Source organism: Reyranella sp. GW821-FHT14A01, from assembly GCF_058803965.1.
Window position 1 is genome coordinate 718968 of record NZ_JBXAPM010000001.1, and the last position, 43835, is coordinate 762802.

At 67.0% G+C, this 43835-nt stretch carries 41 protein-coding genes (1 of these 41 only partly in view); 16 read left to right on the top strand and 25 right to left on the bottom strand.

The genetic code is table 11. The features are described 5' to 3' along the window. The 3 genes from pnp to truB form a co-directional block, all read right to left on the bottom strand. On the bottom strand, positions 1-632 hold the 5' end (the start) of the coding sequence (pnp, locus tag AC1ROX_RS03515; RefSeq protein ID WP_493122415.1) for a polyribonucleotide nucleotidyltransferase. Its footprint begins 1507 nt before the window's first position; 632 of the gene's 2139 nt are visible here — the first part of the coding sequence; it begins with the start codon at positions 630-632; its stop codon lies beyond the left edge, outside the window. A 203-nt stretch (positions 633-835) separates the two neighbouring features. After that, positions 836-1105: a 30S ribosomal protein S15 gene (rpsO, locus tag AC1ROX_RS03520; RefSeq protein ID WP_493122417.1), complete on the bottom strand. Its 270-nt coding sequence runs from the start codon at positions 1103-1105 to the stop codon at positions 836-838. A gap of 17 nt (positions 1106-1122) precedes the next feature. Beyond that, positions 1123-2028, bottom strand: a complete 906-nt coding sequence (gene truB / locus AC1ROX_RS03525) for a tRNA pseudouridine(55) synthase TruB (RefSeq protein WP_493122420.1) — start codon at positions 2026-2028, stop codon at positions 1123-1125. A gap of 147 nt (positions 2029-2175) precedes the next feature. Between truB and AC1ROX_RS03530 the strand changes: the two genes are divergently transcribed. After that, the gene (locus AC1ROX_RS03530; RefSeq protein ID WP_493122422.1) at positions 2176-4395 is read left to right on the top strand and encodes a spermine/spermidine synthase domain-containing protein; all 2220 of its coding nucleotides are present in this window, start codon (positions 2176-2178) and stop codon (positions 4393-4395) included. On the opposite strand, the gene rbfA is transcribed toward AC1ROX_RS03530, so the two are convergent. The 7 genes from rbfA to AC1ROX_RS03565 form a co-directional block, all read right to left on the bottom strand. After that, complete coding sequence (gene rbfA, locus AC1ROX_RS03535) at positions 4379-4786, bottom strand: 30S ribosome-binding factor RbfA (RefSeq protein ID WP_493122424.1); 408 nt, start codon at positions 4784-4786, stop codon at positions 4379-4381. The genes AC1ROX_RS03530 and rbfA overlap by 17 nt on opposite strands. 55 nt (positions 4787-4841) lie before the next feature. Then, a complete protein-coding gene (gene infB, locus AC1ROX_RS03540; protein ID WP_493122425.1) occupies positions 4842-7616 on the bottom strand; it encodes a translation initiation factor IF-2 in 2775 nt (924 codons plus the stop codon). A gap of 32 nt (positions 7617-7648) precedes the next feature. Next, on the bottom strand, positions 7649-8275 hold the full coding sequence (locus tag AC1ROX_RS03545) for an RNA-binding protein (RefSeq protein ID WP_493122427.1): 627 nt from the start codon (positions 8273-8275) through the stop codon (positions 7649-7651). Positions 8276-8289: 14 nt separating this feature from the next. After that, positions 8290-9828: a transcription termination factor NusA gene (nusA, locus tag AC1ROX_RS03550; RefSeq protein WP_493122429.1), complete on the bottom strand. Its 1539-nt coding sequence runs from the start codon at positions 9826-9828 to the stop codon at positions 8290-8292. Positions 9829-9856: 28 nt separating this feature from the next. Then, entirely contained in the window at positions 9857-10366 is a 510-nt protein-coding gene (rimP, locus tag AC1ROX_RS03555) for a ribosome maturation factor RimP (RefSeq protein WP_493122431.1), read from the bottom strand. 302 nt (positions 10367-10668) lie between these two features. Continuing rightward, on the bottom strand, positions 10669-11397 hold the full coding sequence (gene trmB, locus AC1ROX_RS03560; RefSeq protein WP_493122433.1) for a tRNA (guanosine(46)-N7)-methyltransferase TrmB: 729 nt from the start codon (positions 11395-11397) through the stop codon (positions 10669-10671). 21 nt (positions 11398-11418) lie between these two features. After that, complete coding sequence (locus AC1ROX_RS03565) at positions 11419-12963, bottom strand: acetolactate synthase large subunit (protein ID WP_493122435.1); 1545 nt, start codon at positions 12961-12963, stop codon at positions 11419-11421. Between the two features lie 178 nt (positions 12964-13141). On the opposite strand from AC1ROX_RS03565, the gene AC1ROX_RS03570 reads away from it, so the two are divergent. Further along, positions 13142-13567: a hypothetical protein gene (locus AC1ROX_RS03570; RefSeq protein ID WP_493122436.1), complete on the top strand. Its 426-nt coding sequence runs from the start codon at positions 13142-13144 to the stop codon at positions 13565-13567. A 6-nt stretch (positions 13568-13573) separates the two neighbouring features. Here the strand turns inward: AC1ROX_RS03570 and AC1ROX_RS03575 are convergent, their stop codons facing one another. Then, a complete protein-coding gene (locus AC1ROX_RS03575; RefSeq protein ID WP_493122438.1) occupies positions 13574-14767 on the bottom strand; it encodes a M20 aminoacylase family protein in 1194 nt (397 codons plus the stop codon). Between the two features lie 122 nt (positions 14768-14889). Between AC1ROX_RS03575 and hisA the strand changes: the two genes are divergently transcribed. From hisA to AC1ROX_RS03610, 7 genes are all read left to right on the top strand, one after another. Continuing rightward, entirely contained in the window at positions 14890-15618 is a 729-nt protein-coding gene (gene hisA, locus AC1ROX_RS03580; RefSeq protein WP_493122440.1) for a 1-(5-phosphoribosyl)-5-[(5-phosphoribosylamino)methylideneamino]imidazole-4-carboxamide isomerase, read from the top strand. A 7-nt stretch (positions 15619-15625) separates the two neighbouring features. Beyond that, positions 15626-16399 (top strand): imidazole glycerol phosphate synthase subunit HisF, encoded by a 774-nt coding sequence (gene hisF, locus AC1ROX_RS03585; protein ID WP_493122442.1) that lies wholly within the window; start codon positions 15626-15628, stop codon positions 16397-16399. An 88-nt stretch (positions 16400-16487) separates the two neighbouring features. After that, positions 16488-16862, top strand: coding sequence for a phosphoribosyl-ATP diphosphatase (locus AC1ROX_RS03590; RefSeq protein ID WP_493122444.1), 375 nt, complete (start codon positions 16488-16490; stop codon positions 16860-16862). 117 nt (positions 16863-16979) lie between these two features. Continuing rightward, entirely contained in the window at positions 16980-17387 is a 408-nt protein-coding gene (locus AC1ROX_RS03595; RefSeq protein ID WP_493122446.1) for a histidine triad nucleotide-binding protein, read from the top strand. Further along, entirely contained in the window at positions 17384-18424 is a 1041-nt protein-coding gene (locus AC1ROX_RS03600) for an alpha/beta hydrolase (RefSeq protein WP_493122448.1), read from the top strand. The genes AC1ROX_RS03595 and AC1ROX_RS03600 overlap by 4 nt, the downstream gene beginning before the upstream one ends. A 49-nt stretch (positions 18425-18473) precedes the next feature. Next, on the top strand, positions 18474-19340 hold the full coding sequence (locus tag AC1ROX_RS03605; RefSeq protein WP_493122451.1) for a TauD/TfdA dioxygenase family protein: 867 nt from the start codon (positions 18474-18476) through the stop codon (positions 19338-19340). A gap of 28 nt (positions 19341-19368) precedes the next feature. Continuing rightward, on the top strand, positions 19369-20961 hold the full coding sequence (locus AC1ROX_RS03610; RefSeq protein ID WP_493122454.1) for an FAD-binding oxidoreductase: 1593 nt from the start codon (positions 19369-19371) through the stop codon (positions 20959-20961). 3 nt (positions 20962-20964) lie between these two features. Here AC1ROX_RS03610 and AC1ROX_RS03615 read toward each other — a convergent pair whose 3' ends face one another. Beyond that, the gene (locus AC1ROX_RS03615; protein ID WP_493122456.1) at positions 20965-21456 is read right to left on the bottom strand and encodes a hypothetical protein; all 492 of its coding nucleotides are present in this window, start codon (positions 21454-21456) and stop codon (positions 20965-20967) included. Positions 21457-21592: 136 nt separating this feature from the next. On the opposite strand from AC1ROX_RS03615, the gene AC1ROX_RS03620 reads away from it, so the two are divergent. The 3 genes from AC1ROX_RS03620 (at position 21593) to AC1ROX_RS03630 (ending at position 23222) form a co-directional block, all read left to right on the top strand. After that, positions 21593-22375, top strand: coding sequence for a bestrophin-like domain (locus AC1ROX_RS03620; protein WP_493122458.1), 783 nt, complete (start codon positions 21593-21595; stop codon positions 22373-22375). Between the two features lie 150 nt (positions 22376-22525). Further along, the gene (locus AC1ROX_RS03625) at positions 22526-22849 is read left to right on the top strand and encodes a hypothetical protein (protein WP_493122460.1); all 324 of its coding nucleotides are present in this window, start codon (positions 22526-22528) and stop codon (positions 22847-22849) included. Between the two features lie 16 nt (positions 22850-22865). Continuing rightward, on the top strand, positions 22866-23222 hold the full coding sequence (locus tag AC1ROX_RS03630; protein ID WP_493122462.1) for a hypothetical protein: 357 nt from the start codon (positions 22866-22868) through the stop codon (positions 23220-23222). Positions 23223-23252: 30 nt separating this feature from the next. Here the strand turns inward: AC1ROX_RS03630 and AC1ROX_RS03635 are convergent, their stop codons facing one another. Next, complete coding sequence (locus AC1ROX_RS03635) at positions 23253-24875, bottom strand: YifB family Mg chelatase-like AAA ATPase (RefSeq protein ID WP_493122464.1); 1623 nt, start codon at positions 24873-24875, stop codon at positions 23253-23255. Positions 24876-25024: 149 nt separating this feature from the next. On the opposite strand from AC1ROX_RS03635, the gene AC1ROX_RS03640 reads away from it, so the two are divergent. From AC1ROX_RS03640 to AC1ROX_RS03650, 3 genes are read left to right on the top strand one after another with little or no spacing between them, the layout of a single operon-like run. Further along, positions 25025-26224, top strand: a complete 1200-nt coding sequence (locus AC1ROX_RS03640; protein ID WP_493122466.1) for an acyl-CoA dehydrogenase family protein — start codon at positions 25025-25027, stop codon at positions 26222-26224. A gap of 10 nt (positions 26225-26234) precedes the next feature. Then, a complete protein-coding gene (locus AC1ROX_RS03645; protein ID WP_493122468.1) occupies positions 26235-27530 on the top strand; it encodes an aspartate aminotransferase family protein in 1296 nt (431 codons plus the stop codon). 7 nt (positions 27531-27537) lie between these two features. Continuing rightward, positions 27538-28539, top strand: a complete 1002-nt coding sequence (locus AC1ROX_RS03650; protein ID WP_493122470.1) for a phosphotransferase enzyme family protein — start codon at positions 27538-27540, stop codon at positions 28537-28539. 98 nt (positions 28540-28637) lie between these two features. Here AC1ROX_RS03650 and AC1ROX_RS03655 read toward each other — a convergent pair whose 3' ends face one another. The 6 genes from AC1ROX_RS03655 to AC1ROX_RS03680 all read right to left on the bottom strand — a co-directional run bounded on the left by AC1ROX_RS03655 (position 28638) and on the right by AC1ROX_RS03680 (position 35585). Further along, positions 28638-29645: an ABC transporter ATP-binding protein gene (locus AC1ROX_RS03655; protein ID WP_493122471.1), complete on the bottom strand. Its 1008-nt coding sequence runs from the start codon at positions 29643-29645 to the stop codon at positions 28638-28640. Continuing rightward, entirely contained in the window at positions 29626-30609 is a 984-nt protein-coding gene (locus tag AC1ROX_RS03660; RefSeq protein ID WP_493122473.1) for an ABC transporter ATP-binding protein, read from the bottom strand. The genes AC1ROX_RS03655 and AC1ROX_RS03660 overlap by 20 nt, the downstream gene beginning before the upstream one ends. 10 nt (positions 30610-30619) lie before the next feature. Further along, positions 30620-32317, bottom strand: coding sequence for an ABC transporter substrate-binding protein (locus tag AC1ROX_RS03665; protein WP_493122475.1), 1698 nt, complete (start codon positions 32315-32317; stop codon positions 30620-30622). 40 nt (positions 32318-32357) lie between these two features. Next, positions 32358-33257: an ABC transporter permease gene (locus tag AC1ROX_RS03670; protein ID WP_493122476.1), complete on the bottom strand. Its 900-nt coding sequence runs from the start codon at positions 33255-33257 to the stop codon at positions 32358-32360. Beyond that, positions 33257-34213 (bottom strand): ABC transporter permease, encoded by a 957-nt coding sequence (locus AC1ROX_RS03675; RefSeq protein WP_493122478.1) that lies wholly within the window; start codon positions 34211-34213, stop codon positions 33257-33259. Before AC1ROX_RS03675 ends, AC1ROX_RS03670 begins: the two co-directional genes overlap by 1 nt. A 202-nt stretch (positions 34214-34415) precedes the next feature. Continuing rightward, on the bottom strand, positions 34416-35585 hold the full coding sequence (locus tag AC1ROX_RS03680) for a hypothetical protein (RefSeq protein ID WP_493122480.1): 1170 nt from the start codon (positions 35583-35585) through the stop codon (positions 34416-34418). A gap of 60 nt (positions 35586-35645) precedes the next feature. Here AC1ROX_RS03680 and AC1ROX_RS03685 point away from each other — a divergent pair, with 60 nt between their 5' ends. Further along, complete coding sequence (locus tag AC1ROX_RS03685; RefSeq protein ID WP_493122482.1) at positions 35646-36857, top strand: CaiB/BaiF CoA transferase family protein; 1212 nt, start codon at positions 35646-35648, stop codon at positions 36855-36857. A gap of 128 nt (positions 36858-36985) precedes the next feature. On the opposite strand, the gene AC1ROX_RS03690 is transcribed toward AC1ROX_RS03685, so the two are convergent. The 6 genes from AC1ROX_RS03690 to AC1ROX_RS03715 all read right to left on the bottom strand — a co-directional run bounded on the left by AC1ROX_RS03690 (position 36986) and on the right by AC1ROX_RS03715 (position 43539). Then, positions 36986-37699, bottom strand: a complete 714-nt coding sequence (locus tag AC1ROX_RS03690) for an MgtC/SapB family protein (RefSeq protein WP_493122484.1) — start codon at positions 37697-37699, stop codon at positions 36986-36988. A gap of 22 nt (positions 37700-37721) precedes the next feature. Further along, a complete protein-coding gene (locus AC1ROX_RS03695; RefSeq protein ID WP_493122485.1) occupies positions 37722-39038 on the bottom strand; it encodes an ABC transporter ATP-binding protein in 1317 nt (438 codons plus the stop codon). 10 nt (positions 39039-39048) lie between these two features. Then, positions 39049-40800: an ABC transporter permease gene (locus AC1ROX_RS03700; RefSeq protein ID WP_493122487.1), complete on the bottom strand. Its 1752-nt coding sequence runs from the start codon at positions 40798-40800 to the stop codon at positions 39049-39051. Between the two features lie 131 nt (positions 40801-40931). Beyond that, positions 40932-41690 carry an ABC transporter ATP-binding protein gene (locus tag AC1ROX_RS03705; RefSeq protein ID WP_493122488.1) on the bottom strand — a complete coding sequence of 253 codons (759 nt, stop codon included), beginning with the start codon at positions 41688-41690 and terminating at the stop codon, positions 40932-40934. Beyond that, the gene (locus tag AC1ROX_RS03710; protein WP_493122524.1) at positions 41678-42430 is read right to left on the bottom strand and encodes an ABC transporter permease; all 753 of its coding nucleotides are present in this window, start codon (positions 42428-42430) and stop codon (positions 41678-41680) included. Before AC1ROX_RS03710 ends, AC1ROX_RS03705 begins: the two co-directional genes overlap by 13 nt. Before the next feature lie 77 nt (positions 42431-42507). Then, complete coding sequence (locus tag AC1ROX_RS03715; protein ID WP_493122491.1) at positions 42508-43539, bottom strand: ABC transporter substrate-binding protein; 1032 nt, start codon at positions 43537-43539, stop codon at positions 42508-42510. Positions 43540-43835 lie beyond the last annotated feature (296 nt).

A 43835-nucleotide genomic window follows, 5' to 3' on the forward strand; every position in this document is an offset into this window, starting at 1 on the left:
GAGCGATGGGCCTCCATGACGGCGCCCAGCATGACGTCCTCGGACAGCTCCTTGGCTTCCGACTCGACCATCAGCACGCCTTCCTTGGTGCCGGCGACGACGAGATCGAGCGTGCTCGTCTCGAGCTGCACCTTGGTCGGGTTCACGACGTACTGGCCGTCGATGTAGCCAACGCGCGCCGCGCCGATCGGGCCCATGAAGGGCACGCCCGAGATCGTGAGGGCGGCCGACGTGGCGACCATCGCCAGGATGTCGGGATCGTTCTCGAGATCGTGGGCCAGCGTCGTGACGACGACCAGCGTCTCGTTGCGATAGCTCTCGTGGAACAGCGGGCGGATCGGGCGGTCGATCAGGCGCGAGGTGAGGATTTCCTTCTCGCTGGGACGGCCCTCACGCTTGAAGAAGCCGCCGGGGATCTTGCCCGCAGCGAAAGCCTTCTCCTGGTAGTTCACGGTCAGCGGGAAGAAATCGAGGCCGGGCTTCGGCTTCTTCTCGAACACGACGGCGGCCAGCACCGTGGTACCGCCGTAGCTCGCCATGACGGCGCCGTCGGCCTGGCGCGCGATCTTGCCGGTCTCGAGCACGAGCTTGCGCCCGGCCCAGTCAACTTCCTTGCGAAAAACTTCAAACATCTCATTCATCCTTTCCATCACGGTCGCCTGCCCCCGTTTGGCTGCGACCGCCCATCGGCGCCCTTGCGCCGACAGGACCGGGCCAGGCGTTTGCTCTCGCCCCTGCCTTCCCGGTTACTGCGATGTCGCGTCAGACGGTCGAACTCACGGGGACCGCACGACACGACGCTAAAAGGCCCCGTCCGAAGGACGGGGCCGTTGGATCAACGACGCAGACCCAAACGCTCGATCAAGGTGGCGTAACGCTTGTCGTCACGCGACTTGAGGTAGTCGAGCAGTCGACGGCGCTGGCCGACGAGCTTCAGCAGACCGCGGCGCGAATGATGGTCCTTCGCGTGGCCCTTGAAGTGCTCGGTAAGGTTGGAAATACGCTCGCTGAGGATCGCGACCTGGACTTCCGGCGAACCCGTGTCGCCTTCGGCCTGGGCATACGTCTTGATCAGCTCCGCCTTGCGGTCGGCTGTAATCGACATCGGTCATCTCCTGAAAACTAAAGGTTGAACACGCGCACCGGCTGGAGAGCGGCACCGTCCGAACGGACCAGCGCCACGAGCCTGCTGCCGACCTCCGCGCGTACAAGTGCGCCGGACGGCGGTGCGTCCCGGGTCAAGAGAACAGGCTGGCCTTGGCGCAACCGATCCGCTTGGGCTTCCGTCATGGCCAGCGCCGGGATGTCGTCCAGCGCGGTCGCAACGGGAGCCAAGGCCCCGAAGAGCGCGGAAATATGCCCGAGGGCCTCCAGTTTGGAAAGCGAAATGGACCCTTCTTCGCGGAAGGGTCCCACAACCGTCCGGCGCAGTGCCGACAGGTGTCCGACGGTCCCGAGCGCCAGCGCGAGATCGCGCCCGAGCGACCGGATATAGGTGCCCTTGCCGCACTGGACCACGAAATCTGCGTGGTCCGCGTCCGGCCGGCCGAGCATCTCCAGCCGCTCGATGACCACCTGGCGTAATTTCAGTTCGACTGACTCGCCGGCGCGGGCCAGATCGTAGGCCCGCTTGCCGTCGATTTTCAGCGCCGAGAAGGCCGGCGGCCGCTGTTCGATCTCGCCAACGAAGCCGGGCAGCGCCGCTTCGATGGCGGCATCCGCGGGCCGGACATCGCTGGTCGCGGTGATCTCGCCCTCGGCATCCTCGGTCGAGCGGGCTTCGCCGAAATACAGCGTGAAGCGGTATTCCTTCCGCGCGTCCATGATGAAGGGCACGGTCTTGGTCGCCTCACCGAGCGCGATCGGCAGGATCCCGCTGGCCAGCGGATCGAGCGTGCCGCCATGCCCCGCCTTCTGCGCCCCGAACAGCCGCCGCACGCGACTCACGGCCGGCGTCGAGCCCAGCCCGACCGGCTTGTCGAGCACGATCCACCCGTCGACCTTCTCGCCCTTTTTCCGACGGCTCATGGGAGCGCGCCACTCCAGTGGCGCTCGGAAGAGCCGCCGAAGATGCGCCACTGGAGTGGCGCGCTCCTCTGATTCTTGAATTCCATCGCGCTCGTTTAAGCCGACCAGGCGTTGCGCGCCAGCCGTCGCTTCAGGCAGGCTGCAATCATGACACTTGGGCTGCAGTCGGATCGCGTCCGGCAGACGACACTATTTGGATTGTTCTTCCTCTCGGGAGCGGCAGCCCTCATCTACCAGACGGCGTGGCATCGACTGCTCGGCCTGTTCGCCGGCGCCGACACGATCGCTGCCGCACTCGTGGTAGGCGCCTTCCTGCTGGGCCTGGGCATCGGCAGCCTCGCCGCCGGCCTCTACGCCGACCGCCTGTCGCGCCGCGCCGCGCTGATCGCCTTCGCGATCTGCGAGGTCGGCATCGCGGTCTTCGCGGTGCTGAGCCCGTGGCTCTACTACGACGTGATCTATCGCGGGCTGCTGCCGCTCGCGGAATCGCGGGGCGTGATCTTCGCCATCGTCTTTGCCGGCCTGCTGTGGCCGACCTTCCTGATGGGCTGCTCGCTGCCGTTCCTGTCCAAGGCGATCGTCAGCCAGATCGCGGGCTCGGCGCAGCTCATCGGCTGGCTCTATGGTCTCAACACCTTGGGCGCAGGCGTCGGCGCCTTCTTCGGCGGCTGGTACCTGATCGGCACGGTGGGCTTCGACAAGGCGGTCTATCTCGGCGCGCTGATCAATCTCGTCGTGGCGGCAGGCGGCCTGCTGCTGGCGCGCGGACTCGACATGGCAGAAGCCGGTCCGGCGAAGAAAGCCGCGACGTCCGAAACGGCGGACGGCGTCGTGTGGCGCTGGTCGCTGCTGGTCTTCATCAGCGGCTTCCTGATCGTGGCGCTGCAGATCGTCTGGTACCGGCTGATCGGCGTGCTGCTGCAATCGAACGGCTACAGTTTCTCGCTGGTGCTGACGGTGTTCCTGCTGGGCGACGCGGCCGGCCTGATGGTCGGCGCACGGGTCATCGACCGCATCGCCGACCCGCGCCGCTTCTTCTTCCTGATGCAGGGCATCGCGACAGCGCTGGCCCTGGCCGGCGCATGGTTCGTCTATCTCGGCATCGGCGCCGGGATCCTGCCCGACACCTTCGTCGACCGCGACATCATGGGACCGAACACCGCCAACCCGGCGCTGATCGTGTTGCTGCTCGCGGTCGTCGTGCTGCCGGCCTCGTTCATCATGGGCTTCTCGTTCCCGGTGGTGCAGAAGGCCGTGCAGCGCGATCTCGATCGCCTCGGCAGCCGGGTCGGCTTCGTGCAGCTCGCCAACATCGTCGGCAACAGCATGGGCAGCCTGGTCGCCGGCCTGCTGCTGCTCGACCTTGCGGGCACGGCCGGCACCCTGAAGCTGCTGGTCGCGATCGGCCTCGCCTTTGCCGTCCTGCAATTCGCCGGACCGCGCGCGACGCGCTGGGCCTACCTGCCGGCTGCGGTGCTGGTGGCCGGGCTGCTCTTCTTCCCGGGCGGCGAGGCCTTCTGGCGGCGCCTGCACGGTCTCACGACCGAGAAGGCGATCGTGGCCGAGGACAAGACCGGCCTCAGCCTGCTCAAGATGTCAGGCAATGATGACGGCCGGCTGTACATCCAGGGCCATTCGCAAAGCCGCCTGCCCTTCGACACCGTGCACGCCTATCTCGGCGCCATCGGCCCGCTGACCCACGAAGCGCCCCGGCGCGTGCTGGTGATCGGCTCGGGCACCGGCGGCACGCCCTACGCAGCGGGCCTCAATCCCGCGACCGAAAAGGTGAAGGTGATCGAGATCGTGACGCCGGTGATCGAGACGCTGAAGACCTACACCGCAGGCGGCGGCAAGTCGGGCGTCGACGAACTCCTGTCGAGCAAGCGCTTCGACGTGACGGTGGCCGACGGCCGCCATTCGCTGGCGCTCGACCCGGTGCGCTACGACGTGATCGAGGCCGATGCGATCCTGCCCAAGACCGCGCTGTCGGGCCTGCTGAATAGCCGCGAATTCTTCGAGCAGGTGCGGACCAAGCTGACGCCGGGCGGCATCTACGTGCAGTGGGCGCCGACCGAGCGTGCGGTCGCGACCTTCCGCTCGGTCTTCCCCTACGTCACGATGGTCCATCCGGCGATGCTGGGCAGCGATCGGCCGATCCCCTACAGCCGCGAGAAGATCGCCACTCTGATGGCGCGACCCGAGGTGGCCGCGCATCTGGCGGCGGCGCGGATCGACAAGGCCGAATTGTCCAAATGGTTCGAGGACAAGAAGATCGAGGTGCTGAACGATGGCAAGACCGTGCCGGCGCCCTCGCCCAACACGGATTTCTTTCCGCGCGACGAGTATTACCTCAATCGTCGTCCTTGATGTCGCGCGCGACATCGGGCCGGCGCAGCAGCGCGCCGATCTTGTCGGCCTCGTCGAAGGTGCGGTCGATGTCGAAGCGGATCTCCGGCGCGCTGCGCAGGCCCGCCTTCTCGCTGACCCGGCCGCGGAACCACGGCGCCGCCCGGCGCAGCGCGGCGAGCAGCCGATCCTTGTCCTCGCCGCCCAGCGGCATGACGTAAGCCGTGGCGTTGCGCAGGTCGGGGCTGATGTCGACCGACGTCACGGTGATCGTGGCATCGCGCAGGTCGGGATCGCGCATGTTGCCGCGCTCGAGAAGCTCGGCCAGCAGATGGCGAATCTCCTCGCCGACCCGGAGCTGACGCTGGCCGGGGGCACGATGTTCTTTGTCGGACGAGCGACGCCGCGACATGGTGTTTTCCTTTATCTCTTGCCTCCCCCGCTGACGGGGGAGGCAAAGTCGGTCGTTACAACGTCGGCTGGACCTGCTCGACGTCGAAGCACTCGATGATGTCGCCGACCTTGATGTCTTCGTAGTTCTCGAAGGCCATGCCGCACTCGAAGCCGTGCTGCACTTCCTTCACTTCGTCCTTGAAGCGGCGGAGCGTCTTCAGCGTGCCCTCGTGGATCACGATATTGTCGCGCAACAGGCGAACCTTGTTGCCACGCGTGACCTTGCCGTCGGTGACCATGCAGCCCGCGACGTTGCCGGCCTTGGTGACCTTGAAGACTTCACGGATCTGCGCGTTGCCGACCAGCGTCTCCTTGTAGGTCGGATCGAGGAGGCCGACCATCAGGGCCTGCATGTCCTCGGTGACCTTGTAGATGATGCTGTAGTAGCGGATGTCGACCTTGTCGCGCTTGGCGATCTCGCGGGCCTGCGGGTTCGCACGCACGTTGAAGCCGATGATCAGCGCGCCCGACGCCTTGGCCAGCGTCATGTCGGCCTCGCTGATGCCGCCGACGCCGCTGTAGACGACGCGCGTGATGACCTTCTCGGTGCCGAGGCGCGACAGCGCACCGGCCAGCGCTTCCGCCGAGCCCTGCACGTCCGCCTTGATCAGCACCGGTAGTTCCTTGGCCGTGCCCTCGCGGATGCCCTTGATCATCTCCTCAAGGGTGCCGCGGCCACCCGCAGCGCGAGCGAGCTCGAGCTGGCGATCGCGACGGGCGCGGAAGTCGGAGATCTCGCGCGCACGCGCTTCGCTGTCGACCACATGGAACTCGTCGCCCGCCTGCGGCGTGCCGGCGAGACCCAGAACCTCGACCGGGAAGGCCGGACCGGCATGCTCCACGGCCTGACCATGGTCGTCGACGAGGCGACGCACGCGGCCCCACACCGCACCGGCGACGAGAATGTCGCCGACCTTCAGCGTTCCGCGCTGGACTAGCACCGTAGCGACCGAGCCGCGGCCCGGATCGAGCTTGGCTTCGATCACGACACCGTCGGCGGCGCGGTCGGGATTGGCCTTGAGCTCGAGCACTTCGGCCTGCAGCAGGATGGCCTCTTCGAGCTTGTCGAGGTTCATCCGCTTGGTCGCTGAGACCTCGATCGACTGGACGTCGCCGCCCAGCGCTTCGACCTGGATCTCCTCGCGCAGCAGCTCGTTCTGGACACGGCTCGCTTCGGCGCCCGGCTTGTCCATCTTGTTGATGGCCACGATGATCGGGACGCCCGCCGCCTTGGCGTGGGCGATCGCTTCCTTGGTCTGCGGCATGACGCCGTCGTCGCCGGCCACCACCAGCACGACGATGTCCGTCACCTTGGCGCCGCGGGCGCGCATGGCGGTGAACGCCTCGTGGCCCGGCGTGTCGAGGAAGGTGATCTTCTGCTCCGACGGCAGGGTCACCTGATAGGCACCGATATGCTGGGTGATGCCGCCGGCCTCGTGCGCGGCCACGTCGGTGGCGCGCAACGCGTCGAGCAGCGAGGTCTTGCCGTGATCGACATGGCCCATGATCGTGACCACCGGCGGACGCGGCAGCAGGGTCTCATCCGCATCGACGTCGTCGGCCAGGCCGGTCTCGACGTCGCCTTCGGTGACGCGCTTGAACCGGTGACCCATCTCGGTCACCACCAGTTCGGCCGTGTCGGCGTCGATCGCCTGGTTGATGGTCGACATCACGCCCATGCGCATCAACGTCTTGATGACGTCGGCACCGCGCTCCGACATGCGCGCCGCGAGTTCCTGAACCGTGATCGATTCGGGGATCGTGACTTCGCGATAGACCTTCTGCTGCGGCTCGCTGCCGAACTGCTGCCGACGCTCGCGCTCCAGGCGGCGGCGCTGCTGCGCCACCGACCGGCTGCGGAAATCGTTCTCGCCCGCGACGGCGCGACCGACGTCGACCTTGTCGTTGCGGCGCTTGGGCGCTTCGCGACGCGCGCCCGGCGTCTGCGGCGGGCGCTTGACGACGACCGGCAGCCGCGGCGGCGGGCGGCTTGCAGGAGAGGGGGCCGGACGGCGGATCGGTGCAGCCGGAGCCGCGGCCGCCGGAGCGGCGGGCGGCGGCGGCGGGCGGGCAACGATTTCCTGGGCTTGGCGAGCAGCCGGGGTTTCCGGCGCGGCCGTGGAGGCCTGGTCAAGGCGCTTCTGGACGAGCGCGTCGGCCTTGCGCTTGACCTCTTCCTCGGCCTTCTTGCGCGCTTCTTCCTCGGCGAGGCGCTTGCGATGTTCCTCGTCGGCCTTGGCGCGAGCCTCTTCCTCGATGGCGCGGCGGCTCGCTTCCTCGGCGGCGCGCTTGCGCGCGACTTCGGCGTCGCGGTTGGCGTCGACCAGGGCGCGGGCGCGCGCTTCCTTCTCTTCCTCGGTCAGGGTGCGCAGCACGATGCCACGACCGCCGGGCGTGCCGGGGCGAACAGGCCCCGAAGAACGGCCAGGGGCCGGTGCCGGGCCGCGGCCAGGGGCCGGTGCCGAACCCCGGTTGGGAGCCGACGTGGGCGCGCCGCTTCCGCCGCTACGCAGGTTCAGCGTGCGGCCGGGAGGCGCCGCGGGAGCGGCAGCAGGCTTCGGCGGCTCAGGCGCCGGCGCGGGCGCCACAGGGGCGGGCGCGGCCGTTGCCGTGGGTCCCGTCGTGGGCCGCTTCACCGGCTTCTTGACCTCGACCGTTACCGCGCGCGTACGCCCGTGCGAAAACTTCTGGCGCACCTGCGTCGCGTCTGCCTTCGCCGCCGCGCCCGTGCGCGAGGTCGAGAGGGTCAGCGGCTTGGTCGTCTTGTTCTGTTCGTTCTGTTCCGTCATGTCGGCTGTTGTCCTTGGTCCGCACCGGCCCGTCAACCGGCGCCGTTCGATCGGAACCCACGCCAGCGCGCAGCCCCGACAGAAATTCGTTCAATGAAGGCGCCGCCCGCATCATCGCGCGCAATCGCCACGTAGACCGCCTGCTCGCGGCCGAAGATTCCGCCCAGCGCCGCCGCATCGCCCAACCGTTCGATCGGCAGGCCCGTCGCGCGCAGCTTCTGCAGTCCGTCGCCGTCGGCATCCTCGGCGACGACGAGAAGTCCAACCTGATGCCGGCCGATCATCTGCTCGACCTTCACATAGCCCGCAACCGCACGCCCTGCGCGACGCGCCCGGCCGAGATCGGCCAGGGCTCTCTCGAGAAGCAGCCGCTCGACCCGGTCCACGAGTTCCGCCGAGGCCTTCACCGGCTGGCGTGCAGCTCTGGAGAAAAGCTTCTTCTCGACCGCCCGTTCGAGCGCCGCACGCTCGGCCCGCACCCACATGCCGCGTCCCGGCAGTTGTCGCGCCAGATCGGGCACGACCTCGCCCTCCGGACCGACGACGAACCGGATCATCTTCTCCGGCGCGCCTTCCTCGCCGGTCGCGATGCAGGTGCGCATCGGGCCGGCGGGGGGGACCGTGAGATGGGGTTCCGTCATGTCGAAGGCAAGGTCCAAGGGCGTCTTCTCCGTCAGGCCTTGGCCGCGTCGTCGGCCGGAGCGGCCTCGTCGGCGAACCAATGCTCGCGCGCCTTCATGATGATGGCGTTGGCGGCGTCGTTATCCATGGTGCTCTCGCCCACGATCTCGCGCAGCTCGTCGGAAGCGAGGTCGGCCAGGTCGTCGAGCGTCTTCACGCCCGCCTCGCCCAGCGCCACCACCATCGGCAGGGTCAGGCCCTCGGCATTGGCCACCTCTTCGGCGACGCCCAGCGAGGCCAGGCGCTCGGCCAGCTCGGCATCGCGCTTCTCGAGATACTCGCGGCCGCGGCGCTGCAGCTCGGTGGCGATCTCCTCGTCGAAGCCCTCGACCGTGGCCAGGTCCTCGACCGCCGACTCCGAAACGTCCTCGACCGTGGCATAGCCCTCGGCGACCAGCAGATGAGCGATCACGTCATCGACATCGAGCGTGGCCTTGAAGAGCTCGGTGCGCTCGCGCGTGTCCTTCTGGCGGCGCTCGCTCTCCTCGCTCTCGGTCATGATGTCGATTTCCCAGCCGGTGAGCTGGGAGGCGAGCTTCACGTTCTGGCCGCGGCGGCCGATCGCGAGGCTGAGCTGATCGTCGGGCACCACGACCTCGGTCTTGTTCTTCTCCTCGTCCATCAGCACCTTGCTGACCTCGGCCGGCGCCAGCGCGTTGACGATGAAGTTCGCCGTGTCGTTCGACCACGGAATGATGTCGACCTTCTCGCCCTGCAGCTCCTGCACGACGGCCTGGACGCGGCTGCCGCGCATGCCGACGCAGGCGCCGATCGGGTCGATCGAGCTGTCGTGGCTCAGCACCGCGATCTTGGCGCGGCTGCCGGGATCGCGGGCGACGGCCTTGATCTCGATGATGTTGTCGTAGATCTCGGGCACTTCCTGCGTGAACAGCTTGGCCATGAACTGCGGATGGCTGCGCGACAGGAAGATCTGCGGGCCGCGCGGCTCCTCGCGCACGTCGAAGATGTAGGCGCGCACGCGGTCGTTTACGCGGAGCGATTCGCGCGGGATCGTCTCGTCGCGGCGGATCACGCCCTCGGCGCGCTGCAGGTCGACGGTGATGTTGCCGTAGTCGACCCTCTTGACCACGCCCGACACGATCTCGCCGATGCGGTCCTTGAATTCCTCGTACTGGCGCTTGCGCTCGCTCTCACGCATGCGCTGCGTGATGACCTGCTTGGCGGTCTGGGCGGCGACGCGGCCGAAGTCGATCGGCGGCAGCTCGTCGGTCAGGAAGTCGCCGACCTGCGCCTCGGGATTGCGGCGCTGGGCGTCGGCCACCGACACCTGGGTGTTTTCGTTCTCGATCAGGTCGGAGACCTGCATGTAGCGCAGCAGCTTGATCTCGCCGGTCTTGCGGTCGATCTCGGCGCGGATGTCGTGCTCCAGCCCGTACTTGGCGCGGCCGGACTTCTGGATGGCCTGTTCCATCGCCTCGAGCACTTCCTCGCGTTCGATGCCCTTCTCGCGGGCGACCATGTCGGCCACCTGCAGCATCTCGAGGCGCGGGATATCGGCTGTCGTCGCCATGTCTCTTCCCTCTTCTTTAGCCAGTCGTTCAGTGGGTCTGCCCGGCCGCGCCTTCGGCGGCGAGGCGGTGTTCCTCGATCAGGCGGTCGGTCAATTCGAGCTTGGCGCGGGTGACCACCTCGAGCGGCACCACGGCTTCCTTGCCGTCGTCGAGGCGCAGCCGCACCAGCCCGTCGTCCAGGCCGAGCAGCGTTCCCTTGAAGCGCCGCCGTCCCTCGACCGGGAGCGAGGTCTCGAGGCGGGCGATGTGACCCGCCCAGCGCGCATAGTCCTTGGGCCGGGTGAGTGGCCGGTCGATGCCGGGCGAGCTCACTTCCAGCGTATAGGCTTCGGTGATCGGGTCCTCGACGTCCAGCACGGCCGAGACGGCGCGCGATACGGTCGCGCAATCCTCGACGTCCAGGGACCGTCCGTCGGCGGGCTCGATCATGATCTGCAGGGTGCCGCCCTTGCTCAGGGCGACGCGAACGACCTCGAAGCCCATGCCGACGATCGTCGGGGCAACGATGTCTTCGATTCGACGCAGCAGATCGGTCACGCGGTGGGCACTTCTCGACGTTTTGGGCGGCTGGGCTGGCGCCAAATGAAAAGAGCGGGTTTTCGGCCCACTCTTTTTCTTTGGTTCATCCCGTGAACCCGATGAGGATGCCGCGCATATAGGCTTCCGACCGCCCACTGGCAAGGGATTCCGGCACCCTCTATGGGGGGATCAGAGGTACCCTCTACATATAGTGCTGCAAAGGTCCCTCACTTCGTTCGGGATGACATCATTTTTTGCATCGGGCGCACTGCGCAGATCCCCGAAAATTGTCATCCCGGACGAAGGGACCTTTCCGTTTCCTAGCGCCGTCTCAACCTCAGGAAGACCGGCTTGTGGCCGGCCAGCATCTTCTTTTCGTAGCGTGTCTCGGGCCAGTCCTCGGGACGGCCGCGCCAGTCGGCCGGGCTTTCGGCCAGCCATTCGAAGTCGGGATGGCGGCAGGCATGTTCGACCATCCAGGGCAGGTAACTCGGATCGTCGGTCGCCACGCGCAGTTCGGCGCCCGGCTTCATCAGGCGGGCCAGCACGTCGAGGTTGGCGCGTTGCACGAAGCGGCGCTTGTGGTGGCGCGTCTTGGGCCAGGGGTCGGGGAACAACACGAAGGCGCGCGACAGCGACTGCGGCGGCAGCGTCTGCATCACGAAGCGGGCATCGTCGGTGAAGAGGCGCACGTTCGACACGCCGGTGCGCTGGATGTGCGCCAGGCACTTGGCGACGCCGTTGATGTAGGGCTCGCAGCCGATCAGCCCGACATTCGGATGCTGCTCGGCCTGCCAGACGAGATGCTCGCCGGCGCCGAAGCCGACCTCCAGCCACACGCCGTCCGGCGGCAGCGTGCCGCCGAAAAGACGCGCGAGATCGATCTTCGCGGCGCTCTCGGCGACCTCGTTATCGGGCGTGACGATGGGTTCGGCCGGCAGGGCGACTTCGAGGCGAGGCAGCAGCGTGTCGAGCAGCGACTGCTGCCCGACTCGCAGTTTCTTGCCCCGTCGACGGCCATGCAGCGTGCGTCGGCGGGCTTCTTCCATGATTACTGAGTCTCGACCGCCCTACATGATCACGTCGATGAGGTACGGGCCCTTATTCGACATGGCGTAGGTGAGCTGCTTGGTCAGCTCCTCCAGGTTGGTCGCCTTGCCGGCGGCCACGCCCATGCCCTTGGCGAGATCGGTGAACTGCAGGGTCGGCCGGTCCAGCGTCAGCATGTCGATGGCGCGCGGGCCGGGATTGGCCGCACCGACATCGGCGAGCTGGCTGTAGAGGATGTTGTAGGAGCGGTTCGAGAAGATCATCACGCAAACGTCGAGATTCTCGCGCGCCATCGTCCACAGCGACTGGATCGTGTACATCGACGAGCCGTCGCCGATCATGCAGATGACCTTGCGATCCGGGCAGGCGACGGCCGCGCCGACGGCGACGGGAGCGCCGAAGCCGATCGAGCCGCCCATGTTGTTCAGCCAGTCGTGCGGCGGAGCGCCGGCGCTGAACGGGAAGAAGCCGCGGCCCGTCGTCACCGACTCGTCGACCACGATGGCGCCTTCGGGCATCGTCGCGCCGAGCGCCTGGCCGAGGCCGTCGAGCGTGAACTTGCCGGTCGGACGCTCCGGACGGCTCGGCTGGGCAACGCCCTCTGGCTTCACGTTCATCGCATCGAGTTCCATCGCCAGCGCCTCGAGCGAGCCGATCGGATCGCCCTCGACCGGGCAAAGCGTCGAGATCTCGCAATCGTCGGGCGACAGGACCGACGGCTTGCCGGGATAGGCGAAGAAGGCGAACGGCGCCTTGGCGCCGCACAGCACCATCTGCTTGGTGCCCTTGAGCTGGGCCAGCGCGTTCTCGACCACGAAGTGCAGGCGCAGCACCGGGATGCGACCCGCGCCGCGCTCGATGCGCGCCGTGCCGCCGGCGCCCTGCACCTTGCAGCCCGTCTTGGCGGCGATCTTGCCGGCCAGCTCGAGGCCACGGGCGCGCAGCGCACGGCCGCCGATGAACAGCATGGCGCCCGGCATCTTGAGCGCCTTGGCGGCCGCAACGACCGTCTCGCTGGAAGGCTTGGACGGCGCCGGGGCGGCGGGCGTCTCGGCCACGCCCTCGGCTTCGCCCCAGGCCGTGTCGGCCGGCAGGATCAGGGTGGCGATCTGGCCCGGCGCCACGTTGGCGGCCTGGATGGCCAGCGCGCCGTCGCCCGCCACCGTCTTGGAAGTCGGCGAGGTCTTCACCCAATGGGAGAAGGGACGCGCGATGCCCTCGATGTCGGCGGTCAGCGGCGTATCGTACTTGATGTGATAGAGCGCGTGCTCGCCCACGATGTTGACGACACCGGAGCCCGCCTTCTTGGCGTTGTGCAGGTTGGCCGCCGCATTGGCGAGGCCCGGACCGAGATGCAGCAGGGTCGAGGCCGGCTTGTCGGTCATGCGGTAATAGCCGTCGGCCGCGCCCGAACAGACGCCCTCGAACAGGCCGAGCACGCAGCGCATGCCCTCGACCCTGTCCAGCGCCCCGACGAAGTGCATTTCCGAGGTCCCGGGATTGGCGAAACAGACCTCGACGCCGCCCTTGACCAAGGTGCGGACCAGACTTTCAGCTCCGTTCATCGACTCCCCCAAAACCCTGAAAATTCAAATCGGCGGCACCCTAGGCCAGTCGCGCCGTTTACCCAAGCCTCTGGAACGAAGAGAAATTCCGCGGGCCGGATGTTCCTTCTTTATTCTCAAGAGCTTGTCGGCTACATTTGAAGCATTATTTGAATTCTTAAGTACGAAAGACTTTTCCATGAGCCATTCGGGCCCCTCCGAGAGCTCGGCCGACGCCCTTTTCGTCGTCGGCACCGATCTCGTCGAATTCGACCGCAGCGACCTGCCGATCTACGCCACGCCCGCCTCGCGCTGGGCGGAAGCCGGCCTTGACGCCGTTTCCCATGGCGCGCCGCTCGACCGGTTGTTCGGCGAGCCGGGCGAGGTGTTCGTCGACGGCATTGCCGGCGCTGCGGCCGACGCCCTGCCGTCGCTCGGCGAGGATGCGCTGGTCGTGCTCAGCGACCTGTCCGACGGCGTGATGCTGCCGGCGAGCGAGGAGCCCGTCGCGATGCACGAGAGCGCCGCCGTCTATGATTTCGGCGCCGACGCTCATGTCGTCGTGCACGTCCAGGACGGACTGACCTGGGACCAGACCGATGCCGGGTGGTACCACCACGGCTGATCGGAACTAGGCGGCGTCGCCCAGCTCGAGCTGGACGAGGTTCATCCAGTAGGCCGCGCCGGTCGTCAGGATCTGGTCGTTGAAGTCGTAGAGCGGCGAATGCACGTTCTGGCAGCCGCCCTCGCCCGTGCCGCCATTGCCGATCATGATGTAGGCGCCGGGCTTCTTCTCCAGCATGAAGGCGAAGTCCTCGGCGCCGGCGATCGGCGACGTATTCGCCTCCACATGTTCGCGGCCCACCGTCATCGCCGCCGCTTCAACGGCGATCGAGGTCTGGTCGGCGGCGTTCACCAGCGCCGGATAGCGGCGGTGGTACTTGCAGACGGCCTCGCAGCCGCCGGCCTGCGCGATGCCCGTCGCGACCTCGGCCAGACGCTTCTCCAGGAGATTGCGCACGTCGGCCGAGAAGCTGCGCGCGGTGCCGCGGATCAGCACTTCCGACGGGATGACGTTGGGCGAACCCGGCGTGCCGGCCGCGATATGGCCGACGCTCAGCACCGCCGCCTGGCTGGGCGGCACGTTGCGGCCGACGATGCCCTGCACTGCCACGATGAACTGGCCCGCCACGAAGGTCGGATCGGTGCCGCGATCGGGCATGGCGCCGTGGCCGCCGGTGCCCTTGAACACGACTTCCCAGCTGTCGGACGACGCCAGCATGGCGCCGGTCCGGATGGCGAAGTGGCCGACCGGGAAGCCCGGCATGTTGTGCATGCCGTAGACCACGTCGCAGGGGAACTTCTCGAACAGGCCTTCCTCGATCATCACGCGCGCGCCACCGAGGCCTTCCTCGGCAGGCTGGAAGATGAAGTGGACGGTGCCGGCGAAGTCGGGCGCCGCCGCGAGCTGCTTGGCCGCGCCCAGCAGCATCGTCGTGTGACCGTCATGGCCGCAGGCATGCATCTTGTTGGGAATGGACGAGGCGTAGTCGAACCCGTTCTTCTCCTGCAGGTGCAGCGCATCCATGTCGGCGCGCAGGCCGATCGTCTTCTGGCCCGGCCGGTTGCCCTTCAGGGTGCCAACGACGCCGGTCGTGGCGAGGCCGCGATGGACTTTGAGGCCCCAGGCGGTGAGCTTGTCGGCCACGATCTGGGCCGTCCGCACCTCTTCGAAGGCGGTCTCGGGATGGCGATGGATGTCGCGGCGGATGGCGGTGAGATCGGCCAGGTCGGCGGCGAGAAGTTCGGGGGTAAAGCGGGTCATGAAAAAACTATAGCCAGTTCCGGTTTGCGACACACGTCCCACCGCCTCATCAGTCGTGGCACTGCGACGCTCGGCCCCGCGGGGTGGCGTCGCCGGGCGACCCGCGCTAAACCCCGGCCGCCATGATTCTATTTCCCGCGATCGACCTCAAGGACGGCAAGTGCGTGCGCCTTCTCCGCGGCGACATGCAGCGTGCCACGGTGTTCAACGACAGCCCGGCCGCCCAGGCCAAGGCCTTCACCAATGCCGGCTGCGAATGGCTGCATCTGGTCGACCTCAACGGCGCGGTCGAGGGCCATCCGGTCAACCGCGCGGCGGTCGAGAGCATCCTGCAGGAGGTCGACGTGCCGACCCAGCTCGGCGGCGGCATCCGCACCATCGAGAGTATCGCGCAGTGGTTCGAGGCCGGCGTGAAGCGGGTGATCCTCGGCACCATCGCGGTCAAGGAGCCGGGCCTGGTGAAGGCCGCCTGCAAGCAGTGGCCGGGCCGCATCGCGGTCGGCATCGACGCCCGCGACGGCATCGTCGCGGTCGACGGCTGGACCCGGCAGAGCACGGTGCGGGCGCTCGACCTCGCGCTGCGCTTCGAGGATGCCGGAGTCGCGGCCATCATCTACACCGACATCGACCGCGACGGCGCCATGGGCGGCGTCAATGTCGACGCCACGATCACCCTCGCCCAGCATCTCACCACGCCGGTCATCGCCTCGGGCGGCGTCAGCTCGCTCGACGACCTGCGCGAGCTGAAGCCCACCGAGGAGTTCGGCATCGTCGGCGCCATCGTCGGCCGCGCGCTTTATGACGGTCGCGTGACGGTCCCCGACGCGATCCGCGTGCTGAAGGGCGAGTAGCGGCGCCATGCTGAAGGTCCGCATCATCCCCTGCCTCGACGTCAAGGACGGCCGAGTCGTGAAGGGCGTGCAGTTCGTCGGCCTGCGCGATGCCGGCGACCCGGTCGAGCAGGCGCGCATCTATGACGCAGCCGGCGCCGACGAGCTCACCTTCCTCGACATCACGGCGAGCCACGAGAACCGCGACACGATCCTCGATGTCGTCAGCCGCACGGCCGAGCAGTGCTTCATGCCGCTGACAGTGGGCGGCGGCGTGCGCCAGGTCGAGGATATCCGCCGCCTGCTGCTGGCCGGCGCCGACAAGGTGTCGATCAATTCGGCCGCGGTAGCGCGGCCGGAATTCGTGCGCGAGGCGGCCGAGAAATACGGCGACCAGTGCATCGTCGTCGCCATCGACGCGCGCAGCACCGGTTCCAGCAAGTGGGAAGTCTTTACCCATGGCGGCCGCAAGGGCACCGGCCTCGACGCGATCGAGTGGGCGCGCCGCATGGCGGAGTCGGGTGCGGGCGAGATCCTGCTCACCTCGATGGATCGTGACGGTACGAAGTCGGGCTTCGATCTCGAACTCACGCGCGCGGTATCGGATGCCGTGCCGGTGCCGGTCGTGGCCTCGGGCGGCGTCGGCACGCTCGATCATCTGGTCGACGGCGTGACGAAGGGCGGTGCCTCGGCGGTGCTCGCCGCCTCGATCTTCCATTTCGGCGAATTCACCATCGCGCAGGCGAAGGAACATCTCGCGCGCGCCGGCGTTCCGGTACGACAAATCTCGCGCGCGGCATGATTTTCGCGTAAAGTCGCAGCGGCGCCCACCGAAGAGGCGTAATCAGATTTTCGATCGCCCTCCCCTCGGGCGACGGAGTTTCCCCCGGATGGCGAAGAAGAAAAAAGCCAAGAAGGCACAGGGCAGGCCCAGCATCGTCACGATCGACGAGCACACGCTCGATCGCCTGTATCTCGTGATCGACAGCCGCAAGGGCGCGGATCCTGAAACCTCCTACACGGCCCGCCTGTTCAGCCGCGGCCGCCAGCAGATCGCCAAGAAGCTGGGCGAGGAAGCCGTCGAGGCGCTGATCGAGGGCATTCGCGGCGACAAGGCCAAGCTCGTCGCCGAGAGTGCCGACATGCTCTACCACCTGCTGACCCTGTGGGCCGCGGTCGGCGTGCAGCCCAAGTCGGTGTGGGACGAGCTCGCCCGCCGCGAAGGCCTGTCCGGCATCGCCGAGAAGGCCAGCCGCAAGCGCTAGCGACTCTTCGCTCGTCCTTTGCGTCTCCCCGGGTGGAGGCGGATCGAACCTTTCCTATATTGGGACCGCGGGCCTTCCAGGGCTCGACCCGTTTTGCCGCCCCTCACGGAGCCCGCCATGTCCGCCCCCGCACCCATGACGTCCGCCTACGACCGCAACAATGTTTTCGCCCGCATCCTGCGCGGCGAGCTGCCCTGCAGGAAGGTGCACGAGGACGAATTCACGCTGGCCTTCCACGACATCGCGCCGCTGGCGCCGGTGCATGTGCTGGTGATCCCGAAGGGCGAGTACATCAGCCAGGCCGATTTCGGCGCCAAGGCGCCGCCGGAGATGATCGTCGGCTTCTGGCGTGCCGTGTCGAAGGTCGCACACGATCTCGGCCTCGATCCCGAGGGCTATCGCATCGTCGCCAACCATGGACCGAACGGCGGCCAGCTCGTGTTCCATTTTCATGTCCACATCTTCGGCGGCCGCATCATGAGCCATGGCGTGACCAACATGCCAAAACAGGACAAGGCGGGGTGATCGGTCGGCGCACGCTGCTGGCCGCGGCGGCGCTCGCGCCGGGGACGGCATTGGCACAGAAGTCGCTGACCGACGCCGGTAGCTGGTACGCCAGGGGCAAGACCAAGGAACGGCCGGTGCGCTTCGCCGGCGCGGGCGGCGTCGCCTTGGCCGGCACCCTGCTGATGCCGCTGTTCAGCGAGATCCAGTATGTGCCGGGCGTCGTGCTGGTCGCCGGCAGCGGACCGACCGACCGCAACGGCAACAACCCGCTGGCGCCCGATCGCATCGACCTCTTGAAGGACATCGCCGAGCTGCTGGCGCGCAACGGCATCGCCTCGCTGCGCTACGACAAGCGCGGCATCGGCCAGTCGACGCCGCGGCCGCGCGGTTCGCTTGAGGAGCAGGAAGCCTTCTTCGCTTGGGACAATTTCGTGGGCGATGTCGAGGCCGCGCATGCCGAGCTGCTGCGCCACGACGAGATCAAGCCCTATGCGACGGCGCTGCTCGGCCACAGCGAAGGCGGCCTGCTGGCGCTCGCGGCGAGCAAGGCGCTCGCTGCAAAGAAGCTGCATGCGCTGGTGCTGGCCGCCACGCCGGGCCGCCGCCTCGACGTGATCCTGCGCGAGCAGATCGCGCGCAACGCGCCGCCGGCGCTGCGCCTGCCGACCGATCGCGCCATCGCCGCCATCCTCAAAACCGGTCGCGTGCCGACCAACCTGCCGCCCGAGCTGCAGCTCCTGTTCCCGCTCTATGCCGGTCCGTTCCTGCAAAGCCTGCTGTCCTTCGATCCCGCCACGACGCTGGCGGAGAGCCGGCTGGCCTGCCTGATCGTGCAGGGCGGCGCCGACCAGCAGGTCGTGCCGATGGAAGACGTGCAGCCGCTGATCGACGCATTGCGCGGGCGCAACATCTCGGGCGAGGCCGTGGTGGTCCCGCAGGTCAGCCACAATTTCAAATCCGTGACAGGCCCAATCGATCCGGGCTTTGCCGGACCCTTGTCGCCCGTGGTCGCCGACGTCCTGCTGAAGTGGCTGGTGCTGGCGCTCGGCGCTTGATCGGCCTGCGCGGCCGGCCGATCATCATCGCAAAGCTGGAGAAAACGACATGACCGTAACAGTGCGTCCGGTGACCGAAGCCGTCGGAGCGGAAATCCTCGGCGTCGACCTGCGCAACTTCAGCGACGAGGAATTCGCCGCCATCGAGCGCGCCTGGTACGCGCATTCGATGATCCTGCTGCGCGGCCAGCAGCTCGACGACGACCATCTACTGGCCTTCAGCCGCCGCTTCGGCGAACTCGATCCGCCGCCCAACCAGGAACGCGGCCGCATCAGCCCGCCGGGCTATCCCGACATCTATGTCGTGTCGAACGTTCTCGACACCAAGGGCGACCCGATCGGCGCCCTGGGCGATGGCGAGGCCGTCTGGCACACCGACATGAGCTATCTCGACGTGCCGCCCGACGCCTCGATGCTCTATTCGCTGGAGATCCCGCCGACGGGCGGCAACACCTGGTTCACCAGCATGCAGGCGGCTTGCGATGCCCTGCCCGCCAACCTCCGTGCGAAGATCGAAGGTCGCCGGGTGAAGCACGACGGCACCTACAATTCCGGCGGTTTCCTGCGCAAGGGCGTGACGCCGACCGACGATCCGATGGTCGCACCGGGCGCCTGGCATCCGGCGATCCTGCGCCATCCGGTCAACGGCCGCGCCACGCTCTATCTCGGCCGCCGGCGCAACTCCTATGTCGAGGGCTACACCAGGGCCGAGTCCGACGCGGTGCTCGAAGAACTGTGGGCGCATGTCACGCAGCCGCGCTTCATCTACCAGCATGTCTGGAAGCTGGGCGACCTCGTGATGTGGGACAATCGCTCGACCATGCATCGCCGCGACCCGTTCGACAAAACCGCGCGGCGCATCATGCATCGCACGCAGATCAAGGGGACGACGAAGCCGATCGCCTTCGCGGCCTGAAGACAATGAAAAAGACACCGGAGGAAACATGCGGCGGCAGAAGAAGTTCTATGCTTGGGGTTACGCCGACGAGGACCTGACACCGGACGAGATCCGGCCCTGGGAGGCCGAGATCGCCGAACGCTACGGCCTCTCCGGCTTCGACGTGAAGGCGCCGCCCAAGGCGGACGAGATCGAGTTGCGCAAAAGTCGCGTCGAGGTGCCGTCGGCGCTGCAGGCGATGGTGCGCACCGATCACCTGACCCGGCTGGAGCACAGCTACGGCAAGGCGGGCTTCGACACGCTGCGCATGTTCATGCGCTCCGTGCCCAACCCGCCCGACGCGGTGGCTTTTCCCGAGACCGAAGAGGACATCGTGAAGGTCCTCGACTGGTGCGATCGCATCGGCGCCAAGGCGATCCCCTATGGCGGCGGCTCGTCGGTGGTGAAGGGCATCGAACCCTCGGCCGCCTTCGACAAGGTCGTGACGATCTCGACGCGCCACATGGACAAGGTGCTGGAGGTCGATGCGGTGAGCCAGGCCGCGCGCATCCAGGGCGGCATCTACGGGCCCGCGATCGAGGACGCGCTGCGCGACACGCCGTTCACCATGCGCCACTACATGCAGGCCTATCGATGCTCGACCTTGGGCGGCTGGATCGCCACGCGCTCGGGCGGCCACTACGCCACGCTCTACACCCATATCGACGATTTCGTGGAGAGCACGCGCGTCGTGACGCCCGCCGGCACGCTGGAGACGCGCCGTCTGCCCGGCTCCGGCGCCGGTCCCAGCCCGGACCGGATGTTCATCGGCTCCGAGGGCATTCTGGGCATCATCACCGAGGCTTGGGTGCGGCTGCGCAAGAAGCCGACCTTCCGTGCCTCCGCCAGCGTGCGCTTCCGAGACTTTTATGCCGGCGCCGACGCGGTGCGCGACATCACGCAGGCCGGCCTCTATCCCGCCAATTGCCGCCTGCTCGAGGCGCGCGAGGCGCTGCCCGGAATCCCGTGGAGCAACGAGGAGGCCGTGCTCGTGCTGGCCTTCGAATCGCCCGACCATCCGCTCGACGCCTGGATGAAGCGGGCGCTGGAAATCTGTGCAGCGCACGGTGGCGTCGCCGACCAGAGCGACGACGACGAGAATGCCCATCGCTCCGGCGCCGCCGGCGCCTGGCGCAACAAGTTCATCCGTGCGCCGCACTATGGTGAGCATGCGGTGGCGCGCGGCATCCTGTCCTCGACCTTCGAGACCTCGATGACCTGGGAGCGGACGCGCGACTTCCATGCGAAGATCACGAAGATCGCCAAGGACACGATCAAGGCGGTGACGGGCCGCGAGGGGACGGTCACCTGCCGCTTCACCCACGTCTATCCCGACGGGCCTTGTCTCTACTTCACCTTCGGCGGCCTGTTCGACCCGAAGAAGGACGCGCTTCAGCAGTTCATGGAGGTCCTGTCGACCTGCACCGCCGCCACGGTGGAGCATGGCGGCACGACCACGCACCATCACGCGGTGGGCCGCTTCCACCGGCCGTTCTACGACAGGCAGCGGCCGGAGCTGTTCGCCCGGGCGCTGCGCGGCGCCAAGCGGGAACTCGATCCCAGGGGGATGATGAACCCCGGCGTGCTGATCGATCCCTGACCGTCAGTGCGCCGCGACGGCCGACCGCGGCACGAAGAAGAACATGACAAGGACGTGACGGACGAGCAGGAGCGCCCCCACGCCCACGAAGAGGAGGCCGGCGGCGACCATGTAGTCGTCGACTTCGCCGGTGTAGATGATGGTGTTGGGAATCTTGATCAGTTCGATGCAGATCTCGGCCATCAGGCCGATGGAGAGCTGGCCGACCCCGTAATTGTGACACTTGTGGTCGATCAGCTCCTGCCAGGCTTCGTCCGGCCCATCCAGCAGGCCGAAGATCTCGCGCAGGGTCTTGCGCTCCTCGAGGAGGACGCCCCAGCCGATCATGATGATGCCGATACCGGTGACGATATCCATCTCCTCCTTGATGTCGGGCTTGGACCATAGCGCCTTGGAAACTTCAGTCAGAGTGATCAGCATGGGGACGCAGATCAGCAGGGAAATCAGGCCGATTGTGTACCGGGACAGAAGAACGCGCATCAGGAGACGGATCATAGCCAGGCTCTTTTCTCTCTTGCCCCGGCCAGGCGCGACCGCGACGACGCGACCCTAGTCGAACGGCCGGTCGAGGATCAATCTCGGGAGGCGTCGTCGACTCGATACTGAAGCCTCCCCTCGCTAGAACAGGACCATGATCGACTGGCTCTATTCGCTCCCCGAGACCCTCATCCTGGTGATGGGCGCCGTCACGATGGCCGGCGCCATCCTCGTCCTGCCGTCGCTGGTCCAGCGGCTGCCCTACCTGCGGACCACCAACGAAACCTACGACTTCGTGCTGCGCATGCAGGCCACGCTCTTCACCATGACGAGCCTGGTGCTGGCCTTCACCCTGGTCGAGGCCGAGAGCAACTTCCGCAAGGTCGATTCGCTGATCGCGACCGAGGCCTCGCAGATCAACCGGCTCGACAGGCTGCTCAACCGCTATGGCGACGAGTCGGTCACGGAGCTCCGGCTCAACCTGCTGGCCTACGCCAAAGCGATCGTCGACGACGAATGGCCGGCGATGCTGCGCGGCGAACGCAGCGCCAAGGTCCGCCTGGCCCTTGCCCCCTTGTCGCGGGGAATCTTCGGCATCGAACCCCAGCCCGGCCGCGAGACGACGATCTATGCCGAGATCCTGCGGTCCTTCGACTCGATCGCCGAGTCCCGCGACGCCAGGCTCAACGCCGTCTCGACCGGCCTGCCCAAGCCCTACTGGCAGGTCGTGCTGTTCGCCGTCCTCATGCTGCTGTTCATCTCCAGCACCATGCAGCGGAGCGCCTTCCGGGCCTATGTCCTCTCCGCCCAGATGGCCGTGATGGGCGCCTTCATCGGCTTCGTGTTCATCATGGACCAACCCTTCAAGGGCCAGACGGCGCTCGATACGGAAGCGCTCCGGCGGACGATCATCATCATGGAGAATCGGGATCGGTAGCACGCCATCGCCGATCCAGCACGCAAGCTCGGATCGGACCTGAGAATTGTGGACAATCCATCGTTGTGCCCTGAAGATCGATACTCAATGCTAGCGGGTGTCGGCCCCGCTTAAGCGGGGTCATCGCAATGACAAAACGGGGCAACAGCCATGAAAGAGCTAGAGATTGCCGATGCAATTTTTTCAGCTGCGCAGGCTTATGCCGCCCGTGAAAAAGTTCAGTTTGGGCATGGAGCACTTGGAGATATCAAAGGATTTGCTTCAAAGGCAGCAACTGAAATTGCCCGCCTACCGTCTGACCAGCACGAAGATCGGGTAGAAATCGCCTCTCTTGCCTTCGAGAAACTCGTCGCCGAAATGATTGTCCAATCCCATGCAATCGAAGGTTATCGAGAGGTTAATCCGCAGACAATCGGTGAGGAGACACTATCACGTGCCTTAGGTGTCCTGTGTCCATTGTGGCCCATCTGTTGAGATGAAGGAGCTTCACGTGGCTGCAGGAATTGAAGGGCTGAAGGCGTCAAACACACTCGTGGCACAAATCATTACCGTGTCAGCAGCACTTCTCGCCTTCACGGTGACATTTGCGGAAAAGTTCAGCCCCAAGGACGGTCCGATTTTTCTTCCTCTGCCACTCAAAATCTCGTGGCTGGCCTTTGCGGCGACAATCATCTTGGCGTTTTGGACATTGATGGCGATCACTGGAACGATGAATGAGATCGATACCGGCAAAGAGGAATCCAATCCGGAACGGTCAAATATTCGCATTCCAGCAATTCTCACGTTTACAGGATTTTTCGTCGGAGTTGCGTCGCTGATTATTGCAGGCTGGCAGATCGCTCGGTAACGCGTCGTATATTGGCTAGGAGCGAGAGGTTCAGGCGGCCAGCATCGAGCGCGGCTGGGGCCGGCGGTAGCTCAGCGCCTCGGCAATATGGAGACGACGCACCGCGTCGGAGCCGTCGAGGTCGGCCAGCGTGCGCGCGACTCTGAGCGTGCGGTGCCAGGCGCGGGCGGAGAGGCCGAGGCGCTCGGCGGCGCGGGCGAGCAATGCGCGGCCCTCGGCATCGGGTTCGGCGATGGACGCGAGAAGCGCGCCGTCGGTGTCGGCGTTGCAGCGGGGCTTCGACCAGTTGCGGGCGCGGTCGGCCAGCAAACCCGCAGATGAGTCGGCTTCGATGGCGACCAGCTTCCCCTTGGCATCGAGTTCGGCCAGCCGTTCGCGCTGGACAGTGCGGGCGGCGGCGACGCGGGCGGCGATGTCGGCCGAGCTTTCGGCGGGCGGCGGCAAGGCGAGATCGGCGGCCGCGACGGCCGGCACGTCGATGGTGAGGTCGATGCGATCGAGAAACGGGCCCGAGAGCTTGGCTTGGTAATCGGCGCCGCAGCGCGGGCCGCGGGCGCAGGATCGGCCCGGATCCATGAGATGGCCGCAGCGGCAGGGGTTCATGGCGGCAACGAGCTGGAAGCGCGCCGGATAGGTGACGTGCGCGTTGGCCCGCGCCACGGTCACGCGGCCACTCTCCAGCGGCTGGCGCAGGGCTTCGAGCGTAGCGCGGTTGAACTCCGGCAGTTCGTCGAGGAACAGCACGCCGTGATGGGCGAGCGAGACTTCGCCCGGCTTGGGCCGGGCGCCGCCGCCGACCAGCGCCTGCAGGGTCGCCGAATGGTGCGGATCGCGGAAGGTACGGCGGCGACTGAGGCGCCCCTCGCCCAGGTCGCCGGCCAGCGAGCGCACCATCGAGGCTTCCAGCGCCTCCTCCGGGTCGAGCGGCGGCAGCAGGCCCGGCAGGCGAGCGGCCAGCATCGACTTGCCCGAGCCTGGGGGACCAACCATGAGCAGATTGTGACCGCCGGCGGCCGCGATCTCGAGGACGCGCTTGGCGCTCTCCTGGCCCTTGATCTCGGCAAGGTCGGGATAGGTCGCGCGGTCGTCGGCCATCAGCGCCTCGGGCGCCGGCAGCGTTTGCTGTCCGCGCAGATGGTTGATCAATGCGAGCAGCGAGGGCGCGGCGATGATCGGCGGCCGGTCGGTATCCGGGAGGGAGTCGAAGCCACCCCAAGCCGCTTCGCCTCCACACACCGACGGGCAGATCACGCCGCGCCCCGCCGCCTGGGCGGCGATCGCCGCCGGCAGGACGCCCGGCACCCGGCAGAGCGAACCGTCGAGCGCCAGCTCGCCCAAAACCACGAACCCTTCGACGCTCTCGCGCGGCAGCACGCCCAGAGCAGCGAGGAGCCCCAGCGCAATCGGCAGGTCGTAGTGGCTGCCTTCCTTGGCGAGGTCGGCCGGCGACAGGTTCACGGTGATGCGCTGCGGCGGCAGGGCGAGGCCCATCGCGCGGAAACAGGCCCGCACCCGCTCCCGGCTCTCGCCCACCGCCTTGTCGGCCAGCCCGACAACCGCGAAGGCGATGGTGCCCGGCGCCACCAGCACCTGCACGTCCACCGGCAGGACATCGATCCCCTGGAACGCCACCGTCCGAACCGTCGCCTGCATGTCGTGCTCCCGTCCTATGTCAGGAACAATTAAAGAACGAATCGATTGTTAGTAAAGCACGCAATGGTTGCAATCTGCTCTGCGACCGCCCCGATGCCCCGTCGACCGCGCGCCATGCTAGATTTCCGCCGCAAACGCGGGAGAGTTTCGTGACGGCCAAGCAGAAGATCGACGACCTCAATTTCACGCCGCCGGCGGCGATCACCGACCTGGCCGCCAAGGTGAAGGAATTCGTCAAGGACAAGATCATCCCCTACGAGACCGACCCGCGCTGGACGGCGCACGGGCCGACCGACGAACTGCGGATCGAGATGAACGAGCTGGCCAAGGCCGCCGGCGTGTTCGCGCCGCAGGTGCCGAAGGAATATGGCGGCCAGGCGCTGAGCCAGGTCGGCCGCGCCCATGTCTTCGAGGCGGCGGGCTATTCGATCCTGGGGCCGACGGCCATCCATTGCGCCTCGCCCGACGAGGGCAACATCCATCTGCTCGACGTCGTGGCCCGGCCCGACCAGCGCGAGCATTTCCTGAAGCGCATGGCGACAGGCCAGATCCGCTCGATCTTCTGCATGACCGAGCCCGGCGGCGCAGGCTCCGACCCCAGCCTGATGACGACGACGGCGCGCCTCGAAGGCAACGAATGGGTGATCAACGGCCGCAAGTGGCTGATCACCGGCGCCGAGGGCGCGCGCTGCGCCATCATCATGGCCAAGAACGAGGGCGGGCCGATGGACGGCCACGCCACCATGTTCATGGCCGACCTGCCCGATCCCGCCATCCGCATCGAGCGCACGCTCGACACGATGGACTCGAGCTTCACCGGCGGCCACGGCGTGATCGAGATCAAGAACCTGCGCCTGCCGGCCGACGCGGTGCTGGGCGAGATCGGCAAGGGCTTCCGCTATGCCCAGGTCCGCCTCGCCCCGGCCCGCCTCAGCCACTGCATGCGCTGGCTGGGTGCTGCGATGCGCGCTCAGGACATCGCCACCGAATACGCCCGCACCCGCGTCGCCTTCGGCAAGAAACTCGGCGAGCACCAGGGCGTGTCGTTCATGCTGGCCGACAATCTGATGGACATGAACCAGGCGCGGCTCTCGATCTGGCACACGGCGTGGCTGCTCGACCAGGGCGAGCGCGCCTCGAACGAGAGCTCGATGTCCAAGGTCATCTGCTCGGAGGCCTATTTCCGCGTCGCCGACCGCTGCATGCAGATCCTGGGCGGCCTCGGCATCACCCGCGACACGGTGGTCGAGCGCTTCTTCCGCGACTCCCGCGCCTTCCGCATCTACGATGGCCCGTCCGAGGTCCATCGCTGGGCCCTCGGCGCACGCATCGTTTCGGGGAAGATGTAGGACGGAGATCATGAACGCGACGACACCGGCTGAATCACTCGCAGCACGTCGCGACCGCGCTTTCGGCGCCGGCGCGCCGCTCTTCTACAGCACGCCCCTGCACATCGTGCGGGGCCAGGGCGTGGAGCTGTTCGACCCCGAGGGGCGGCGCTACGTCGACATGTACAACAACGTGCCCTGCGTCGGTCATGCCAACGCGCACGTGGTAGAGGCGATGGCGCGCCAGCAGTCGACGCTGAACGTCCACAGTCGCTACCTGCACGAAGGCATCGTTTCCTTCGCCGAACGGCTGGCGGCGCTGCACGGGCCCGAGATCGAGAGCGTGATCTTCTCCTGCTCCGGCACCGAGGCCAACGAGGTGGCGCTGCGCATGGCGCGTATGGCCACCGGAAAGTCCGGCATCGTCTGCACCAACGCGACCTATCACGGCAATAGCGAGGCGGTCGGCAAGATGACCCGCATCGGCGCCGGCCAGAACACCGCCGGCGACGTGCGCGCGATCCCCTTCCCCGAGATGCTGCGCCCGCTGGTGCCCGGCGCCAGCGAGGACGAACTCTGCGAGGCCTATCTCGACAGACTGCGGCAGGCGATCCGTGGCTTCGAGGAGGACGGCACGGGCTTCGCCGGGCTGATCGTCTGCTCGATCTTCGCCAACGAGGGCCTGCCCGACGTGCCGCGCAACTTCATGCCGCGCGCCGTGGAGATCGTGCACGAAGCGGGCGGCCTGGTGATCGCCGACGAGGTCCAGGCCGGCTATTGCCGCAGCGGCCGCTGGTGGGGCTACGACGTTCTGGGCTTCAAGCCCGACATCGTCGTCACCGGCAAGCCGATGGGCAATGGCCTGCCGCTGGCGGCCACCGCCGCGAGCCGCAAGCTGGTCGAGACCTTCCGGTCCGCGACGCGCTACTTCAACACCTTCGCGTCCAGCCCGCTGCAGGCGGCAGTCGGCATGGCGGTGATCGACGTCATCGAGCGCGAGAATTTGCGCGAGAATGTCGCCACCGTGGGAGCGTTCCTGAAATCGGCGCTGGCCGAGCGCAAGGGCCGCTTCGCGTCGATCGCCGACGTGCGCGGCCATGGGCTGTTCATCGGCGTCGAGATCGCGAAGACCGATGCCGCACGGGACCCCGACATGGACAAGGCGGTCGACGTCATCAATCGCCTGAAGGATCGCGGCTTCCTGACGAGCAATGCCGGTGCCTACAAGAATGTCGTGAAGATCCGGCCGCCGCTGGTCTTCACGCAGGGCCATGCGGAGGAGTTCCTCGTCGCATTCGACGCGACGATGGCCGAAGTCGACGGCTAGCGCCTCGATGGACAACGAGACCGTCGATCGGACTTTTGCGCCGGCCGCGCGCGCCGCCCTCGCGGCCTTTCCGATCGATGCGCAGGACCTGACCCTGGTGTCGCTCTCCGAGAACGTCACGTTCCGGGTGACCGACGGAGGCGATGGCCGGGCCTACGTCTTTCGCCTGCACCGGCCGGGCTATCATACGCTCGAGGAGCTGGTCTCCGAGCGGGCCTGGATCCGGGCGCTGGCCGAGGCCGGTATCGATGTCCCCGAGGCCGTGATGACGCGCGACGGCCGGGACTATGTCCCGGTGACAATCCCCGCCACGGGCGAGCAGCGATATGCCGGCATGGCGAGCTGGACCGATGGCCGCCTGCTCTCCGACGTGCTGGCCGAAACCTCAGACCAGAAGCGCATCGAAGAGTCTTTCAAACAGCTCGGCGCCATCACCGCCGCGATGCACAACCAGGCCAGCGCCTGGCAACCGCCACCGGGCTTCAAGCGACATGCGCTCGACAGCGCCGGGCTGATGGGAATGGCACCGCATTGGGGCGAGTTCTGGGAGCATCGCTCGCTCTCGGCCGGTGAGCGCCGCCTTCTGCTCGATGTCCGGCAACGCATGCACGATTTGCTGAGCCGCCTCAGCCAGGACCCGTCCGCCTACAGCGTGATCCACGCCGACATGCATCCCGGCAACATCGTGGTCGACGGCGACCGGCTGACGGTCATCGACTTCGACGACGCGGGCTATGGCTGGCATCAATACGACATCGCCACCGCGCTCACGCATTGGCAGACCAAGCCCAATGCCGACGAGATCGAGCGCGCATTCCTCGCCGGCTATCGCGCCAACCGTCCGGTCCCCGACGAAGCCCTGAGCTTGATCCCGCAGTTCCGCCTGATCCGCTGGATGGCCACGATCGGCTGGTTCCACCAACGCCCCGAACTCAACCGCCCGCCCGCAGTGTTCGAGGAACGGAAAGCCTGGGTCCTCGAACAGTGCGCGGCGCTGCAGCGTTCGTAGAGATCTTTGCTGGGAGCGCGCCACTCCAGTGGCGCCATCATGATCCATGAGCGCCACTTCGGGCGGAGTAACCTCCGCCCGAAGTGGCGCGCTCCCAGCTATGAATGCAAGTGGCAGGCAACAGCTCGCCCGTCGTCCATCTCCTTCAGCGGTGGGTCGAGGGTCTTGCAGACGTCCATCGCCCGGGGACAGCGGGTGTGGAAGCGACAACCCGGCGGCGGGCGCATGGCGCTGGGGATTTCGCCGGCGATGATGTCGGCGCCGCGCGCGGCTTCCAGCTCGGGATCGGCGATCGGCACGGCGGCCAGCAGCGCCTGCGTGTAGGGATGCAGCGGGTCCTTGTAGAGCTGGACCCTCGTGGCGATCTCGGCGATGCGACCGAGATACATCACGGCGATGCGGTCGCTGATGTGGCGCACCACGCTGAGATCGTGGGCGATGAAGATGTAGGTGAGGCCGAGCCGGTCCTGCAGCTCCATGAACAGGTTCACGACCTGCGCCTGGATCGACACGTCGAGCGCCGAGACCGGCTCGTCGCAGATCAGCAAGGTCGGCTCCAGTGCGAGCGCGCGGGCGATGCCGATGCGCTGGCGCTGGCCGCCGGAGAATTCGTGCGGATAGCGCTCGGCCATGTCGGGCAGCAGGCCGACCATCCTCAGGAGATCGGCGACGCGGGCGCGGTACTTGCCCTGGTCGGACGCCAGCCCGTGGACCACCAGCGGCTCGCCCACGATGTCGGCCACCTTCATGCGCGGGTTCAGCGAGCCGTAGGGATCCTGGTAGACCATCTGCATCCGCCGCCGGATCGGCCGCATGCGCTTGCGATCGTGACGCGTGATGTCCTCGCCTTCGAACTCGATCTTGCCGTCGGTCACGTCGAGCATGCGCAGGATCGCAAGACCCGTGGTGGACTTGCCGCAGCCCGACTCGCCCACCAGGCCCAGAGTCTCGCCGCGCGCCACGCTGAAGCTCACGCCGTCGACGGCCTTCACCGTGCCGACCTGCTTGCGCAGGATCGCGCCCGCCGTGATCGGGAAATGGATCTTCAGGCCCTCGACCCTCAGGACCGTATCGGAGCGGACGGGATCAGGCGGCGAGGCGGTCATGGAAGAAGCACGCTGAGAAATGATTGGGAGCGCTCTCGACCAGCGGCGGCCGCTCGCTGCGGCAGCGGTCGGTCGCGTCCTTGCAGCGCGGAGCGAAGGCGCAGCCCGGCGGCAAAGTGGCGAGATCGGGCGGCTGGCCCTCGATCGGCACCAGCGGCCGGTCGGTGTCGCCGTCCAACCGCGGCACCGAAGCCATAAGGCCGCGCGTATAGGGATGGCGCGGCGTCTTGTAGAGAAGGCGCGCCGGCGCGGTCTCGACGATGCGGCCGCCATACATCACCACGACCCGGTCGGCGTAGCGCGCCACGACGCCGAGATCGTGGGTGATCAGGATCATCGCGGAGTTGGCCTCGCGCGTCAGTTCCTTGAGCAGCGCCAGGATCTGCGCCTGCACCGTGACGTCGAGCGCCGTCGTCGGCTCGTCGGCGATGATGAGCTGCGGCTGGCAGGCCAGCGCCATGGCGATCATCACCCGCTGGCGCATGCCGCCGGAATACTGGTGCGGATAGGAGGAAAGCCGGCTGCGCCCGTCGGGGATGCGCACCTTGCCCAGAAGCTCGGCAGCCTTGTCGAGCGCCTTGGCCCACACCGTCTTGCGGTGCAGGTTGATCGGCTCGCCGACCTGCATTCCGACCGTCAGCGCCGGATTGAGCGAGCTCATCGGCTCCTGGAAGATCATGGCGATGCGGTCGCCGCGGATGGCGCGGATGCCGGCATCGTCGAGCTTCAGCAGGTCCTTGCCCTCGAAGAGGATTTCGCCCTCCTCGATCTTGCCCGGCGGATCGGGGATCAGGCGCAGGATCGAGAGCGCGGTCACGCTCTTGCCCGAGCCCGATTCGCCCACGATCGCCAGGGTCTCGCCGGCGGCGACGTCGAACGACACGCCGTCGACCGCCCGCACCGTGCCGCGTTCGGTGCGGAAGCGTGTCGACAGGTTACGGACGCTGAGAAGCGGAGCGGTCATGGGCAGAGTATCACTTGCCCATCTTCTTCTTCAGGTCCTGGTCCACCCACATGCGGGCGTAGATCGGGCCGGGCCGCACCGCGCCGGCGCGCAGCTCGCCGTTGTAGCCCTTCACCCACGGCCACCACGCCGTATAGATGTAGGGCGTCGGCAGCCAGATGTATGGCGTCTTCTCGAGGATCTCCTTCGTGAGCTCCTTGATCATGACCTGGCGCTTGGCCTCGTCGCGCTCCTGGTACATGTCGGCCACCTTCTTGTCGAAGGCCGGGTCCGAATATTGCGACGGGTTCCACACTTCCTTGGTGACGAAGCTCTTGCGGATCGTCGTCGTCGGGTTGGTGTGGCCGTTGTTCATGAAGTAGCCGGGGGCGTTGGTCTTGGTCGTCATCGCCGAGAGGAAGGCCGCATATTCCATCGGCTGGATCTCGAGCTTGACGCCCACCGCCTCGAGATAGGCGGAGACCAGCGGCAGCAGGTCCATGTGGTCGGGATTGCAGGAGCAGACCTGGACCTTGAAGCTGAAGCCCTTGGGATAGCCCGCTTCGGCCAGCAGCTTCTTCGCCTTGTCGGGATTGAAGGTGTACAGCTCCTTCACCGACTCCGGCATCGCCTCCAGCGGCTCGTAGTAGCCGAGATAGTCGGGATGCTGCGGATAGGCGAACAGTTCGGCGTTGCCGCCGTAATAGGCCTTCACGATCTCCTGCTTGTTCACCGCCATGTTGAGCGCGCGGCGGACGCGGATATCGTCGAACGGCTTGGTGTCGACCCGCATCGCCAGGAACTGGCCGCTCATGCCGAGCCAGCGCGACCATTTGAGCTGCGGCGTCGTCTTCTTGAGATCGTCCGCGGCGCTCCAGCGGATATTCTCCAGCAGGTCGAGCTTGGCGGTGCGCAGCGCGGTCAGGAAGGTCGCCTCGTCCTTGATCGTGCGATAGACGACCTTGTCGAGGAACGGCAGCTTGTACTCGACGCCGTCGATCTTCTCCTTGTCCCAGTAGATCGGGTTCTTGGAGTAGGTGTTGGAGCTGCCCTGGACGAAGTCGCTCAGCATGAACGGGCCGGTGCCGTTCACGTTCTTCCAGTTGGTGGCGCCGGCATCGGCCACTTCCTTCGGCGTGATGGTCGAGTAGTAGCCCCAGCCGAAGCGGTAGTCCCATTCGGCGTTGAAGTACTTGAAGGTGAAGACGACCGTGTACTTGTCGGTCGCCTCGACCTTCTCGACATGGTCGAAGTAGCCCGCGATCTTCTTGGGGCTGTTGGCCAGGCGGTTGAAGGCGAAGACGACGTCCTCGGCGGTCAGCTCGCGCTCCTTCATGACGCCCGGCTTCTCGGGGAACATCACGCCCTTGCGCAGATCGATCGTGAGCTTCAGCGGATTGTCGCTCCACACCCACTTCTCGGCCAGCTCGCCGCGGATCGCGTCGGAAGGCAGCCAGGCATCGGCATAGAACGGATACTTGCCGCCGTTGCGCTTGCTCTGGGAAAGGTCGGCGGCGAAGAGCTGCTCGTAGAACTGGCCGGTATCGTGGTTCAGCTTCCAGTTCCAGTCGGCCGGATCGAAAGAGAGCGCCGACAGCGTCACATAAACCGTGCCGACTTCGAGCGTGCCGCCATATTGCGGCTTCTCCGCCTGTGCCTGCGCAGTCCCGGCCAGCGCGAGACCCAGCGCACCCGAAAGGAGCCCCTTGGCCCACCTCTTCATCGTCATCGTTTCCTCCTCGTGTTTTCTTTTCTTGGTCTTTGATTCGTCAGCGTGAGCCCCGCATCCGCGGATCGAGCAGATCGCGCAGGGCATCGCCGAACATGTTGGTGGCGTAGACCACGACGGTGAGGCAGAGGCCGGGAGCCAGCGCGAGCCACGGCCCCTGCAGCATGAAGGTGCGGCCGCTGCCCGACAGCAGGCCGCCCCAGGTCGGCGCCGGCGGCGGCACGCCGAGGCCGAGGAAGGACAGGCCCGATTCGGCCAGGATCACCGTGCCGACGCGGGTTGTGAACAGCACGATCACCGGCGCCATGACGTTGGGCAGGATGTGGCGCCACAGGATGCGGAAGGTCGAGGCGCCGGTCGATTGCGCGGCATGGACGTACATGTTCTCGCGCACCGAGACGACGGCGCCGCGGATGATGCGCGAGCCGGCGATGCCCAGCAGCAGGCCCAGGGTCACGATGATCTGCGGCATGCCCGGTCCGACGACCGACACGACCACGATCAGGATGATGAGGTCGGGGAAGCTCATCCAGGCATCGACGAAGCGCTGCAGCACCAGGTCGAACTTGCCGCCGAGATAGCCCGAGACGATGCCGAGGAAGACCGAGATGATCGTGGCGATGCCGGCGGCGCAGAAGCCGATGATGACCGAGAGCTGGGCACCGTAGAGACAGCGCGAGAGCATGTCGCGGCCGAGATTGTCGGTGCCGAACGGAAACGCCCAGGAGGGCGGCTTCAGCCGGTTGAGCGGCGCGATCTGGTTCATGCCGTAGGGCGCCAGCGCGTCGGCGAAGATCCCGCAGAACAGGAACAGGATGAACACGACCGCACCGGCGGCGCCCAGCGGCTTCTCGCGAAAGAGGCGGCCGATGAAGTGCAGCACCGGACCGCGCTTGCGGCGCGGCGCGACGGCGGCGGTGGTTTCCGCGACGGTCGCCATCAGCGGTACCTCACCTTGGGATCGAGCAGGCCGTAGCTCAGGTCGACGATCAGGTTGATGAACATCACCGCGACGCCGACGATCAGGAACACGCCGGTGATGACCGGATAATCGCGCTGGCTCACCGCATCGAGCAGCAGCAGTCCCATGCCGGGAATGACGAAGATCTGCTCCATGATCACCGCGCCGCCGATCAGCAGCGGCGCCTGCAGGCCGATCAGGGTCACCACCGGGATCAGCGCATTGCGCAGCGCATGGCGCGCCACCACCAGCTTTTCACCCAGGCCCTTGGCCCAGGCGGTGCGGATGAAATCCTGGCGCAGCACTTCCAGCATCATGGTGCGTGTGAGGCGCATGGTGATGGCCGACAGGGCGCAGCCCAGGATGATCGACGGAATGATCATCTGGCTGAGATTGCCCCACGGATCCTTGGCGAAGGGCACAAACTGGATGGGCGGCGACCAGCCCCACCAGATCGACGGGAAGACCATCACCATGGTGCCCAGCCAGAAGCTCGGCACCGCCAGCATCAGGATCGAGAAGGAGCGCGCCACGTAGTCACCCGGCGTGTCCTGGCGGATCGCCGAATAGACGCCGATCGGGATGGCGACCGAGAGGCCCACGATCAACGCCATCAGGCCGAGCTCGAAGGTGACGGGCAGGCGCTGCAGAAGCTGCTCGCTGACCGGCGTGTTCTGCCAGAGCGAGCGGCCGAAATCGCCGTGGAACAGTATGGAACCGACCCAGCGGCCGTACTGGACCCACATCGGCTGGTCGAGGCCCAGCGCCTTCTCGAGCTGTTCGCGGCCCATCTTCGAGGCCGCGATGTCGTTCTGGCTCAGCATCAGGTCGATGACGTCGCCGGGAATCATGCGCACCGTCACGAAGACGATGAGACTGGCGAAGAAGAGCGTTGGAATGAGCGCCAGAACACGGCGCACGATATAGGCCTGCATCACGCGGTTCCGCCGGCGAAAACCGACGGCCCTAGCCGATCAAACCTCAGCCAATCAAACGCGCGCATGGGCACAACATGGCTCACGCTGTCCATCCTCCCGCAAAGACGCTTCCTCAGTCGCCCGTTCGTGCGGACGATCCATTAAGGACAAGCTGCCGGGATTGCAGGCGCACTGTCAATCAAAACGGCGGGTCGCGGATTCAGGGTCCGTCGAGCAGCTTCTTGAGACCGGTGGCGATCATTTCCGTGGCAAGGGCCGAAGGATGGCCGTCGTGCGGGATCACCAGTTTCGGGAGGTCCGTCCCGTTGGTTATGGAGGCCTCGCCCAGCATCGGCGCGCCGAACTTGCGCAGCCGCACCAGCGTCTCTACAAGCACGGGCTGGGTTATCTTGGAATCGCCGTAGCGCTGCCTCGTCCGCTCGTCGGGCCAGGAATAGAGAATGACGAGAGGTGCGCCGAACTTCGCGCGGGCCTCGGCCTGCAGCTTCGCCATCAGCGCGAGGAACAGCTCGATCTGCTCTTCCTGGCGCTGGCGCTGGCCGATCGCCTCGACGAACGCGAACTGCTGGCCGAGCAGGTAATGCAGGCCGGCGAGGGGATCGAGCAGGCGATGCTCGTTGAACGAGCCGGTGTAGCGCAGCACGCCGTTGTCGAGGACGTAACGAGGCGAGGAGCCGAGCCACGAGCCGTCGCCCGTCACCCGCTGCAGATGCGCCGGGATGACCCAGGTGACCACGGCCTTCACGTTCTGGCCGATGTAGCGATCGTAGAGGCCGGCCTCGAAGGCACGCACGAGATGATTGGGCCCGTAGCCCGGAACGCCGAGATTGACGCTGCGGACCCGCGGCGCGTTCTGTTTGGCGAATTGCGACGGCATGCTCTGGTCGTCGGGCAGGCCCTGCCCGAAGATGAAGGAGTCGCCGATGAAGAGGTAGGTTTCCTCGGCCGCCGGCGCCGGCGGCGTCACCCGCGCCGTGGATTCGTCGAAATGATAGACCTGATGATAGAGGGTCTCGCTGCCCCAGGTGGCGACGGCGGTGGCTTCGCTGTTGGGCTTGGGCCGGAAGCCCAGGATCGGATCGGGCGGCGGCCACCATCGCGGGGTCGTCAGCGTCACCACCCCCATATTGTGCGCCTTGGGCGACAGGAAACCGGCGAAGAGGTCGAGCGCGACGAGACTCAGCGCCAGCGCCGTGGCGAGCAGCGCCCCCGAGCGCCAGCGATTGCCCCGCAAGGTGACGACGCCCACGATCCCCAGGATGGCAGCCGCAACGCAGGCCCAGAAGGCGGACTGCAGGCCGAGCGCGATAACCATGACTACGAGCACAAAAGCGGCCACGAGCCAGAAATTACGGAACTTGCCGGCCATTGACCTGATCGCGTTCTCCCGGGATAGGCTGGGGTTTAGGCGTTCGAAAGGGAAAACTCAATGAGCAGGCAACTGCCGCTGCAGGGTCTCCGGGTCCTCGATCTGGCCAGCTTCATCGCCGGCCCCGTCGCCTCGACCGTGATGGGCGACTACGGCGCCGAGGTCATCAAGATCGAACCGCCGGGCGAGGGCGACCCGCAGCGCAAGCTGGGACAGGCCCATTCGATTCCGCAGCATCCGGTCAACTATTGCTGGCACATGACCAACCGCAACAAGCGCTCGGTGGTGCTCGACCTCAAGAACGAAGCGGGCCGCGCCGCCTTCGACCGGCTGGTCAAGACGGCCGACGTGATGGTGGTGAACTTCCCGCTGAAGGTTCGTGCACGGCTCAGGATGCGTTACTCGGATGTGGCGCCGCTCAATTCGCGGCTGATCTATGCCTCGATGACCGGCTACGGCGAGGCCGGCCCCGACGCCGAGCAGCCCGGCTTCGACTCCACCGCTTTCTTCGCCCGCTCCGGCCTGCTCGACGGGCTGACCTACGAGGGCGGGCCGCCTGCCTTCTCGCTGCCGGCCCAGGGCGACCAGATGGCCGGCATGAACCTGTTCGCCGCCATCTCGATGGCGCTGCTGCATCGTGAGCGAACCGGCGAGGGCAGCGAGGTCGGCACGTCGCTGCATGCCAGCGGCCTGTGGTCCAACGCCATCCTGGCGCAGGGCGCGCTGCTGGGCTCGTTCGTGTCGCCGCGTCCGCCGCGCACCAAGCCGCGCAGCGCGCTCGCCAACCAGTACCGCACCTCCGACGGCCGCTGGATCCAGCTCACCATCGTGCGCGAGGACAAGCTCTGGCCCGAGCTTTGCCAGGCGCTGGAACGCACCGACCTGCTGGACGATCCGCGTTTCGAGACGACGGAAAAGCGCCGCGCCCATGCACCCGACCTCGCCGCGATCCTCGATCCGGTGTTCGCAGGAAGGCCGTGGCCCGAATGGAAGGAGCGCCTGCGCAAGCACGAGATCACCTTCGGCCTGCTGGGCATCCTGCGCGACGTGCCCGACGACGAGCAGGCAGTCGCCAACGGCGCGGTGATCAACACCGGACAGGCCGACATGCCGCGCACGATCTCACCGCCCATCCGCATGTCCTTCGCGCCCGAACCCGCGACGCCGGGACCGGGGCCGGAGTATGGCGCGCATACCGAGGAGGTCCTGGGCGGGCTGGGTTACAGCGTGGCGGAGCTGAGTGAACTGAGGGCGGCCGGCGCGTTCGGTTGATTAGGTCGAAGACGGCAATTCGAAAAGATTGTCATCCCGAGCGTAAGCGAGGGACCTTTAACTGCTTCAGCGCAAAGGTCCCTCGCTTACGCTCGGGATGACAAGAATGGCGGTCGAACCGCCAGGCCTCACGCCTCCGGGATCGTGCGGTCGATCTGCCAGGTCACGCCCGTGACATCGGGTTCGTGGCTCAGCTGGCCGACGATCTGCTCCAGCGCGGCGTCGTTGCGCTTCGCCGCGACGGCCTGGGCCGTCACTTTCACCTTTGACGTATTGGCGACATCCTCGCTGTCGAGCCGGCGCAGGCCGAGCCCGGCTTCGGAAAGCCCCTTGAGGAGCAGCGAGCGCATTTGCGCCTCCTCGGCGCTGCGGCAGATCACCTGGACGCTGTAGTGCGTCTCGGCGTTGCTGTCGCCGAGGAAGCGGTCGTTCACGTGCCGCACCAGAGGCCGCAGGAGGAGGTTGGCGACGATGATCAGGGCCGCCGCAAGCACCGCCGGGGCGCCATGTCCCGAGCCCGCCAGGGTACCGACCATCGACGAACACCACAGGGTCGCTGCCGTGTTCAGGCCATGCACGTTGACGCCCTCGCGCAGAATGACGCCAGCGCCCAGAAAGCCGATGCCGCTCACGACCTGGGCGGCGACGCGCGTCGGATCGCCGGCACCGACCAACCCGGAGAAAACCACGAAGCCCGCAGCGCCCAGCGCCACCAGCGCATTGGTGCGCAGGCCCGCCATCTTCTGATGCCATTGCCGTTCGAAACCGATGGCCGATCCCAGCACCACCGCGAGGCCCAGGCGCAGTCCGGTTTCGAAGAGCTGCAGCAGATCGAAATGCATGCTCGTCCTTCCGGCCCGGGCTTCAGCCCGGATTGTCGAGGCTGAAGATGCCGCTCATCTCATCGTAGGCGAACACCTCGCCGAAGCGTCCCCAGGACGTCACGGTCCGCATCGTCTGGTCGGCGAAGGCGGTCGACATGTGATCCTCGATCTCGTCGTGGAACCGGCTGGCCGGCGCGCGATGGGTGTCGCGCTCGTCAAGGACCCGGCGGATATGGCCCGCCAGCGGCACGTAGTTCAGGAGATGCTGGGCGAACAGCTTCTTGCGGGCGTCGGGCTCGAGGCCGACGAACTGGCGGCCCGGCTCGGTGAGCTTGATGTCGCCGTCGCCCAACTCGGCGAAGCGCAGGAGCTGCAGGACCTCGGCGACCGGGAACAGCGCATCGACTTCCATGTGCAGGTCGCCGGCCAGTTCGGGCAGGCCGGCATGACCCTGATGGGGATCGGCGGCCACAGCCTCCATGAGGCCGGCGATCATGTTGGGCGACACCCTCGGCAGCAACATGGCGAGGCCATTGCCGAAGAAATGGCCCTGGCTCGCCTTGCCCCCGGCGCGCTCCGTCATGGTGGAATAGAGATCCTCGACGATCTGGCGGAACGCGGGATCGAGCCGGTTGCGCGGATGCGGCAGGTCGATCTTGATCTCCGCCGCGACATGGCCGGGGTTGGAGCCGAAGACCAGCACGCGGTCCGACAGAAGCACCGCCTCCTCGATATTGTGCGTGACGACGGCGATCGCGGAGATCGGCAGGCGGCCCTCGATCCACAGATCCATCAAGTCGGTGCGCAGCGTCTCGGCGGTCAGCACGTCGAGGGCCGAGAAGGCCTCGTCCATCAGCAGTACGGTGGGCTGTACCACGACCGCGCGCGCAATGCCGACCCGCTGGCGCATGCCGCCGGACAGTTCCTTCGGATAGGCGCTCTCGTAGCCGTCGAGGCCGATCAGGTCGATGGCGGCCAGCGCGCGCTTCTTGCGCTCCGCCGGCGCGACGCCCTGCGCCTCGAGGCCGATCTCGACGTTCTGGAGAACGGTGAGCCAGGGGAAGAGCGCGAAGGACTGGAACACCATCGCGACCTCGGGCGACGGCCCGACGACGTTCTTGCCCGCGATCCGCACCTCGCCGCCGGTCGCCGGCATCAGGCCCGCGAGGATGCGCAGCAGTGTCGTCTTTCCGCAGCCGGAGCGGCCGAGGAACGAGACGATCTCGTTCCTGCCGAGGGTCAGGTTGACGTTGTCGAGAACCAGCAGGCCCTCGCCGCTTCCCTTGGGATAGACCTTGCGGATGCCGTCGACGACGACCAGCGTCTTGTCCTGCACGGGGTTCGTGATTGAATCCATGAGGCTTCTCCTACTCCAGCCTGAAGCGGTTCTCTGCGAGGCGGTAAAGCGGCCGCCACAGGATGCGGTTGCAGGTCGTCACCATCACCGCCATGACCACGATGCCCAGCACGACGCGCGGAAAGTCGCCGGCGGTGGTGGCATCCGCGATATAGGCGCCGAGGCCCTCGGCCCGCAGATGGGTGTTACCCCAGCTCACCACCTCGGCGACGATGCTGGCATTCCACGAGCCGCCGGCCGCCGTCAGCGCGCCGGTGACATAATAAGGCAGGATCGACGGCACGCCGACCTTGCGCCACCACGACCAGGAGCTGATGCGGAACAGCGCCGCGGCGTCGCGCAGGTCGGTCGGGATCGCGCTGGCGCCCGCGATGACGTTGAACAGGATGTACCATTGGGTGCCCAGGATCATGAGCGGGCTCAGCCAGATGTTGGGATCGAGCTTGAGGGTAACGATCGCCACGACGGCCACGGGGAACACGACGTTGGCCGGGAAGGCGGCGAGGAATTGGGCGACCGGCTGCAGGGCCGTGGCGAGACGCGGCCGCAGGCCGATCCACACGCCGATCGGCACCCAGACGAGGCTGGCCAGCGCGATCAGCACCAGCACCCGGATCAAGGTCAGGATGCCGTCGAAGAAGGCGATGCGCAGGTCGGCGAAACCCAGGGTCGTGCGCGTGTACAGCACGATGTGCCAGAGGGCGTAACCCGCCAGCACGAGCAGCACCGCGATCCAGATCCTTTCGCTGGTGCGCGACAGCGTGCCGAACTTGGGTCTGGTCGGCGCGCTGGTGAGCGGCGTCGGCAGCAGCGAGATCTGGTCGGCCACCGAGCCGACGACGCGGACGAGATGCGGCCTGATCCGGCTGCGGCGCCAGAAATCGTAGAGCCACGAGTGCGGCTGCGAATCGGCCGCCTGCTGCTCGAAGCGGAACTTGTCGGCCCAGGCGACGATCGGCCGGAAGATGAGCTGGTCGTAGGCCAGGATGACCGCCGCCATCATCGCGATGGCGAGCAGCACGGCCTGGATGTCGCGGGCCTGGATGGCCAGGGCCAGCCACGAGCCGATGCCGGGCAGCATCACCGTGGTGTTGCCGACCGTGATCGCCTCGGAGGCGACGACGAAGAACCAGCCGCCCGACATCGACATCATGGTGTTCCAGATCAGGCCGGGCGCGCCGAACGGCACGTCGAGCCGCCAGAAACGCAGCCACGGCGAGAAGCGGTAGTGCCGCGCCACCTCGTCGAGATCGCGCGGCACCGTGCGCAGCGACTGGTAGAAGCTGAAGGCCATGTTCCAGGCCTGGCTGGTGAAGATGGCGAAGATCGCCGCGCACTCCGCGCCCATCACGCTGCCGGGGAAGAGCTGCAGGAAGAAGGTCACGGTGAAGGTGAGGAAGCCCAGCACCGGCACCGACTGCAGGATGTCGAGCGCCGGGATGATGACCAGCTCGGCCTTGCGGCTGCGCGCCGCCAGGGTCGCGATCACGAAGGTGAAGATCAGCGAGCAGACGATCGCGGCGAACATGCGCAGGGTCGTGCGCAGGGCGTATTCCGGCAGGCGCGCGACATCGAGCGTCACCGGCGCCGTCGAGAGCTGCGCGACCGGCGCGCTCATCTCGCGGAAGCCGTGGGCGACGAGGACGAAGACGCCAACGACCAGCAGGAAGATGACGGCATCGTAGACATTGGGCCAGCCGATGCCGCTCACGCCAAGCGGCGTGGCGGCCGGGCGGGCCTGGTCGGGTCTGGATACGAGCATGTGCGCTTTTCCCAATACTACGCAGCGGCACGGCGCATCGCCCCACCCTACCGGGGCGTTCTAAGACGGTTGGCTTTCGGTTTCGTGAATGCGACCCCTGCGCGTCGTTACGCCGCCCAGCGTATCGAAAATCAGGCCGTCTTGCCGAGATGGCGCCTGATTTCGGCGACGAGACCGACTTCGGCCGGATCGTCGCGCCGGCGCGGCCGCGGCACCTCGATCACCCGGTCGACCACCGCCCGGCCCGGCGCGCCGGCCAGCACGATGACCCGGTCGGCCAAATAGGTGGCTTCCTCGATGTCGTGCGTGACGAACAGGATGGTCTTGCCGGTCTGCTGCCAGATGCGGGTCAGTTCGTCCTGCAGCCCCTCGCGCGAGATCGCGTCGAGGGCCGAGAACGGCTCGTCCATCAGCAGGACCTCGGGCTCGACGGCGAGCGCGCGGGCCAGCGACACGCGCTGGCGCTGGCCGCCGGAGAGCTGGTAGGGCCAGCGGCCGGCGAGATCGGCCAGGCCCACGATGCGCAGCGCCTCGACCGCCCGGGCACGGCGCTCGGCCTTCGACAGGCCCGCCCCTTCGAGGCCGAAGGCGACATTGTCGACGACCCGCCGCCACGGCAGCAGCCGCGAATCCTGGAAGACCAGCGCCACCGGCTGGCGTGCCGCCGACCGGGTGGCCAGCGTCACCCGGCCGGCGCTGGCCTTGGCCAAGCCGATCAGCACGCGCAGCAGGGTCGACTTGCCGACGCCCGAGGCGCCGACGATGGCCACGAAGGCGCCGCGCGGGATCGCGAGGTCGAGCTCGCGCAGCACCTCGGTGCGACGGCCGTCGCGCTCGAAGGTGAGGCCGAGGCCGCGGATATCGATGACGCTGTCGATTACGCTTTCCATCGGAGCAACCAGTTCTGGGCCACGAGGAACAGCGAATCGAGGATACCGTAGAGCGCAGCCATGGTGAGCATGTAGACGACCACGATGTCGGTCGCGAGCAGCGACGAGGCCTCGATCATGCGGTTGCCGAGACCGGGCACGCCGAAGATCTCGGCTGCGACCACCGCCATCCAGGCCTGGCCCAGCGCCGTGCGCAGGCCGACGAGAATTCCTGGCATCGCGGCCGGCAGGTAGATCTTGAACAGCTTCTCGAGCGGGCTGCGGAAGCCGAAAGCCTCGGCGACTTCGAGCAGGTCGCGGTCGACGCCCCGCACCGCGCCGTGCGCGGCGAAGAACACGATCCAGAACACCGAGATGGCGATGATGAAGACGGCAGCCTTGGGCGTGACGCCGAACCAGATGATGGCGAAGGGCGCCCAGGCGAGGCCCGGAATCGGCCGCAGCAGGCGCACGATCCACGACGTCAGGTCCTCGGCGACACGCGACATGCCGGTGAGGACGCCGACCGCCACGCCCAGCGCCGCGCCGATCACCAGCCCCAGCGCGTAGTGGCTCAGGCTGCCCGTGACCGCCTTCAGCCACATGCCGGAGTTGAGCTCGCTGCGGAAGGCCTCGGGAATCGCCAGCGGCCCCGGCAGCATCATCGAATTGACGAGGCCGAACGACGGCACCGCCTGCCAGACCAGCAGGAAGCCCAGCAACCCCGCGGCGCCGAGCCCGATCGAGCCGAGTGCGCCCAGACGGGCACGGCTCGACGCGGGCGCGGCCGGCGCGTCGGCGGTTTGAGTGAGGGCCATCGGCCTATCCTGGCCTGCGATCAGCCCGGCCGCCGCGCCTTCTCGAAGAAGCGCACGTCGAACAGGTCGTCGAGGGGTGCTGCTTCCTTGATGGCGCCGAGCTTCACCTGATAGGCCTCCATCGCCTTCGACGGCGCGATGACCTCGCGCGGATCGATCACGAACTTCGTAGCGGGCGACTTCAACGCCGTTTTGATGATCTCAAGATCGACGATGCCCTTGGCAAGATTGGCGGCAACGGCCGGGGCGGCCTTGTCGGGATCCTTGGTCAGCAGGTCGCCCGCGCGCACGAGCCCGTCGACCAGCGACTGCACCGCTGCCGGATTCTTGGCGATGAACGCGCCCGAGACTCCGACGACGGTCCCGGGCTGGCCAGGGAACAGCTTGTCGCCGACCTCGACCAGCTTGATGCCGGGATTGGCCTTCTGGATGATCGAGAGGGCGGGCTCGCGCACGGTCGCACCCTCGACGGCATCGGCCAGCACCGCCTGCTGCGTGGCGTCGATGCCCATGGCGACGATCTCGACATCCTCGCGGTTGGCCTTGATGACCTCCCACAGCCAGTATTGCAGCGTCGTGTTGGGCACCGAGCCGGCGGGCTGGGTGGCCAGACGCGCGGGCTTGCCCGTCGCCGCCTTGTAGCGCTTGAAGGCCTCGGCGGGCGCGACACCCGGCGCGAAATGCGGGGCGAGCCGCGGCACGGCCACGAACACGTTCTCGCCGCTGGCGGTCGCCGCCACGACCTTGACGTCGATGCCGCGCGAACGTGCGACGCCCAACGGCGCGATGCCCGCGACATAGACATCGAGCGTGCCGGAGGCCAGCGCCTGGATGGCGTGCGGCCCCGACTGGAAGGTCGTCAGCGTGAGATCGAGACCGGCCTGCTTGGCCCATCCCTCATGGTCGACCACGAAGATCGGCGCCGCCCCGATCACCGGAATGTTGCCGACGCGAACGGGGACGCGCGCGCCCTGGGCACGGACCGCGGGGGACGCCAGCAGCGACGCGCCGCCCGCCAGGAAGGCGCGACGCTGGAACGATGACAAGGGCATGGAAACTCTCTGCAAACCGGCACGCGGATGCGTGCAGCGCGAGTGAGATAGAAAATTTGGTCGCTGCGGACAATCCGTCCGGCGCAAATGGATGAGAAGTGGTCGCGGTGCACCGCTCTCTTGGAAGAATTTTCCCCTCGCCCAAGAGAAAGGATCCTTCGCTGCGCTCAGGATGACACATCGTTTTGGGTTGGCGCACTGCGTACGTTCCAACAACGTTGTCATCCTCGTCTTAGCAAAATCCGGTAGGTTTTGAGCGCTTCGCAAGAAGCGTGTGGGCCCGGATGGCCATCCGG

Excerpts from the sequence above, each read along its gene's own strand:
- AC1ROX_RS03705 (WP_493122488.1), bottom strand. The coding sequence starts at position 41,690 with ATGGAAAGCGTAATCGACAGCGTCATCGATATCCGCGGCCTCGGCCTC.
- AC1ROX_RS03670 (WP_493122476.1), bottom strand. The coding sequence starts at position 33,257 with ATGGCGACCGTCGCGGAAACCACCGCCGCCGTCGCGCCGCGCCGCAAG.
- AC1ROX_RS03635 (WP_493122464.1), bottom strand. The coding sequence starts at position 24,875 with ATGCAGGCGACGGTTCGGACGGTGGCGTTCCAGGGGATCGATGTCCTG.
- AC1ROX_RS03530 (WP_493122422.1), top strand. The coding sequence starts at position 2,176 with ATGACACTTGGGCTGCAGTCGGATCGCGTCCGGCAGACGACACTATTT.
- AC1ROX_RS03685 (WP_493122482.1), top strand. The coding sequence starts at position 35,646 with ATGAGCAGGCAACTGCCGCTGCAGGGTCTCCGGGTCCTCGATCTGGCC.
- AC1ROX_RS03625 (WP_493122460.1), top strand. The coding sequence starts at position 22,526 with ATGAAAGAGCTAGAGATTGCCGATGCAATTTTTTCAGCTGCGCAGGCT.
- rbfA (WP_493122424.1), bottom strand. The coding sequence starts at position 4,786 with ATGTCGCGGCGTCGCTCGTCCGACAAAGAACATCGTGCCCCCGGCCAG.
- AC1ROX_RS03590 (WP_493122444.1), top strand. The coding sequence starts at position 16,488 with ATGGCGAAGAAGAAAAAAGCCAAGAAGGCACAGGGCAGGCCCAGCATC.
- AC1ROX_RS03655 (WP_493122471.1), bottom strand. The coding sequence starts at position 29,645 with ATGACCGCCTCGCCGCCTGATCCCGTCCGCTCCGATACGGTCCTGAGG.
- trmB (WP_493122433.1), bottom strand. The coding sequence starts at position 11,397 with ATGGAAGAAGCCCGCCGACGCACGCTGCATGGCCGTCGACGGGGCAAG.
- AC1ROX_RS03660 (WP_493122473.1), bottom strand. The coding sequence starts at position 30,609 with ATGACCGCTCCGCTTCTCAGCGTCCGTAACCTGTCGACACGCTTCCGC.
- infB (WP_493122425.1), bottom strand. The coding sequence starts at position 7,616 with ATGACGGAACAGAACGAACAGAACAAGACGACCAAGCCGCTGACCCTC.
- rpsO (WP_493122417.1), bottom strand. The coding sequence starts at position 1,105 with ATGTCGATTACAGCCGACCGCAAGGCGGAGCTGATCAAGACGTATGCC.
- AC1ROX_RS03595 (WP_493122446.1), top strand. The coding sequence starts at position 16,980 with ATGTCCGCCCCCGCACCCATGACGTCCGCCTACGACCGCAACAATGTT.
- AC1ROX_RS03620 (WP_493122458.1), top strand. The coding sequence starts at position 21,593 with ATGATCGACTGGCTCTATTCGCTCCCCGAGACCCTCATCCTGGTGATG.
- AC1ROX_RS03690 (WP_493122484.1), bottom strand. The coding sequence starts at position 37,699 with ATGCATTTCGATCTGCTGCAGCTCTTCGAAACCGGACTGCGCCTGGGC.
- hisA (WP_493122440.1), top strand. The coding sequence starts at position 14,890 with ATGATTCTATTTCCCGCGATCGACCTCAAGGACGGCAAGTGCGTGCGC.
- AC1ROX_RS03695 (WP_493122485.1), bottom strand. The coding sequence starts at position 39,038 with ATGGATTCAATCACGAACCCCGTGCAGGACAAGACGCTGGTCGTCGTC.
- AC1ROX_RS03650 (WP_493122470.1), top strand. The coding sequence starts at position 27,538 with ATGGACAACGAGACCGTCGATCGGACTTTTGCGCCGGCCGCGCGCGCC.
- AC1ROX_RS03700 (WP_493122487.1), bottom strand. The coding sequence starts at position 40,800 with ATGCTCGTATCCAGACCCGACCAGGCCCGCCCGGCCGCCACGCCGCTT.
- AC1ROX_RS03665 (WP_493122475.1), bottom strand. The coding sequence starts at position 32,317 with ATGACGATGAAGAGGTGGGCCAAGGGGCTCCTTTCGGGTGCGCTGGGT.
- truB (WP_493122420.1), bottom strand. The coding sequence starts at position 2,028 with ATGAGCCGTCGGAAAAAGGGCGAGAAGGTCGACGGGTGGATCGTGCTC.
- AC1ROX_RS03565 (WP_493122435.1), bottom strand. The coding sequence starts at position 12,963 with ATGAACGGAGCTGAAAGTCTGGTCCGCACCTTGGTCAAGGGCGGCGTC.
- AC1ROX_RS03680 (WP_493122480.1), bottom strand. The coding sequence starts at position 35,585 with ATGGCCGGCAAGTTCCGTAATTTCTGGCTCGTGGCCGCTTTTGTGCTC.
- AC1ROX_RS03645 (WP_493122468.1), top strand. The coding sequence starts at position 26,235 with ATGAACGCGACGACACCGGCTGAATCACTCGCAGCACGTCGCGACCGC.
- AC1ROX_RS03570 (WP_493122436.1), top strand. The coding sequence starts at position 13,142 with ATGAGCCATTCGGGCCCCTCCGAGAGCTCGGCCGACGCCCTTTTCGTC.
- hisF (WP_493122442.1), top strand. The coding sequence starts at position 15,626 with ATGCTGAAGGTCCGCATCATCCCCTGCCTCGACGTCAAGGACGGCCGA.
- nusA (WP_493122429.1), bottom strand. The coding sequence starts at position 9,828 with ATGGCGACGACAGCCGATATCCCGCGCCTCGAGATGCTGCAGGTGGCC.
- AC1ROX_RS03715 (WP_493122491.1), bottom strand. The coding sequence starts at position 43,539 with ATGCCCTTGTCATCGTTCCAGCGTCGCGCCTTCCTGGCGGGCGGCGCG.
- AC1ROX_RS03575 (WP_493122438.1), bottom strand. The coding sequence starts at position 14,767 with ATGACCCGCTTTACCCCCGAACTTCTCGCCGCCGACCTGGCCGATCTC.
- AC1ROX_RS03615 (WP_493122456.1), bottom strand. The coding sequence starts at position 21,456 with ATGATCCGTCTCCTGATGCGCGTTCTTCTGTCCCGGTACACAATCGGC.
- AC1ROX_RS03610 (WP_493122454.1), top strand. The coding sequence starts at position 19,369 with ATGCGGCGGCAGAAGAAGTTCTATGCTTGGGGTTACGCCGACGAGGAC.
- AC1ROX_RS03675 (WP_493122478.1), bottom strand. The coding sequence starts at position 34,213 with ATGCAGGCCTATATCGTGCGCCGTGTTCTGGCGCTCATTCCAACGCTC.
- AC1ROX_RS03605 (WP_493122451.1), top strand. The coding sequence starts at position 18,474 with ATGACCGTAACAGTGCGTCCGGTGACCGAAGCCGTCGGAGCGGAAATC.